Raw genomic sequence first — 56,652 nt, 5'->3', positions numbered from 1 at the left:
GCGCTGAAGCTGCGCCCGGATTTCGCCCAGGCCGCCAACAACCTCGGTTTCGTCTACTACCGCCAGCAACGCTACATGGAAGCGGCGCGCTGGCTGGAGAACACGCTGAAGATCGATCCTTCGCGCGCGGTGGCCTACCTCAACCTTGGCGATGCTTATTTCCACGCCGGCGAAAAGGCCAGGGCGAAGCAGGCCTACACCACCTACCTGGAACTGCAGCCGCAGGGCAGCGGCGCCGCGCAGGCGCGCGCGCAGCTGCAGAAGCTGTAAGCCATGAACCCCGCTCCCGCCAGCGACACCATCGTTGCCGTCGCCAGCGGCGCCGCCGCGGGCGGGGTCGGCATCCTGCGCCTTTCCGGTCCGCTGTCGGCGTCCATCGCCCGTGGGCTCGGTTGCCCGGCGCTGCAGCCGCGCCACGCGCACTATGCGCGGTTCCGCGATGCGGCGGGCGAGGTGATCGACGACGGCATCGCGCTGCACTTCCCAGGCCCGCGCAGCTTCACCGGCGAGGACGTGGTGGAACTGCAGGGCCACGGCAGCCCGGTGGTGCTGCGCCAGCTGCTGGCGCGCTGCATCGAACTGGGCGCGCGGCAGGCGCGCGCCGGCGAGTTCAGCGAGCGCGCCTTCCTCAACGGCAAGCTCGACCTGGCCCAGGCCGAGGCCATCGCCGACCTGATCGCCGCCGGCGACGTGCGCGCCGCCCGTGCCGCGCGGCGCTCGCTCGACGGCGTGTTCTCGCGCCGCGTCGAGGATGTGGCCGAACAGCTGGTGCGGCTGCGCATCCACGTCGAGGCCGCCATCGATTTCGCCGATGAACCGCTGGATACGCTGGGCGGCGCGCAGGTGCGCGCAGGCGTCGAGCAGGCACGGGCGTCGCTCGCGCAGCTGCGCGCCGATGCCGAGCGTGGCCGCAAGCTGCGCGATGGCCTGCATGCGGTGCTGATCGGCCCGCCCAACGCCGGCAAGAGCTCGCTGCTCAACGCCCTGGCCGGCAGCGAGCGCGCCATCGTCACCGACATCGCCGGTACCACCCGCGACACCCTGCGCGAGACCATCCGCATCGATGGCCTGGAACTGGAGCTGGTCGATACCGCCGGCCTGCGCGAAGGCGGCGACGCCATCGAACGCGAAGGCATGCGCCGCGCCCGCGCCGAAATGCAGCGCGCCGACCTGGCCATCGTGGTACTGGATGCGCGCGACCCGGACACGGGCCGGCAGGCCATCGGCGACGCCGCGGCGCAGGCCGCGCGGCAGCTGTGGATACTCAACAAATGCGACCTGCTGCCGCAGTGGCCGCACCCGCTGGGCGACGACGAGATCGCGATTTCCGCCGCGAGCGGGCAGGGCCTGGAGCAGCTGCACGCGCGCCTGCGCGAACTCGCCGGCGATGGTGCCGGCGAAGGCCAGCAGGGCGAATTCTCCGCGCGCCTGCGCCACGTGCAGGCCATCGTCCGTGCTGCCGCACACCTCGACGATGCCGATGCGCAGCTGCGCCACGACCAGCTGGAACTGGCGGCCGAGGAACTGCGCCTGGCGCACGATGCGCTGGGCGAAATCACCGGCCGCATGACCGCCGACGACCTGCTGGGCCGTATCTTCTCCAGCTTCTGCATCGGCAAGTGAGCGGCCGTCGGCATTGAACCGTTCATCCCTCGCCGGTTAGTCTTCGCCCTGCCGCCGCGATGGCGGCCCTGTTTCCCGAAGGAGTCCGGTCCGATGCGCCATTGATGCCCGCCCCGCCAGCCCGCGCTGGTGAGGCCTCGCGAAGTCCCGCTGCCGCCGGCAGCCGGGTGATCCGGGCATGGATGGACCGCAATGACCACGACTCCCTTCCTGACGCTTGAACGCGTCTCCTGGCAGCTGCCCGACGGCAGGCTGCTGTTTTCCGATCTGGACGAAACCTTCGACGCGCGCCCCACCGCGCTGGTCGGACGCAACGGCGTGGGCAAGAGCGTGCTGGCGCAACTGCTGGCCGGCCGGCTGGCGCCCACGCACGGGCGCTGCCTGCGTTCGGGACCGGCTGCATGGCTGCCGCAGCAGATCGATGCCTCGCCCATCGACACCGTCGCCGATCTCGCCGGCCTGGGCGATGCGCTCGCGGCACTGCACCGCATCGAACAGGGCAGCAGCGATGTCGCCGATTTCGAGGCGCTGGGTGAACGCTGGCAGCTGCGCGAGCACCTGCAGGCGGAGCTGGAGCGCATGCAGCTGCACGGCGTGTCGGCCGAAACGCCGGTGCACCGGCTCAGTGGCGGCCAGCGCATGCGCGTGGCCTTGGCCGGCGCATTTCTTTCCGAAGCCGACTTCCTGGTCCTCGATGAGCCCAGCAACCATCTCGACGCGCAGGGGCGGCAACTGCTGCGCGACCAGCTGCGGCGCTGGCCGCGCGGCCTGCTGGTGGTCAGCCACGATCGCGCACTGCTCGGCGACATGCAGCGCATCGTCGAACTGTCCTCGCTTGGCCTGCGCAGCCATGGCGGCAACTACGATTTCTACGCGGCGCGCCGCAGCGAGGAACGGCGCCTGGCCGCGGAAATCCTGCAGCAGCGCCGCCACGAACGCCGCCAGGGCGAACAGGCCCTGCGCGAGCAGCAGGAACAACGCGAGCGCCGCACCGCCCGCGGCAACCGGCAGGCCGCGCACGCCAACCAGGCGCCGATCCTGCTGGGCCGGCAGAAGCAGCGGGCGCAGGCCAGTGCCGGCAAGGCGGATCTGCAACAACAACAGCAGCGCGAACGCCTGGACGATCAGGTGCGGCAGGCGGCGGCGGAAGTCGAAGCGGCCGCTGCCGTGGTGCTGCTGCCCGTTGCCGGCACCGGCGGTGCGCCCGAGCGCATGGCGGTGATGGAGGATGTGGTACTGCCCTTCGTCGATGGCCCTCTGGCCAGGGTCGATCTGCTGCTGCGGCGGGGCGAACGGCTGGCGCTCACTGGCCGTAACGGCAGCGGCAAGTCGGTGCTGCTCAAGGTGCTGGCGGGTCGAATGCCGCCCCTGAGCGGCACGGTGCAGGTGAACGCGCCGCATGCCTGGCTGGACCAGCATCTGGCCCTGCCCGTACCGGAGGCCCCGGCGATGGAACAGCTGCGTGATGCCAACCCATCGATGGCCGACGCCGAACTGCGCACCCGCCTGGCGCTGCTGGGCCTGGATGCGGGCAACGCGCAGCAGCCGGTGGAGGCGCTCAGCGGCGGCGAGCGCATGAAGCTGGCGCTCGCCTGCGCGCTGTATGCACACCCGCCGGCGCAGCTGTTGCTGCTGGACGAACCGGCCAACCACCTCGACCTGGATTCGATGCAGGCGCTGGAAGCGATGCTGCGCGACTGGTCCGGCACGCTGCTGGTGGCCGCGCACGACGAGGCGTTCCTGCGCGGCATCGGCATCACCGGCCGCCTGCATGCCGATGCCGAAGGCTGGCGCCGGCTTCCGCTCTGAAACACCGTAGGAGCGGCTTCAGCCGCGATGGAGCTTTCCCGATAAAGCCCATCGCGGCTGAAGCCGCTCCTACGGGAGTGTGGAGCTGTCCCGTGCCGGTCATATGCGGGTTGCACACTCCCGCTTCTTTCGATGGCTGAAACAGGAGCGGGCGGTGGTCGGCAGAGCGGTTCTGGGTGTGGTGGCGGGCCTGTGCATGGCATTCTCGACGGCGATGGCCGCCGCTCCCGCCCAGCCGTTTGCGCATGTCTCGGTGTACGCCCACCGCGGCGCCAGCGCGCTGCTGCCCGAACACACGCTGGCCGCCTACGCGCAGGCCATCGTCGATGGCGCCGACTACATCGAGCCGGACCTGGTGATGACCCGCGACGGGGTGATGGTGGCGCGCCACGAGAACGAGATCGGCGGCACCACCGATGTCGCCGCGCACCCGGAGTTCGCCGTGCGCCGCACCGCCAAGACGATCGACGGCAAGCGCATCGAGGGCTGGTTCACCGAGGACTTCACCCTTGCCGAACTGAAGACGCTGCACGCGCGCGAACGCCTGCCGGAACTGCGCGGCACGGTGTTCGACGGCGAGTTCCGCATCGCCACGCTGGACGAGATTGTCGAATTCCTGGTGCAGCAGGCGCGGCGCAGCGGGCGCGGCATCGGCCTAGCGCCGGAGATCAAGCACGGCAGCTATTTCCGCGGCATCGGTCTGCCGATGGAGGAGCGCCTGCTCGACACCCTGCGCGGCAATCCCTACACCAACGTCGCGCCGATCCTGGTGCAGTCGTTCGAGACCGCCAACCTGCGCCAGCTGCGCGCGCGCATCGGCAGGCAGTCGAACATCCGCCTGCTGCAGCTGCTGGGCGAAGCGCAGGCCATGCCCGCCGACGTGGCGCTGGCCGGTGGCGACCTGACCTACGCGCGGATGATGACGCCGGCCGGCCTGCGCGAGATCGCCGGCTATGCCGACGCCATAGGCGTCGAGCGCCGCGCCCTGTTGCCGGTGGACGCGCAGGGCCGGCTGGCAGCGCCCGCGCCGTTGATCGCCGACGCGCATGCCGCCGGCCTGCAGGTGGTGGCCTATACCTTCCGTCCGGAAAACCCGTTCCTGCCCGTGGCGCTGCGCCAGGGCGCGGCGGACGCACGCAACCCGCAGGGGTCGGTCGCCGAGATCCGCGCCTATCTGCAGGCCGGCATCGATGCCTTCTTCACCGACGATCCGGCGCTGGGCCGGCGTGCCGTCGATGGCGATACCGCGGTGCAGAGCGGCATGCCCTGAGCCGCCCCTACGACGGGTCGCGGCGCGTACGCGGCCGCAACTGCACCACCACCTCGTAGTCGCGGCCCTCGCGCGGCTGCCACAGCACCGGCACCTGGCCGGGCGAGGGTGGCTCCAGTTCGGCATCGGCCAGCGGCTCGGCGTCGTCTTCCTCTTCCTCGTCTTCCCAGCTGTAGCGCTTGCGCGGCGCCAGCGGGTCGGCATAGCGGAACAGCAGGGCGGCGATCACGCCGGCCGCGGCGCCGCCCATGTGCGACTGCCACGACACGCCCGGTTCGTGCGGCAGCACGGTCATCACCATGCCGCCGTAGAACAGCACGCCGATCATGCCGGCGGCAATGGCGGCACGGTCGCGGCGCAGCAGGCCCAGCCCCAGCACCAGGAACATCAGGCCATGGGTGACGCCGCTGGCGCCCAGGTGGTGGCTGCCGGGTTCGCCCAGCATCCAGGCACCGATGCCGGACCCCAGCCACAACAGGGGCAGGGCACGCAGCGTCGCCTTCGGGTAGACGCCGCCGGCCAGGGTGCCGAGGATCAGCAGCGCCACCGCGTTGGCGCCCAGGTGCTCGACCGAACCGTGCAGCAGCGGCGCGCCGATCAGGCCCAGCAGGCCGGCGGTGTCGTGCGGGCCCACCGCCCAGGGGCGCCAGTCCCAGCCGGTCTGCTGCAGGGCGAACACCGCTACCAGCAGCAGCACGAAGCCCAGGCTCAGGTTGAAGGCACGCAGCACGCGGCGGCGGTCGCTGCGGTCGGTGGCCGGCGTATCGCCGGTGTCGGGCGCGTTGGAAGTGTCCATGGCTATCGGGATTGCGGCGCCCCGCGGTGAATGCAAGGGCGGCGCTTCGGGAAGCCGGTGTGCCACCGGCGGGACAATCGCGACGGGGTGGAACCCGCATCAGGCCTTGTGCCTGTCCCTGGGCGGCAGCTTCAGGCTCAGCACCATCGTCACCGCCAGGATCGCCGCGACCACGCCCAGCGACACCGGCACCGGGATCTTGAACACGTCGATCAGCAGCATCTTGGCGCCGATGAAGCCCAGGATCACCGCCAGCCCGTAGGGCAGCAGGTGGAAGCGGTCGGCCATGCCGGCCAGCAGGAAGAACATCGCGCGCAGGCCCAGCACCGCGAACACGTTCGAGGTCAGCACCACGAACGGGTCGGTGGTGATGGCGAAGATCGCCGGGATCGAGTCCACCGCGAAGATCACGTCGGTCACCGCGATCAGGATCAGCACCACGAACATCGGGGTGAACCAGCGCACGCCATTCTTCTCGGCGACCAGCCGGTTGCCGTTGTACTCGTGGGTGATGCGCAGGTGCCTGCGCATGAACTTCAGCGCCGGGTTGTCGTCCAGGCTCGGTTCCTGGCCGGCGGCGAACCACATCTTCCAGCCGGTGAACAGCAGGAACGCGCCGAACACGTAGAGCAGCCAGTGGAACTGGCTGACCAGCACGGTGCCGGCGAAGATCATGATCGTACGCAGCGCGATCGCGCCGAGGATACCGATGATCAGCACGCGCTGGCGCTGCGTCTCGGGCACCGCGAAGTAGCCCATGATCAGCAGGAACACGAAGATGTTGTCGACCGCCAGCGCCTTCTCTATCAGGTAGCCGGTCAGGAACTGCAGGCCGATCTCGTTGGCCACCGCGGTGCCGGCGGTCTCGTTCAGGTAGTACCAGAGGCCGGCGTTGAAGGCCAGGGCGAGCGCGACCCAGCCGACCGACCACAGCAGGGCTTCCTTGAAGGTCACCTTGTGCGGGCCGCCGTGGCGCATCAGCACCAGGTCGATCAACAGGGCGGCGATGACGACGGCGATGAAGCCGCCCCAAAGCCAGGGATTACCGATGGTCTGGATCATGGGAGTTCCGGTCATGTGGAAGTTCTGGGGACCGCAGGGGCCGGGAACTGGACACGGAATCGGGGAGACCGGGGACAGAGCTTCGCCAATGCGGCGAAGGTCTTGCTCACAGTTCCGTCGGCCGGAACTGCCGTTGCACCGGAGCCTTGCGGCTCGAACTGACGGCGACAACGTCTGGGAGCTACTCCCCTTCAGGCCCGGATAGTGCGGCCTGCCGCCTTTGCCGTCAATGAACGCGCCGCGGCCCCGGGCCGGCGCCCGTTACAATGGCGCCCATGAATACCCCCCTTCCCGTCGTACGCCTGAAGAACGCGTGGCGCTCCAGCCACCCGTGGATTTTCCAGAAGCTGGTCAAAAAGCCCGTCGCCAAGCCCAAGCCCGGCACCATCGTCGACGTGGTCGGGGTGGACGGGGAATGGATCGGCCGCGGCTTTTACAACGGCCATTCGCGCATCGCCGTGCGCATCCTGGAAACCCGCCAGGACGTGGACGTGGACCAGGCCTGGTTCACCCGCAGGATCGCCGAGGCGGTGTCGCTGCGCCGCGACGTGCTGAAACTGGACGCGGTGTCCGACGCCTGGCGCGTTGTGCACAGCGAGGGCGACGGCCTGTCCGGCCTGGTGGTGGACCGCTACGGCGACCTGATCGTGGTCGAGTTCTTCGCCGCCGGCATGTTCCGCCACCGCGAGTGGATCTACGAGGCGCTGCGCGCCCAGTTTCCGGGCTGCCGTTTCCACAGCTTCGCCGACGAGCACGTGCAGAAGCAGGAGAGCTTCGACTTCCACGGCAACACCACCACCGAACCGGCGGTCATCACCGAGTACGGCGTGAAGTTCCGCGCCGACCCGGCCGGCGCGCACAAGACCGGCTTCTTCGCCGACCAGCGCGAGAACCGGCAGTGGCTGAGCCAGCAGGTCGAAGGCAAGAGCGTGCTCGACCTGTGCTGCAACACCGGCGGTTTCGCGGTCTACGCGGCCGCGCGCGGCGCCAGCGAGGTGCTGGGCGTGGACATCGACCAGGACGTGATCCAGATCGCCAAGGGCAACGCGCGGCTCAACAACGCCAGGCCGAAGTTCGTGCAGGCCGACATCTTCCCGTGGCTGCGCGATGCCGCCAACCGCGGCGAGCAGTACGACGTGGTGATCCTGGACCCGGCCAAGATGACCCGCGACCGCGACCAGGTCATCACCGCGCTGAAGAAGTATCTGGACATGAACAAGCTGGCGCTGGGCGTGGTCAGGCCCGGCGGCCTGTTCGCCACGTTCTCCTGCACCGGGCTGGTGTCCGAAGAGCAGTTCCTGGACATGCTGCGCCGCGCCGCGTTCTATTCCGGCCGCACGATCCAGATCCTGAAGGTGGCCGGCGCCGGCCCGGATCATCCGTTCATGGCGCACGTGCAGGAATCGCGCTACCTCAAGGCCGTGTTCTGCCGCGTGGTGGACTGAGCGGGTAGTGCCGGCCGTTGGCCGGCACACGCCAGCGCCTTGGCGCTGGCGTCCCGCAGTTTGCGTAGCAAACCGCGGGGTCCGTGCCGTTTTCTCCCATACCCCCGCCGCTTCGCGGCCGCCCCCTGACTCTGGGGGCTTTCCTCCAGATACAGCCCGCTGCTTTCCTCTTGCAGGAGCGACGTGAGTCGCGACGAGCATGCTCGGGTTTCCCCAGTTGCTGCGACGCCTACGCTGGAAGATTTCCGGCAAGGCCGCGGCCGCGCCGGATGGCCCGATGCCACCCGGCGCCGCTCCTGCGGTATGGTCGTGGACTTTCCCGATCCCGAGGCCCGCATGTCGCTGCGTCTGTCCCTGCTGCTCGCCCTGGCGCTGGGCGCGCCGCTGTCCGCCCAGGCCGTCGAATTCACCCAGGCCGAACTGGCCCGCGCCAAGGCGCTGCAGCAGCGCCTGCTGACCCTGGACAGCCACCTCGACACCCCGGCCAACTTCGCCCGGCCCGGTTTCGACATCCTGCATCGCCACGACCACAACGCGCTGTCGCAGGTGGACTACCCGCGCATGCTGGACGGCGCGCTCGACGGCGGCTTCTGGGCGATCTACACCGACCAGGGCGACCGCAGCGCCGCCGCGCACCTGGCCGAGCGCGACCACGGCCTGATGCGGCTGATCGAGATCCGCGAAATGCTGGCCGCGCATCCGGAGAAATTCCAGCTGGCGCTCACCGCCGACGATGCGGCGCGGATCAAGGCCGCCGGCAAGCGCGTGGTCTATATCAGCATGGAGAACGGCAGCCCGCTGGTGGCCGATCCGTCGCTGCTGGGCTTCTACCAGAAGGCCGGCCTGCGGCTGCTGTCCACCGTGCACTTCGCCAACAACGAGTTCGCCGACTCGGCCACCGATCCCAAGGGCGCGGAGTGGAAGGGCCTTAGCCCGGCCGGCAAGGCACTGGTCCAGGAAGCGGTGCGGCTGGGCATCGTGATCGACCAGTCGCACGCCTCCGATGCGGTGTTCGACGACCTGGCGGCGATGCTGCCGGTGCCGTTCATCCTCTCGCACAGCGCGTCCAAGGCGGTGTTCGACCATCCGCGCAACCTCGACGACGCGCGCCTGCGCCAGCTTGCCGCCAAGGGCGGGGTGATCCAGGTCAACGCCTACGGCGGCTACCTCGTCGACGAGACGCCAGGCGACGAGCGCAAGCAGGCCGAGGAAGCGCTCGAGAAGCAGCTCGGCGGCTGGGACGACATGCCGATCGAGAAAGGCGTGGAACTGGCGCGGGCGATGGCCGAGCTGGACAAGCGCCTGCCGCGCCGGCGGGCGACGCTGGACGACTTCTTCGTCCACTTCGGCCACATCCTCGACGTGGTCGGCCCCGACCATGTCGGCATCGGCATGGACTGGGACGGCGGCGGCGGCCTGCCGGGCATGGCCGACATCACCGACCTGCCCAAGATCACCGCCTGGCTGCAGCGCCGCGGCCTGAGCGAGGCGCAGATCGCCAACATCTGGAGCGGCAACGTGCTGCGGGTGATGCGCCAGGCCCAGGACTACGCGGCCAGGAACGGCACGAAATAAGCCGCGCAGGAATCCCCCGTAGGAGCGGCTTCAGCCGCGATGGGGCTTTACCAGGAACCAGGCCTTGCCGGTAAAGCCCCATCGCGGCTGAAGCCGCTCCTACGGGCGCGGCAGGGTCAGCCGGTACACCAGCACGCGGTTGTCGTTGTCCAGCGGCGAATCGCAGGCCTCGCCCTGCATCACGCAGCGGCGGGCGATGAAGTCGTTGTCGTTGCCGACCAGCAGCAGCCAGTCGTCGGGATGCGCCGGGTCGAGCGCCGGCAGCAGGTCCATCGCCTCCCACTTTTCCGACAGCCGCTGCGGGTCGTCCGCGGCGACGCCGTCCAGGCGCAGGCCGGCGCGCGCCAGTTGCGCCGGGTCCAGCAGGTTCAGCAGTTCGCTCCAGCGCGCCGGCACGATGCCCGGCCTGAGCGCGGTGGTGGCCGGGTCGGCCAGCACGCTTTCGGTGCCGGTTTCATGGGTGCTGCCGGCCAGGTTGCTGGCACCGCGGGTATCCACCAGCAGCACGCTCTTGAACACCGGCGCGGCCGCATTGCCGCCCAGGCCGTTGCCGTCGCGCGCCAGCAGCAGGAAACGATGGTCGTCCAATGCGCGCAGCTCGCTCTGCGCGGCGGTGCGGTCGGCCTTGCCGCCCTCGCCATCGAGCGCGTAGGCCGGCAGCTGCACGACATGGTGGCCGATGGGCTGCGCCGGCACCGGCTTGCGTGAGACGTCGTAGACCAGCACGCGGGTATTGATGCGGCCGCTGGCGTCGCCCCTGGCGCTGTCCTGCACCAGCGCGCTCTGCAGCGCGACGAACAGGCGCGTGCCGTCCGGCGACAGCGCCATGCCTTCCACGCCCTGGTTGTTGCGGCGGCCGCTGTGCGGGGCCTTGAGCGAACCGAAGTACGGCCTGCCGTCGCGCATCGGCCGGATGGCCGGCGGCGGCACCAGCACGCCCTGCAGGCGGCCGTCGGCGTCGAAGTAGTAGACGTGCGCGGCGTACTCGTCGCCGACGTAGAAATGCCCGTCGGCGGTGAACTGCAGCGATTCGGCATCCAGCGAGATCCTGCCGGCGCCGGTGGCACCTTTGCGCGGTACCGGCAGGGCGACGCCGTCGCGGACCGCCACGCCATCGTCGGGGTCGGCGCCGGTGAACGGCCGGCCATCGGCGTCGCGCAGTTCCAGCCCGCCGTCCACCGCCAGCGTCACCTGCCCGATGGCGCCGGCAGTGGCCGGCGCGATGGTCATGCGCAAGCGTTCCAGCCGCGCCGGGTAGTCGTAGAACAGCCCGGCCTCGGGATCGTTGCGGCCGCGATCGGGCAGGGTCCACAGCACGCCCTCGTAGCCGCCGTCGGCGGTGCGCCGCCAGCTGCCCGGCGCCACCGCGAACGAGGAGAACGAACCCAGCGTATCGCCGAGGAAATCGACGGTCGCCGCCGGCAGCACGCCGGCCGCGACCAGGCCATGGTCGACATGGCGCCGCCCCTCGATCTCATGCGTGCGCGGCGCCGCGTCCGTGGCCCGATGCGGCGTGGTCCAGGCCACGCCACCGCCAAGCGCGGTGGCGAGCAATGCGGCGGCGAGCAGGGTCATCGCTGGCGTCCCCGGCTCAGAAACGCGCGTCCAGCGACAGGAACACCTGCCGCGGCGCCGAGGCATGGAACACGTACAGCTTGCCGGCCGGGTCGGTTGGGGCGAACACGCTCGAGTCCAGGTTGCTGGCGTAGCGCTTGCCGGTCAGGTTGGTCACGTTGAAGGACAGCTTGAACTTCTGCAGCACGCCGAGCTGGCCGAAGTCGTAGCCGGCGCCGGCGTCGAACACGGTGAAGCCGCCGAAGCCCTGGTCGTTGGTGTAGGTGTAGTAGCGCTTGCCGGTGTACTTGCCGCGCAGGTCCAGCGACCACGGGCCGCTGTGCCACTTCAGCTCGCTGGCGAGCAGGGTCTTGGGGGTGTCGGTCTGGGTCTTGCCCTTGGTCGGCACCACCACGCCGTTCTGCATGTAGTCCGAGCCGTAGGTGGAATCGTTGAACGAGGCCGAGTTGTACCAGCTCAGGTGCGCGGTCGGGGTCCACAGCACGGTCAGTTCGGCGCCGCGGCTGTCCACGCTGCCGACGTTGTAGAAGCGGTTGCCGCACTCCGGGCCCACCGGCTGGCGCGAGTCGCAGGGGTTGTACTGCAGTAGGCGGTTGTCGAAGCGCACGTCGTAGCCGGCCAGCGACAGCTGCACGCTGTCGCCGATCCAGCGGTAGCCCAGTTCGAAGGTGCGCGACTGCTCGGGCTTGAGCGCGGCCTGGCTGTCCCAGGTGGCCTGGCTGACCGCCTGCGGGCCGAGCTTGAAGCCGCCCTGGAACATGGCGATGTTCCGCGCATAGCTGGCGAACAGTTCCTGGCGCGGATCGAGCTGGAAGTACACGCCGGCGCTGGGCAGGAACGAATCGCGCGCGCGCAGGTTGCCGGTGGCGAACTGGTTGTTGGAGGTCGGCGCGATCGGGGCCCTGGCGATGCCGGGCAGGGCGCGCGCGCGCGACTGCGCGTTGACCGCCTTGAAGCCGCCTTCCAGGCGCAGCCGGTCCTGAAGCAGGTGCACGGTGTCCTGCAGGTAGAACTGGCGCGTCTTCCACTCGGTTTCCTGGGCGAACACGCCCGTGTCCGGCTGGCTCTTGGCCAGCCCGCTGAAGTCGCGCGGGCCGTCCACCGCGCTCTGGTAGCGCGAGGCGCTGCTGGTGTTCTCTTCGTACCAGCCGCCGGCCTGCAGGCGGTGCGCGCCCAGCTGCCATTCCGCGCCGAAGGTGCCGCCGCGGCGGTCGATGCTGTACAGCGTGTTGCGGAAGATGATCGGCAGTTCCTGCGCGGTGCCCTTGTTCGACCACGCGCCGCTGTTCCAGTTGTGGCCCTCGCCATCGTCCTGGTGGCGGTAGCCGAGCACGCGCAGGGTCAGCGTGTCGGTCGGGAAGAATTCGCCGGACAGGTAGTACAGGTCGTCGTTGCGCAGGATCTGGCCGGCGGTGAAGGCGCCGTCGGCGTCGGTGTCCGGGCCGCTGGCGTCGCAGCGTGCGGCCACGTAGGTGCCCTTGTTGCAGTAGGCCTTGGCCACCGCCTTGGCCCAGTCCGGCGCATAGCCGCCCCAGTCCCAGCCCAGCCCGCGCGCCATGCTGTCCCTGGACAGGTAGAAGTAGTTGGCCTGGGTGGTGCGCGAGGCGTCGGCAAAGCCGGTCAGGCGCATCCACGGGGTCTCGTACACCGCCTTGGTGTTGAACTGGCGGGTGGACGAATCGTTGTAGGCGGCCTGGTCGTTCCACAGGTCCGAACCGGCGTTCATGCCCGACACGTACATCGAGAAGCCGTTGTATTCACCGGTGTCGAAGCGGGCGAAGCTGCGGCGGTTGGCGTCGCTGCCGAAGGTCTGCACCACGCGCCCGCCCATCTCCTTCAGCGGTGCATTGGAGAAGTAGGCGATGGCGCCGCCGAGGTTGCTGGTGGACGGCGTGGACAGGTTGCCGATGCCCTGCGCCAGTTCGACCATGCCCAGGTTCTCGGAGAGCAGCGCGCGGTTGATGCTCAGGCCGTTGTAGTTGTTGTAGGCGCTGTCTCCCAGCGGCACGCCGTCCAGGGTGTGGCCGAGCTTGGTGCCGGTGAAGCCGCGCAGGCTCACGGTCATCGACTGCTCGTTGGTGCCCAGCGCATCGGTGGACTGCGCGTTCACGCCCGGCAGCAGATTCAGTACCTTCTGCGGGCTGGTGCCCGGCGGCAGCACGGTCAGGTTCTCCGGGGTGATGCGCTGCACCTGGCGCAGCTCGCCGCTGCCGATCACCGACACCGCGTCCAGGTCGGTGGCCGAGGCGGGCGCTGCGGTTTCGTCGGCGTATGCGGAAGAAGCCATCGCCATGGCGACGGCCAGGGCAAGCAGGGAATGATTCATCGGGATCGGAGCCTGTCGTGGGGGACAGGCCGTCCCCAAGGTGTCGGCCCGTCCACGGATCGTGGGAGGAACGAGCCAGACGCCAGGGACCGGAACTACGTCGATGCGGCCCCGGCGTCATCGTCGCGGCGGGCAGTCTTCCAGCAGGTGATGACAGGAATATTGCGGAGCGCATCCGTCGCCACCGTTGCGGCGGCGATGCGGTCACAGGAGCACCGATCAGGACGGGAGCGGGGTGCCCAGCGCCGCGAGCATCGCTGCGACCCGTGTGTGGATGTCGTCGCGCGCGCATCGCGGTGCTGCTCCGGCGCCATGTCGTGCGGGTCGGGCAATGCGCCTTCCGCGCACTGGCAAGGGGAGACGAGGGGGAAGGCACCGCCGCAGCGTCCATGGTCGCCACGAAGTCGAATTCCATGCCCGGCAACGCGTCCAGCGATCCCGACGTGTGGCGGCGAGGTCTTAGCCCACTTCGGCCATCGCCGCGATGGCCAAGGGATTGGCGACGCCGGAAGGACGCGAACCGGCGCTGCAGGCCTCCACCGCCGCGCCACCGAGCAGGCGCGCGAAGGCTTCGGCCATCTGGCTGCGGTGGGAGTTCTCCACGCAGACGAGGAGAACCCGCTTCACCGGCGCGGGCATGTCGCCCGCGTCAGGCCGCGCGTTTGCCCAGCACCGCGTTGCGGCGGCTGTACAGCACGTAGACCACCAGGCCGAACACGTTCCACAGCGCGAACCACACCTGGGTGCGGGTGGGCAGGCTGAAGAACAGGTAGATGCAGCCCAGGATCGCAACCGGGCCGACCACCCAGGCCAGCGGCGTGCGGAAGGTGCGCGCGCGTCCCGGCTCGCGCCGGCGCAGCACCAGCAGGCACAGGCCGACCGCGGTGAACGCGGCCAGCGTGCCGGCATTGGCCAGCGCGGCGATCTCGTCCAGGCGCGCCACGCCGGCCAGCGCGGCCACCAGCACCGCGGTGAACAGGGTGATGGTCACCGGCGTGCCGGTGCGCTTGTTCACCAGCGACAGCCCGCGCGGCAGCAGGCCGTCGCGCGACATCACGAAGAAGATGCGGCTCTGGCCGTAGAAGAAGGCCAGCAGCACGGTCGGCAGGGCGATGATGGCGACCACGCCGATCACCAGCGCGGCGGTGCCGTGGCCCAGTTCGCGCATGATCAGCGCCAGTGGCTCGGCGCTCTTGCCGAACACGGTGTAGCTCATCGCGCCGACCGCGGCCAGCGCCACCAGCAGGTAGATGATGGTGCAGCCGACCATCGAGCCGACGATGCCGATCGACAGGTCGCGCTTGGGGTTCTTGGTTTCCTCGGCGGCGGTGGAGATCGCGTCGAAGCCGTAGAAGGCGAAGAAGATGATCGCCGCGGCCGCCATCACCCCGCGCTCGACGCCGTCGGCGCTGACCGACTTGGGGAAGCCGTAGGGCATGAACGGCTGCAGGTTGGCCGGGTCGAACGCCGGCAGCGCCACCGCCACGAAGATCGCCAGCGCGATCAGCTTGAACACCACCAGCACCGCGTTGACCGTGGCGCTCTCGCGGGTGCCGGCGATCAGCATGCCGGCGACCAGGAAGGTGATCACGATGGCCGGCACGTTGAGGAAGCCGCCTTCCACGTGCGGGCCGGCGGAAAGCGCATGCGGCAGCACCACGTTCCATCCGAACGAGGTATGCAGCCATTCCAGGAAGCCGGTGAAATAGCCCGACCAGCCCACCGCCACGGTGCTGACCACCAGCGAGTATTCCAGGATCAGGCTCCAGCCCACCACCCAGGCGATGGTCTCGCCCAGCGCGCTGTAGCTGTAGGTATAGGCGCTGCCGGCGGCCGGCATCATCGTCGACAGTTCGGCGTAGGCCAACGCCGCGCAGGCGCAGACGATGCCGGCGACGATGAAGGAGATCAGCACCGCCGGGCCGGCCTTGTCCGCGCCCACGCCGATCAGGGTGTAGATGCCGGTGCCGACGATGGCGCCGATGCCCAGCGCGACCAGATGGGGCCAGCTCAGCGACGGAATCAGCCGGCGGCCTTCCTCGTGCTGGGTGAGCTGGTCGATGGATTTGCGCCGGAGCCAGGACTGCATGCGGACCTCGCGGTTCGTCGTATTCGGGAAGTCGCCGAGTTTCGCCGAACGCAGCGCAGCAAAGCCAGAATTTCCCGCTTCTTTCATGGGGTTTGGCGATGGGCGGTAGCCGGGATGACGGATCCGGCACAACGCGAGGGACGTGCGCGGATCCTCGCCCACCCTGCCATGGGTGCCGGCCATGCGCGGAGCCGGATTTCCCGGCCATGCGCGCTACGGGCGTGCCCCCGCTTCCACGCGCCCGAGGGCTGCCGCACCTCCCCGCTGAAGCCCGCCTACGGGGCGCGGCGCGGGTGCGCCAGCAGATAGTCGCGCAGGGCCACGGCCTGGTTGTGTTCGGTGTCGCGGGCGCCGTACACCAGCGTCACCGGCCCGGCCGCCAGCGCGTCGCGCAGCGGCGCCAGCAACTGCGGCTGCGCGGCCAGTTCCCGCCAGTAGCGCTGGCGGAACTCCTCCCAGCGGTCGGCGCGGTGGTCGAACCACTGCCGCAGTTCGTTGCTGGGCGCCACGTCCTTGAGCCACTGCGCCTGCAGTCGTTCATGGCTGACGCCGCGTGGCCACAGGCGGTCGACCAGGAAACGCTGGCCGTCGTCGGCCGAGGCGGGCGCATAGGCGCGTTTGCAATGGATGGGCATGCCGACCTCCGCAGCGCCGGGGCGTTTCAGCTTTCCAGCCCCAGCCGTACCCCGAACGCGATCAAGCATACGCCCACCGCGCGCCGCAGCCACACGCCCACGCGCGGGTAACCGGCCAGGCGCCGGGCGATGAACCGGCCGCCGAAGATCAGCACCGAGCACCAGCCCACGCTCAGCACGGCGATCAGGCCCGCCATCAGCGCCAGGGTGAGCGCGCCGCGCTGCGTGGCCGGATCGATGAACAACGGGAAGAAGGCCATGTAGAACAGGATCGCCTTGGGGTTGAGCACGCCCACCAGCAGCGCCTGCCGGAACCAGCGCCGGCCCTGCGGCGTCGGCGTGGCGCTGCCGGCGTGGGCCGGTTCGCGCAGCAACTGCAGTCCGACCCAGACCAGGTAGGCCGCACCGACGTAGCGCAGCCCGGCGAACAGCAGCGGGTGCGCCTTCAGCAGCGCGGCCACGCCGGTGGCGGCGATGGCGATCAGGATCTGGTCGCCCAGCATCAGGCCGGCCAGCGTCGCGTAGCCGGCGCGCACGCCGCCGCGCGCGGTGGCGGTGAGCAGGGTGAAGGTGCCCGGGCCGGGCAGCATCAGGAACAGGATGACGGCCACCACGAAGGTGCCCAGGTCGTTGATGCCCATCCACGGCATGACGGTCGTCCGGTCCGGCTCAGCGTGCGCGCTGCGCGGCCGGATGCGCCAACGCCCGTCCGTCGCGGCGGGCGCCGGCATCGTCGGCAGCGGCACCTGCGCTGAGGGTCCGCGAAGTCGCCGCAGCGAACGGCGGCCGGGGCAAGTGACGGGAAGGCGACGGCTTCATGGCGGAACGGAACGCGCGTGGGGCGCCCATGATCGCAGAAGCGGCGCAGCCGTTGAGACGCCCGGGGCTACACTTCGCCCCATGCAAACCGAAACCCTGATTCTGGCTGGCCTGCTGCTGGTCGTCATCGCGCTGCAACTGGCGCTGTTGTTCCGCCGCGCCGGCAATGCCGCGCTGGAAAACGCGCTGCGCGAGGAGCAGCGCAACGGCCGCGGCGAGCTGCGCGAGCAGCTGGAAGGCATGTCGCGCCAGCAGGACGCGCGCCTGGACGGCTTCGGCCGCAACCTCACCGACCTGTCCACCCGCACCGACCAGCGCCTGGACCTGCTGCGCGACAGCCTCGCCGACGATGCGCGCAAGGGCCGCGAGGAGAACGCCGGCGCCCGCCAGCAGATGGCGCAGCTGCTCGACGCGCGCCTGCAGGAGGTGCGTGGGCAGCTCGACGCCTTCGGCCAGCAGCAGCATGCGCGCATGGAGCTGTTCGCCAGGCAGCTGGCGGAGCTGCAGCTGGCCTTGCTGGAGGAAACCCGCAAGGGCCGCCAGGAAGGCGGCGAGGCGCAGCAGCGCTTCGGTGAGATGCTGGGCCAGCGCCTGGTCGAACTCACCCAGCGCAACGAACTGCGCATCGCCGAGATGCGGCAGACCCTGGAAGCGCGGCTCAAGGACCTGCAGGGCGACAATGCCGCCAAGCTCGAGCTGATGCGCCAGACCGTGGACGAGAAGCTGCAGAGCACGCTCAATACGCGCCTGGATTCGTCCTTCAAGCTGGTCTCCGAGCGACTGGAGCAGGTGCAGCGTGGGCTGGGCGAGATGCAGCAGCTGGCCACCGGCGTGGGCGACCTCAAGCGCGTGCTGAGCAACGTCAAGAACCGCGGCGGCTGGGGCGAGGTGCAGCTGGACAACATCCTCGAGCAGACCCTCACCGCCGAGCAGTACGCGCGCGGCGTGAAGCTGCGCCCGGACGGCAACGAGATGGTGGATTTCGCCGTGCGCCTGCCCGGCCGCGGTGGCGATGCGCCGGTATGGCTGCCGATCGATTCCAAGTTCCCGCGCGAGGACTACGAGCGCCTGCTCGACGCGCAGGAGGCCGGCGACCAGGAGGCGGTGCGCGCCAGCGGCAACCAGCTCGAACGCGCGCTGCGCGTGCAGGCGCGATCGATCTGCGACAAGTACATCGTGCCGCCGCATACCACCGACTTCGCGGTGATGTTCTTGCCCACCGAAGGGCTGTACGCCGAGGCCATCCGCCGGCCCGGCCTGGTGGACGCGCTGCAGCGCGAACACCGCGTCGTCGTCGCCGGCCCGACCACGGTCACCGCGCTGCTCAACAGCCTGCAGATGGGGTTCCGCACCCTGGCCATCGAACAGCGCTCCTCGGAAGTGTGGAGCCTGCTGGGCGCGGTGAAGGGCGAGTTCGGCAAGTTCGCCGGCATCCTCGAGAAAGCCGAGAAGCAGATCAACACCGTCGGCAAGAGCCTGGGCGACGCCAGCCGCAAGACCCGCACCATCGAACGCAAGCTGCGCGGCGTGGAATCGCTGTCCGCCGACGCGTCGCAGGCGTTGCTCGGCGGGGCCGAGGAAGACGACGCGAACGACGAGCCCGCCGATACCGAATGACGGCAGCGCCCGCCGGCGTGCCGCATGGCGCGCGGCCCCCGGCTCCGTGGGAACCGGGGGCCGCGCCAGGTCAAGCCGCCATCAGAACTCGTAGCTGGCCGAGAACGTCACCGTGCGCGGATCGTTGTAGTCCGGCTGCATCCACAGCTTGTTGATCGCGGTGCGCGAGGACGTGGACTGGGTGTTGTAGATCACCGCGGTACGGGTATCGAGCACGTTCATCACGTCCATCGACAGCTTCAGGCCCTTGGCCCACTGCGGGCTGTAACGAACGCCGAGATTGAACGTGACCAGCCATGGGGAACGCCCTTCGGAACCGCGCCAGGTGGTCTTGAACGCATCCGTGCCGGATACGCCGCAGTAGAAGTAGTAGGCGCTGTCATAGCTGGGCAGCTTGGTCGGGTAATGCGCGTAGCAGTTGATCGGCCGTCCGCTGACCGCGCTCATGCTGCCGCCCAGGCTCCATTCGTCGTTGAACTGGTAGGTGCCGTAGGCCTTGAGCTGGTGGCGGCGGTCGTTGTTGAGATAGCCGTTGGCGCGCTCCATCAGCAGGGTCTTGTCGTAGTCCTGCGTGGTGCTGGTGGAATCGTTGAAGCCTGAGTCGGCGCTGGAGGCGCGGTCGCTGTTGACCGGGCCTTCGGTGTTGCCGTAGCTCTTGGAGAAGGTGTACAGGAACTTGGCGCTCCACTTGTCGCTGAACGGGTGCTCCAGGTAGAAGTCCAGCGCGTAGTAGTTGCGCTTGGCCTTGGGCATGCCCAACTGGTCGGCGGTGTAGCTGACCTTCTCGTAGGAACCGTCGTTCTGCTTGACCCAGAAGGTGTTGCCCTTGCCGGCGTTCACGATGTAGCAGTTGCCGTTGAAGATGTCCGGGCAGGTGTCGTCGACCACGTTCTTCAGGTCGCGGTAGGTGCCCTTGACGCCCCAGATCCAGTTCTCGCTCAGCACCTGGTCCATGCCCAGGATGAACTCGTCCTGGTACATCGGCTTCAGATCCGATGCCACGCGCGCGCGCGGGTCCTTGGCCACGCCGCAGTCGAAGTTGGACGAATACAGGTTGGTGCCCGGGCAAATCGCCGCGTCGGCAGCGTTCGACACCGCGATCGGATTCAGGCCGGTCGGTACGCCGGTGACCGGGTCGATGCCGGTATAGGTGTAGTACTGGTTGCCGCGGATGGTGGCAGACAACACGCTGGCCATCGCCAGCCGCGCCGGCAGCGCCAGGTGGTAGCGGCCGAGGTTGCCGTACAGCTTGATGCTGTCGTCGCCGCGCACGTTCCAGGTGAAGCCCAGGCGCGGCGCCGGCTGCCAGGTCTGCTTCATGTAGGCTTCGCCGGCGCTGGTGTAGTTGGTGAACTGCTCGTTGCGCAGGCCCAGGCTCAGCAGCAGGTTGTCGGTGACGTGCCAGCGGTCCTCGATGAACTGCGACAGTTGCTCGGTGGAAGGCGTTTCATTGCTGTGCCGGACCACGTAGTAGGCGTAGTAGCCCTGCGGGCCGTAGCCACCGGCGGCACCGGGCGCGCCGACGCTGCCGTTGATCGCTTCATTCGGCTTGTTGGCCTTGGTGAACACCCAGTAGCCATTGGCCTTGTCGCCGGCATCGCCGGTCGGTGCGCCGGTATAGCGGGTGCCGGTCAACGATTCGGCCTCGAGGTTGTCCACGCCGAAGTGCAGTTCGTGGTCGCCCAGTACCCATGCCACGTCCAGACGCCAGCCCTTGGTTTCGTCGTAGGCGCCGGCGATGTCGACCGACTGCACGCTCTGGCAGCTATCCACGTAGGTCAGGCCCGGCACCTGGTTGGCCGCGGTGGCCTTGGTGAAGTAGACGCAGTTGGCCGCGCCAAGGCCGGCTGCGGTGGAGCCGTGCTTGATCTTCTGGGTGCCGTACAACGCGGACAAGGTCAGGTTGTCGGTCAGATAGCCGGTGTACTTGGCGACGTACAGCCGCGCATCATCGTCGGTGAAGTTGCCTTTGGCCTCGTGTTCGTTGCCGTGGCTGAGGGTGGCGTTGTCCCAGCTGGACTTGTAGGTTTCGTACTTGCGGCGGTCCTGCACGCCGGTCAGTTCCAGCAGGTGGTCGTCGGTGATGTACCAGTCGACCTTCGCGGTCCAGCGCGGATAGGTGTAGCTGTAATCGTTCCAGCCGGTGGGCGAGCCGGTCACGCCGAAGTAGTTGGTACTGTTGCTGTGGCCATCGGTCTTCTGCCGCTCGGCGTTGGCGAACACGAACAGCCTGTCCTTGACCAGCGGGCCGCTGACCCACAGGCCGGTGTTGAGCGATTCGGTGCCGTTGTCGCGGTTGTAGCGGTACAGCTTGCCGTCGGAGTAATCGGCCTCGCCCTTGGTGGCGAATGGGTGGTTGGTCTCGTTCCAGTAGCCGGTATCGGGGTAGTAGTCGTTCTTCGGCGTGCCCTTCAGGCTCTCCGGGGTGTAGCGGGCATAGACGCCGCCGTGCCATTCGTTGCCGCCGCGCCGGGTGACGATGTTGATCACGCCGCCGGTGGAGCGGCCGAACTCGGCGCCGTAGCCGCCGGTCAACACCTGTTCCTGGGCGATCGCCCGGAACGGCAGGCTCTTGTAGCCCAGGTTGTTGAGCGGGTTGGTGACCGGGAAGCCATTGATGAAGTAGGCGTTCTCCGCGCCCGAGGAGCCGCCGAAGCTGATGTTGGACGAGCCGGTGGAAGCAACCACGCCCGGGGCCAGCATGGCCACGCTGGCGATGTCCTGCAGGTTGCCGCCGAACGGCAGCGCCTCGATGTCCTCGGCGGTGAACACGGTGCGCACGTCGGTCTGCGACAGGTCCACCGCGACCGGGGCGGCGGTGACCTGCACCGCGTCCAGCAGCGTGGCGTCGCCGCTGGATGCCGGCGCGCCGGTGAAATCGATCTGCGCGCCGCTGGCGATCTGCACCAGCACGTTCTCGCGCACGCCCACGACGGCTCCGTCCTTCTGCAGTTCCACCTTGTAGCGGCCGTTCGGCAGCGACAGCGCGCGGTACTTGCCGTCCGCACCGACCGGCACCGTGCGGGTAAGGCCGGTATCCAGGTTCTGGATGACGACGGTTTCGCCGGGTTGCGCCGAGCCGTAGATGCTGCCGGTGATGTTGGACTGCGCGTACAGGTTGGCGCTCAGGCACAGGCCCGCGCCCAGCGCGATGCTCAGGGCCGAACGGCGGAGGATCTTCCGGCGGGCGCCGGACGGGAGTGTGGTCATTGCAGGATTTCCCCAGATGATGGCGTGGCTTTGTTGGGTCCGCGCTGGCGTGTCCCCGCCATGCGCATCGGACAGGCCATGTCTCCGTGTTGGCCTGAACGAATGATTAACCATTTTGTAACGAGACTGCCACGAAAGGTTTCAGTTGCGATCTTTTGCGTTGCAGCCACGCCATGGCGCGGCGACGGGATCGGCGGTCTATGCTTGGCGTCCCCTCCTACACCATCGACAGGCCATGACCGCCTCCGTTTACGACATCCCCCTGACCACCATCGACGGTACTCCTGCCTCGCTCGGCGACTATGCCGGCAAGGTGCTGCTGGTGGTCAACGTGGCTTCCAAGTGCGGTCTCACCCCGCAGTACGAAGGGCTGGAGCAGCTCTACCGCGAGAAGAAGGACGCCGGCCTGGAAGTGCTGGGTTTCCCGGCCAACAACTTCAACGGCCAGGAGCCGGGCAGCGAGGACGAGATCCGCCAGTTCTGCTCGCTTACCTACGATGTCAGCTTCCCGATGTTCTCCAAGATCAGCGTCGCCGGCGCCGACGTGCACCCGCTGTACCGGCAGCTGGTCGCCGCGCAGCCGGCCGCCACCGGCGAAGGCTCGATGCGCGAGAAGCTGGTCGGCTTCGGCATCGAACCCAACCCGGCCCCGGGCGTGCTGTGGAACTTCGAGAAGTTCCTGGTCGGCAGGGACGGGCAGGTGATCGGCCGTTTCTCGCCGGACACCACCGCCGACGACGCCGGCCTGCGTGCGGCGATCGACGCCGCGCTGGCGGCCTGAGTCCGGCTGCGGCGCGGAAGATGAAGAAGGCTCCGCCGCGCGACGACGGGGCCGGCATGGAGGTGATCACGAGATGGCAGCAGGCAATTCCGGCGGATTCGCGGTGGGTTGGTTCACTCTGGCGCTCATCAACGCCGGGCTTGCCCAGGGCAAGGGGCGCAGCGGCCTGAACTGGGGGCTGCTGTCGCTGCTGCTGGGGCCGATCGCGACGCTTCTGCTGGTGCTCCAGGAATCCAGGCGCCCGGGCAGCACCTGAGATCCAGCCGCGCCGGCTGCCGGTTCCACGAAAAAGCCCGGGTTTCCCCGGGCTTTTCCATTGATCGCCAACAGTGCGCGCGCTCAACGCCCCCAGTCGGGCATCGGCATCGCATCGACCGGGATGGTGGTCTGCTCGTCGTCCTCGTGGCGGCGATGGTCGCGGCGCAGGTCCTTCTCGATCTGGTAGTTCCGCCGCTGCAGCCAGGCATCGCGGGTCAGCGCGTACTCGTCCACCGCGCTGTCGCGGATGTCGTCCAGCGACAGCAGCTGCACGCGGGTGTCCACCAGCTGCAGGCCCTGCAGGCCTATGCGCAGCTTGTCCATCTCGATGCGCCGCAGCGGCGACAGCGGCATGTCGCCGGCCAGGCCGAACACGTCGCGCACGGTGCGCGGGCCGAAGAACGGCAGTTCCACGTAGCGCGACTGGCGCCAGCCCCAGGTACCCAGGGTCTGCCCGAAGTCCTCGCTGCGGCGCGGCACCATCGCCTTGCTGGCCGGGTCGAACAGGCCGCCGATGCCGAGGGTGGAGTTCATCAGGAAGCGGCCCAGCGTGTCCCAGGCGTCGTCGGCATGGCCCTGCAGCAGCTGGTTGACCATGGTCAGCGGCGAGCGCAGGTTGCCGAAGAAATTGCTTACGCCGGTGCGCGCCACGCGCGGCACCACATGCACGTAGGCGGTGGCCAGCGGGCGGGCGATGCCGCGGTCCACCGCCAGGTTGAAGCGGTGCATCCGGCGGTTGTACTTCTCCCACGGGTCGTAGGCCGGTGCGGCGCCGTCGCCCGCGCCGGCATCGGCGGTGGGGCCGCCGTACAGCGCGGCGAAGTCGTCTTCGGCATCGGTGGGCGCGGCGCCATCCGCGTTGGCCGCCTGCGCCACCGGCGGCGTCGCGGCGACGGTGGCGTCGGCGTGGCCATCCACCTGCGTCGCTGCCTGCGCCGTCGTAGCCGCTGCGGCCTCGTGCGCGGCGGGGCAGCCGGCAGGGTCGGCGCAGGCCGGCGGTTCCGGCGAAACGCTGGCGCTGGCGGGCGGTGCGGGGGCGCGTACCGGTTTGCCGGCGCAGGCGCCGAGCAGCAGCACGGCGGCCAGGATGGGAAGGATGCGGAGGTTCATGTCAGCGGTCCGCCGAGGAGGCGTTGAAGTCCAGGTCCGGCGTCAGCCGGTAGGCCGCGCGCAGTTCGTCCAGGCCCGCGGGCGTGCCGGCGATGGCGCCGCCGCCGTTGCCGCGCATGCGCGCGGCCAGTTCGGCCAGCAGCGCCACGCCGGCGCTGTCCACGCGCTCGACGGCATGCAGGTCGAGCCGGCGCAGGGTGGCGGCCTGGCGTACCAGCTGCGGCCACAGCGTCACCGCCGCGGCGCGGTCCAGCGTGCCGGCAAGGTGCAGCGCATCGCCCTCGACGCGCGCGGTGGCGTCACTTGCCACGGGGAGCCGGGCCCGCGCTGGCCTGCATGCTGCCGTTGCGCAGTTCGGCCGCCACGTCCTTGATCGACTTCTGGCGCAGCGGCGCATCGAACTGGTTCTTGAAGGTCTGCACGTAGGAGATGCCTTCGATCATCACGTCGAAGATCTTCCACTGGCCGCCGACCTCGCGCATCAGGTATTCGACCGGGGTCGGCTCGCTGCCGGCGCGCACCAGTTCGGTGGAGACCTTCACGCCGCGGTTGCCCGGCAGCGCGGCCTCGCCCTTGTAGCGGAAGCTGGGCTTGCCCTGGATGTCGAGCAGGGTCGAGCCGTAGCGCGCCATCAGGTTGTCGGCCATCGCGTCGGCGAACAGCTTCACGTCGGCATCGGGAGCGCCGCGGCCGTGTACGCCCAGCACCAGGCGGGCGGCGTAGTCGCGGTCGAAGCCGCGGCTCAGTTCGCCGTCGATGAAACCGCGCAGCGCCGCCGGATTGGCGCGGAACTCGCTGCGGCGGGTTTCCAGCGTGGACAGGATGCGCGAGCTGGCGTCGAGCACGGTGCGTGCGGCGGCCGACGGCTGCGCGGCGGTGGCGGCCGGGCGCGCCTGCGCCATGGCCAGCGACGGCGCGGCAGCCAGCAGGGCCGAGGCGAGCACGGCGGTGAGCAGTGGGGTTTTCATGATTACGGTTCTTCCTTGGTGGGCGCGGTGCCCGGGGCGGATTCGGAGGCGTTGTTGTTGCCGCCACCGCTGAACATGTATTTGCCGACCAGCTGGATCAGATCCACCGCCGGCTGGGTGAAGGCGATCTCGTCGCCGGACTTGAGCACGTCCGGGTCGCCGCCCGGCTGCAGGCCGATGTAGCTCTCGCCCAGCAGGCCGCTGGTGAAGATGCCGGCCGAGGTATCGGCAGGCAGGTCCTTGAACTTGCCGTCGAGCGCCAGGGTGACGATGGAGTCGTATTTAACGGGATCCAGCTGAATGTCGGCCACTTGGCCGATGGTCACCCCGCCGACCTTCACTGGCGCCTGCTTGCGCAGCTGGCCGATCTGGCTGAAACGCGCCTTGAGCACGTAGTCGCCGCCGCCCACGCCGAAGCGCTGGTTGGTGGAAGCCACCGCCAATACCAGTAGCGAGGCCAGCGCCAGCAGCAGGAAGGCGCCGACGGAGAATTCGAGTCGAGGTCCACGGATGGCCATGTTGGTTCCTTACTTGAACATCAGTGCGGAGAGCACGAAGTTGAACATCAGCACCAGCAGCGAGGCGTTCACCACCGCGCGGGTGGTCGCCACCGAAGTGCCTTCGATGGTGGGTTCGGCGTGGAAGCCGACGTAGGCCGCGACCAGCGCCGCGGTGCCGCCGAAGATCGCCGACTTGAGCAGGGCCACGGCGAAGTCGTCCCAGAAATCGACGCTGCCGCGCAGCCCCGACCAGAACGTGCCGTTGTCCTGGCCCAGCACCTGCACCGCCTCGAACCAGCCGCCGGTGATGGCCAGCGAGCAGAACACGCCGGTCAGCAGCGGCACGGTCAGCACCGCCGCCCAGAAGCGCGGTGCTACCGCCTTGGCCACCGGGTCGATGGCCATCAGTTCCAGTGCCTTGATCTGGTCGGTGGCGCGCATCAGGCCCAGTTCGGCGGCGATGGAGCTGCCGGCGCGGCCGATGAACAGCAGCGCGGTCAGCACCGGCGCCAGCTCGCGGTACAGCGACAGGCCAAGCAGGGTGGACAGTGCGTCGGCGGCGCCGAAGGTGGTTAGCGTGCGGTAGCCCTGCAGGGTCAGCACCAGGCCGACGAAGGCGCCACCCACGGCGATGATCGGCAGCGAACGCGCGCCGATCTTGTAGATCTCGCGGGTCAGTTCGGCCAGGAAGTCGCGGGTCGGCAGCGAGCCGCGCAGCACCGTCAGCGAGAACAGGCCGGCGCGGCCCAGCGAGCGGATGGAGGAAGCGAACGGCATCAGGCGACCCTCGCGCGCGGGGCGGCATCGAACGGGATCGGGCCGTCGGGCTGGCCGTGCAGGAACTGCCGCACCAGCGGGTCGGCGCTGGCCTGCAGCTGTTCCGGCGTGCCGGAGAACACGATGCCCTCGTTGGCGATGACCAGCGCCTGGTCGCAGATCGGCAGGGTCTCGTGCACATGGTGGCTGACGATGATGCTGGTCAGGCCGAGGCTGTCGTTCAGGCGCTTGATCAGGCTCATGATCACGCCCGAGGCGATCGGGTCCAGCCCGGTCAGCGGCTCGTCGTAGATCATCAGCGGCGGGTCCAGCGCCAGCGCGCGGGCCAGCGCCACGCGCCGCGCCATGCCGCCGGACAGCTCGCGCGGCCACGCGTCGGCCGCGGCCAGCAGGCCCACCGCGTGCAGCTTCATCCGTACCAGGCGTTGCAGCACCGGCTCGGGCAGGCGGGTGTGGGTGCGCAGCGGCAGGGCGACGTTCTCGGCGACGGTGAGATCGGTCAGCAGGCCGTTGCCCTGCAGCAGCACGCCGACGTTCCTGCGCATCTCCAGCAGCGCGCGGTTGCCGTGCGGGATGTCTTGCCCGAACAGGCGGACGTGGCCGGTCACCGGGCGCAGCTCGCCGGTCAGCGCCGCCAGCAGCGTGGACTTGCCGGTGCCCGAGGGGCCGAGCACGGCGGTGATGCTGCCGCGTGGCACGTCCAGCGAAACGTCGCGCAGGATCGTGCGCCCGCCGCGGTCGATGCGGACGTCGGACAACTGCACCAGGGGCGTCCGGGGAAGGGACATGGCGGCCTTTAACGGAAAACCAACGTGGCAGGATTATCGGGTCCGGCTGAACAAAAGAGAACTGGACCGTGCAGTATTGTCGCCGCACCGGCGCCGCGCGTCAGTGCCATGGACGGAACGCCCAGTCCTCCGGACGTCATTCCGGCACGTGTGCACCGCGCCGGCGCAGGCCGCGCAGCGAACCGGGTTCGTCGGCGAAGGCCACCACGTCGCGCAGGCTGGCGTGGATGCGCCGCGCGTAGCCCAGGTCGTTGAGCAGCGAGCCGGCCTGCAGGCCGTCCAGGCGGTCGTACTTCACCGCGGCGAACAGCTGCTGGCGGAACGCCGTGTCGAACCCCGCGGCCTGCCGGTCGAGCGCCTCCAGCCCGTGTTGCCGCGCCTGCCGCTGCGCGGCGGTATCGGCCGGCATCCGCGCCACGCGGCGCAGGCCGCGCAGTTGCCCGAACAGATGCCCGCGCAGTTCCACGTAGGCCGCGCGCAGCGGCGAATCGGCCTCGTGCAGGCGCTGGCCGAGATTCTTCTGCAGGTGCTTGGCGTCCTTGACCGCATCGACCATGCGCGCGGCCGCGGCCTGGCTGCCGGACCAGAAGCGCTGGTGATCGGCGTCCAGCACCACTTCCAGCCGGCCCATGAAGCGCAGCAGGTCGCCATAGACGCCCTTGACCCGCTGCTGGTACAGCGTCTCTGCATCGCGGCAGCTGCGGTCGGGGCGGGCGTCGAGCAGCGCCGCATCGGGCGCCTCGGCGTCCAGCGCCTCCACCGGCAGGCACAGCGCCTGGCAGATCACCTCCAGGCTCAGCCCGCCCAGGTGCTCCAGTTCCAGCGCGACCGCGGCTGCCGCGGCATCAGGCGATTCCAGCGCCTGGTCGCTCAGGTGGCGGGCGCGCACGCGCTCGATGCCGCCGCCGGCGATGGCGTCGCTGCGCTCGGGCAGCCAGCGCTGCAGCGCCCCCGCCAGCTGCCGCTGCCATGGCCAGAACAGCGCCACCCCGCCGGCATTGAACAGGGTGTGGAACAGCGCCGGCTGCAGCAGCGGGTTGTCGCCGAACCCGGCCAGTCCCGCCAGCGCCGCCACCAGCCAGGTCAGCGGCGCCAGCAGCGCGAAGGCCAGCAGCGCCGTGACCGCATTGAACAGCACGTGCGCCAGCGCCAGCCGCTGGCCGCTGCGGTTGCCGCCGAGCATGCCCACCACCGCCGTGCTGACGCTGCTGCCGACGTTGGAGCCGATGGCGATGGCCAGGCTCTGTTCCAGCTGCAGCTGCCCCGCCGCCAGCGCGGCCAGGGTCAGCATCAGCGCCGCGTGGCTGGACTGCAGCACCACCGTCAGCAGCAGGCCGCCGAGCACGAACAGCGCCATCGCGCCCATGCCGCCGTCGCCGCGCGCGGCCAGGTCGAAACCGCCGCCGAAGCCGTCGAAACCGGCCTTGATCTGGTCGATGCCCAGGAACACCAGCGCCACGCCCAGCAGCACCCGCCCGGCCGCCTTGCCGCGGTCGCCGGCGATCCCGGCCAGCACGCCGAACACCAGCATCGGCAGCGCCAGCGGCGACAGGCTCAGGTTCTGCCCGGCCAGCGCCAGCAGCCAGATGCCGCTGGTCGCGCCCAGGTTGGCGCCGAAGATGATGGCGATGCCGCCGGCCAGCTGGATCAGCCCCGAACTGATGAAGGCGATCGCCAGCAGCGATACCAGCGTGCTCGACTGCAGCGCCGCGGTGCCGGCCACGCCGAACAGCAGGCCACGCAGCGGCGTGGACGTGCCGCGCGCCAGCAGCTTCTCCAGGCTGCCGCCGGCCAGCTGCTTCAGTCCCTCCTCCAGGATCTGCATGCCGAACAGGAACACCGCCAGCCCGGCGCACAGCTGCATCCACGCGCCATGGCGCCAGAACGACCATGCCAGCAGCGCTGCTGCGGCGGCGGCCAGGAGGATGCGCGGGTTCACGGTCGCCGGTTTCCATGCAGGACGGGGCCGCGCATTATCGGCGCGCGTGGCCGTACCGGGTGCACGCGGTCGCACCGGCTGCGACGCGCTCCGGCACAATGGCGCGACCATGCCTGACGCCGCCGCGGATTTCCGCCTCTACCACTCCAACGCGCTGGACGTGCTGGCCTCGCTGCTGGCGCATGCGCTGCGCGAGCCGGCGCCCGGGCAGCCGCTGCTGGCCCCGGACACGGTACTGATCCCGCAGGTGGCGATGCGGCGCTGGCTGCAGTCCACGCTGGCGGCCCAGTACGGCATCGCCGCCAATCTCGAGTTCCTCACCCCCGGCGAGTTCGTCGCGCGCGCGCTGAAGGAAAACGTGCCCGGCGAGCAGGACGACCTGGGCGCGGCCGGGCTGCACTGGCGGCTGTATGCGGCGTTGACCGACGAGGCGCTGATGCGGCTGCCGGCGATGGCCGGGCTGCGCGCCTACCTCGACCGCGACGACCCGCTGCGCGCGTGGTCGCTGGCCGCCGAACTGGGCAGCGTGTTCGAGAAGTACCAGGCCTGGCGCCGCGACTGGCTGCTGCGCTGGGAGGCCGGCGCCGACGCCGACGACCCGCAGGCGATCCTGTGGCGCCGCATCGCCGGCGGCCGCCAGCACCGCGCGCGCCGCATCAACGACTACCTGGCGCGTTTCGAGGGCGCCGGCCAGCCGCTGCCGCAGGGCCTGCCGCCGCGGCTGTTCGCCTTCGCCACGCTCAACGTCTCGCCCGACGTGCTGCGGGTGATCGCCACCCAGGCGCGGGTCGGCACGCTGCACTTCTACCTGCCCACGCCGACGCGCGCCTACTGGGGTGACCTGCAGACCCTGTCCGAGCGGCTGCGCGGCGGCGTGGACGATCCGTTCGCCGACGGCAACGGCGAGAACCCGCTGCTGCAGGCCTGGGGCGCGGCCGGGCGCGATTTCATGGCGGTGCTGGGCAGCTACGAGGTGGTGCACCCGTCCGGCGAGATCGCCGCCTATGCCGACCCGGAACAGCGCGGCGGCGGCACGCTGGACGAAGGCGGCCTGCGCGACAGCCTGCTGCACCGCCTGCAGGCCGACCTGTTCCACCGCCGCGCGCTGCCGCCGGCGCCGCTGCGCCCGGCGCTGCGGCTGGACGACCCCAGCGTGCAGATCCACGCCTGCCACACCCGCCTGCGCGAGATGCAGGTGCTGCACGACCAGCTGCGCGCGCTGCTGGACGATGCGCGCTTCGACCCGCCGCTGCAGCCGCGCGAGATCGCGGTGCTGGCGCCGGACATCGACCCCTACGTGCCGTACCTGGAATCGGTGTTCGGCGGCCGCGGCGCCGGCGAGGGCCACATCCCGTGGGCGCTGGCCGACGCCAGCCCGCTGCAGGGCGAGCCGCTGGCCGAAGTGTTCGTGCAGCTGCTGGGCCTGCCGGTGTCGCGCTTCGGCCTCAACGAGATCCTCGACCTGCTCGCCAGCCCGCCGCTGGCCGCCGCCGCCGGGCTGGACGCGGCCGCGTTCGAACGCCTGCACGGCTGGCTGCAGGCCGCCGGCGCGCGCTGGGGGCTGGATGCCGCGCATCGCGGCCAGCACCAGGCGCCGGCCGACGACGCCTGCACCTGGCAGTTCGCGCTGGACCGGCTGCTGCTCGGCCACGCCAGCGGCAGCGACGACGACCTGGCCGGCGTCGCGCCGTGGCCGGAACTGGAAGGCAGCGCGCTGGCCGCGCTCGATGCGCTGGTCCGCCTGCTGCGCGTGCTCGCCCGCCACCAGAAGACGCTGGCCGAGGCGCTGGTGCCCGCGCAGTGGCGCGAGCGCCTGCTCGGCCTGCTGGCCGCGCTGCTGCCGGAAACCCCGGCCGAGCCGTCCACGCAGCGCGCGCTGGAGCGCCTGCGCAAGCTCGTCGACGAATTCGCCGGGGAAGCCGCAACGGCCGGCTTCGACGCCCCGGTGCCGGCCGAGGTGGTGCGCGCGCACTTCGCCGCGGTGCTGTCCGAGGCCGACACCCGCGCGCCGCTGCTCACCGGCGGCGTCAGCTTCGGCCGCATGGTGCCGATGCGGCTGCTGCCGTTCCGCGCGATCTGCGTGCTGGGCCTGGACGACGGCGACTTCCCGCGCCGCGACCCGACCGCCGGCCTGAGCAGGCTCACCGCCGAACTGGGCAGCGCGCGCCGCCGCCATGGCGACCGCTCGCTGCGCGAGGACGACCGCTTCCTGTTCCTGCAGCTGCTGGCCTCGGCGCAGGAAGTGTTCTACCTGAGCTACCTCGGCGCCGATGCGCGCGACGGCAGCGTGCGCGAACCCTCGGTGCTGGTCAGCGAACTGATCGACGCGGTGGCCGCGTGCCACGCCGATCCGGGCGCCGCGCGCAAGGCCATCGTCGTGCGCCATCCGCTGCAGCCCTTCGCCCCGGCCGCGTTCGGCGGCGACGGCGAGCCGCGCCGTTTCAGCTATCGCCGCCAGTGGCACCCGGCGGCGGGTGCGGTCGACGGCCAGCGCCAGGCGCTGCCGCCGTGGTCCGCCGGCGAGCTGGCCGCGCCGCTGCCGGACGTCCTGCGCGAACCGACCCTGTCGCTGGATGCGCTGCGCCGTTTCCTGGCCGACCCGGCCGGGCAGTTCCTGGAACAGCGGCTGGGCCTGCGCCTGGGCGGTGAGATCGAGGCCAGCGACGACATCGAACCGCTGGTGCTGCCCGAACGCGGGCGCGAGCACGCCTCGCTGCAGCAGCAGGTGCTCGCCGCCCTGCTGGAAGGCCGTGAGCAGGGCCTGTACGAGCGCCTGCGCGCACGCGCGCTGCTGCCGTCCGGGGCGCTCGGCCGGCGGCAGTTCGAGCAGCTGCTCGGGCGCATACGGCCCTGCGCGGAGACGTTCGCGCACTGGTACGACGGCGCGCCGCTGCAGTCGCAGCGGCTGGAAGTGGCGATCGACGGCACCACCGTGCACGGGCGCGTGGCGCAGATCCATCCACAGGGGCTACCGCGCCTGCAGGCCGGCGCGCCGGGCGTGGCCTGGGTGCTGCGCAGCGGGCTGGATTGGCTGTTGGCCAACGCCGCCGGCATGCCATCGCCGCTGCTGCAGTTCTTCGACGACGGTCAGGGCGGCCATGGCCCGCACGCCCTGCCGGCGCTGCCCGCCGCGCAGGCGAAAGACGCCCTGAAAGCCTTGCTGCAGCTGCGTTCGCAGGGACTGCAGGCGCCGCTGCCGTTCGCGCCCTATACCGGCTGGGCGATCTATGCCGCCGAGCCGGACAAGCGCGAAAAGGCCGCGCGCGAGAAGTGGTACGGCAGCGACCACAGCTGGGGCGAGCGCGACGGCGAAGCCCTGCGGCTGGCCCTGCGCGGCGCCGATCCGTTCGCCGACGCGGCCGCTACCAACAGATTTATCCACAACAGCCTGCTGGTATTCACCGCGCTGCGCGAGGGCCGGGTACTGGCCGGAACGGAGGTGCAGGCATGAACGCCGCCGCACCCTTGGCCGACCCGTATCTCGACCTGCCGCTGGACGGCCTGCGCCTGATCGAGGCCAGCGCCGGTACCGGCAAGACCTTCACCCTGGCCACGCTGTTCACCCGGCTGGTGGTCGAGCAGGGCCTGCGCATGGGCCAGATCCTGGCGGTGACGTTCACCGACGCGGCGACGCAGGAACTGCGCAGGCGCATCCGCGAGCGCCTGGACCTGGCCGCGCGGCTGGCCGAGGCCGAGCCGGCCGAAGGCGACAGCCCCGAAGTCGCGCTCACCCGCGCCATCCTGCAGCGCCACCTGCGGCACGGCGCGGAAACCGCCGCGCAGCTGGCCCGGCGCCTGCGCATCGCCGCCGAGGAAACCGACCTGGCGGCGATCTTCACCATCCACGGCTTCTGCACCCGGGTGCTGGCCGAGCACGCGCTGGAGAGCGGCCACAGCTTCGCCGCGCCGGAGCTGCTGACCAATACCCGCCAGCTCTACGCCGGGCTCGCCGCCGACCTGTGGCGCCTGCACGCCGCCGGCGACGATGCGCTGGAGGCCCTGGGCGGCCTGTGGAAAAACCCGGAAGCGCTGGCGGCCGACCTGCCGGTACTGGTCGCCGACCTGCCGCTGCTGCCCGCCGCGCCCGGGGCGCAGGCCGAAGCGCAGGCAGGCAACGCCCGCATCGACGATCCCGGACCCCTGCTGCGGGCCGCCGCCGGCGCACTGCGGCAGGCCGTCGCGCAGCACCTGCCCGATGCCCGCCAAACCATCGCCGACGCCTTCGACCGCAAGCGCCTGGACGGCCGCCGCGCCAAGCGGCCGAGTTTCGAGAAGGCATTCGCGGAACTGGAGGCCGGCTGCGCCGCGGGCGAATGGCCGCGCGGCGACAGGCAGCATGTCGACAAGCTGGCCACGGCCCAGCTGCGGTCCTTCTGCAGGGAAGGGGAGCCGGCGCCGGCCTCGCCGCTGTTCGATGCCCTGCAGGCGTGGCTGGAGGCCGACGATCTGCGCCAGCGCTGGCTGCGCCAGCGCCGCGTGGACCTGCTGCACCGGCTGCGCGACGAAGCCCGCCAGCGCCTGGCCCGGCACAAGCGGCAGTACCGCGTGCAGACCTACGACGACCTGATCGACGGCGTGCACGCCGCGCTGGACGGCGAGGGCGGCGCGACGCTGGCCGAACGCCTGCGCGCGCAGTACCGCTTCGCGCTGGTGGACGAATTCCAGGACACCGACCCGCGGCAGTGGGACATCTTCCGCCGCGTGTTCGCCGGGCCGGACGGGGACGCCGCGCTGTTCCTGATCGGCGACCCCAAGCAGGCCATCTACGGCTTCCGCGGCGGCGACGTGCACACCTACCTGCAGGCCCGTGCGCTGGCTACCGCCGCGCCGCGGCTGGCGCACAACTTCCGTTCGCGCCCGGCCGTGCTGCGGGCCATCGACGCGCTGTACGCCAACGCCGGCGAACAGGCCTTCCTCGATCCGCGCATCCGCTTCGAGCCGGTGCAGGCCGGCGACAAGCGCAGCGACGCCGATTACCTGCTCGACGGCGCGCCGGCCCCGGCGCTGACCGTGCACCTCATCGACGGCGACGCGGACGGCAAGCCGCTCAAGGCCGACGAATCGCGCCATGCCGCCGCCCTGGCCTGCGTGGCCGACATCCACCGCGTGCTGTCCGCCGCGCGCGAGGACAGGGCGTTGATCGACGGCCGCCCGGTGCGTCCGGGCGACATCGCCGTGCTGGTGCGTTCGCACCGCGAAGCCGCGCGCATCCAGCAGGCGCTGGCCGCGGTCGGCATCCCGGCGGTCGCGGCCGGCAAGCACAGCCTGTTCGCCACGGCCGAGGCGCACGAGCTGCGCCTGCTGCTGCTGGCGCTGCTGCAGCCGGCCGACGAAGGCCGCCTGCGCGCGGCGCTGGCCACCGTGCTGCTGGGCGAGAGCGCTGCCGCCATCGCCGCGATGGAACACGAAGGCCAGCGCCAGCGCTGGCACCAGGAACGCCTGCTGCAGTGGCGCGAGCGCTGGCAGCGCGGCGGCGTGCTGGCGATGCTGTCGGACCTGTGCGCCGGGCAGGCCGAGCGCCTGCTGGCGCTGGTCGACGGCGAGCGCCGCCTGACCAACTACCTGCAACTGGGCGAACTGCTGCAGGAGGCCGGCACCCGCAGCATCGGCCTGCATGGCCTGCTCGACTGGCTGCAGGCGCGCATCGCCCATGCCGACGACGGCGACGAGACCCAGCTGCTGCGCCTGGAATCGGACGCGCACCGGGTGCAGGTCATCACCCTGCACAAGAGCAAGGGCCTGGAATACCCGCTGGTCTACCTGCCGTTCGTCGGCATCGACGGCCGGGCGCCGGACACCGACGCGCACCGGATCGTGCACGACGGCGCGCGCCGCGTGCTGCACTGGAAGATCGACAAGGACGCCGAGGACTGGAAGGCCGTCGGCCAACAGGCCGCCACGGAGGATGCCGCCGAGACTGCACGCCTGCTCTACGTCGGCCTGACCCGCGCGGAGCACGCGCTGTGGATCGCCGGCGGCGCGCTGGCCGGGCTGTCCGGCTCGCGGCTGGGGCCGATGCTCGGCGACATGCAGCGCCTGGCCGCGCATGCCGACATCCGCATCGTCGAAGGCGGCGTGGACGCGCTGCCGGCGCGGCTGCCGCCCGGGCGCGACGCGGCGCTGCCGCCGGTGCGCGGCGTGCGCCGCACGCTGTCGCACGACTGGTGGGTCTACAGCTTCACCCAGCTCGCCCACGCCGAGGCCGGCCACGACACCTCGGCCGCCGCCACGCAGGACAACGGCGGCGCCGCCGACGAACCGGCGCAGGTTGAGGAAGAAACCGGGCAGGACCTTGCCGCGCAGCAGGACGCGTTCGATCCGCGTTTCGCCGGCAGCCGTTTCGGCAACGTGCTGCACGCGGCGTTGGAGAACACCGGTTTCGACGCCTGGAGCGGCTGGCGGCCCGGCGACGCCGCGCCCGAAGGGCAGGCCGGGGTGATCGCCGGGGCGCTGCGCGCCGAAGGCTATGCCGAGGCCGACATCGACGATGGCGTGGCCCTGCTCACCGCGCTGGTCGGCCAGACCCTGACCGTGGCCCTGCCCGAAGGCGGCGCGCTGCATTCGCTGGGCGCCGGCGAGCGCCGCGCCGAGATCGAGTTCCACTTCGCCATGCAGCCCACCGCGGTGCCGGCGCTGCTGCGCGTGCTGCACGCGCACGGCGTGGTGCGCGGCCGCCACGGCTTCGGCGCGCGCGGCCGCCTGGAAGGGCTGATGACCGGCAAGATCGACCTGACCTACCTGCGCGACGGCCGCTGGTACGTGCTCGACTACAAGTCCAACCGCCTGTCCGGCTACGCCCCGGCGCAGCTGGAAGCGGCCATGCGCCACAGCGAATACGACCTGCAGGCGCTGATCTACACCGTGGCGCTGCACCGCTGGCTGCGCTTCCGCCTTGGCGACGGCTACGACTACGCGCGCGACTTCGGCGGCATCCGCTACCTGTTCTGCCGCGGCCTGGATGCGACCCGCACGCCGTCGCCCGGCCTGTATGCGCATCGTTTCGCGCCGGAACTGGTGCACGCGGTGGATGCGCTGTTCGCCGGTGGCGACGAAGCCCACGCCGCCATGCAGGCGCGCATGGGAGGCCGGACATGAGCCTGCTGGCCGCACTCACCAAGGCCGGCGCGCTGCGCGCGCTCGACCACGCGCTGGCGCAGAGCCTGCGCCGCCTCGATCCGGAAACGCCCGATGCCGTGCTCGCCGCCGCGGCGCTGGCCTCGCTGGCCGTGGCGCAGGGCCATGCCGGTTTCGACCCGGCCCAGCCCGCGCGACTGGTCGAGGGCCCGCTGCCGTGGCCCGAGCCGCAGGCGTGGATCGCGCAGCTGCGGGCCTCGCGCTGGGTCGCCGCGCCCGACGACGACAACCTGGAGGCCGCGCAGGCGCCGCTGGCCTGGGAACACGGCCTGCTGTACCTGCGTCGCTACCGCGAGTACGAGCGGCGGCTGGCGCTGGGCCTGCAGCGCATCGGCCAGGCGCCGCTGGACGCGGGCGATCCGGCGGCGCTGGCGCCGTTGTTCGCGCGGCTGTTCCCTGGCCACGCGGACGCCGCGCCGCACCCGCCGTCCGCGCAGGGCGACCTGTTCGCGCCGGCGCCCGCCGCCGCCGCGGATGCTTCCGACGCCGGCGACCAGCAGGCCCGTGCCGCCGCGCTGGCCCTGCGCCATCCGCTGCTGCTGGTGACCGGCGGGCCCGGTACCGGCAAGACCACCACCATCGCGCGCCTGCTGGTGCTGCTGGCCGCGCAGGCCGGTGCCGCCGGCCGCGCGCCGCCGCGCGTGGCGCTGGCCGCGCCCACCGGCCGCGCCGCCGAGCGCATGGCCGAAAGTCTGCGTAACGCCGTGCAGCAGCTGCCGCAGCTGGGCGTGGATGCCGCGTTGTGCGCGCAGCTGCCGACCACCGGCACCACCCTGCATCGCCTGCTCGGCGTGATCCCGGAGTCGCCGCGCTTCCGCCACCACGCCGACAACCCGCTGCCGTACGACACGATCGTGGTCGACGAGGCGTCGATGATCGACCTGCCGCTGATGGCGAAGCTGGTCGAAGCGGTGGCCGGTGGCACCCGGCTGGTGCTGCTGGGCGATCCGGACCAGCTGCCGTCGGTGGAGGCCGGCGACGTGCTCGGCGCGATCCTGCGCGCCGCCGGCGACGGCACGCGCATCGCGCCCGACGACGCGCAGGCATTGCGCGCCTTGCTGGGTGAGTTGCCGGCGGCGTGCATCGCCGCGCCGGTGACCGGCTTCGCCGGCACCCGCGTGCAGCTGCAGCGCGGCTACCGGCAGAGCGAGGCGCTGCAGCTGGCGCCGCTGGCGGAGGCGATGCGCGCGGGCGACGCCGCGCGCGCGCTGTCGCTGCTGCGGGATGGGCAGCTGCCCGGCGTGCATTTCCACGAGAACGAGGACGACCCGCTGCACGTCTGGCGCGAACCGCTGCAGCGCTACTGGGAAGCGCTGGCCGCCGCGCGGACCCCGGCGCAGGCGCTCGCCCTGGCCGGGCGCCTGCGCCTGCTCACCGCCGTGCGCGAAGGCCCGCAGGGCGCGCGCGGGCTCAACGCGCGCATCGAGGAACTGCTGGGCGGCACGACCCCGCGCGGCGGGGCACCGGCCCACTTCCACGGCCGCCTGCTGCTGATCACCGAGAACAGCTACCGCCACCGCCTGTTCAACGGCGACGTCGGCATCTGCCTGCGACGCGAAGCCAGCCCCTTTTCGGGGCGGAATGACGCCGATCCCTCGTCGGGACGGAGCGAAGGACAGGGCGGCACCACCGCCTGGTTCCCCGGCGATGACCCCGACGATCCGCGCCCGTTCCATCCGGCCGCGCTGCCCGCGCACGAAAGCGCGTTCGCCATGACCGTGCACAAGGCGCAGGGCTCGGAGTTCGACGAGGTCTGGCTGCAGCTGCCGCGCCGCGACAACCGCGTGCTCAGCCGCGAACTGCTCTACACCGGCATCACCCGCGCCCGCCACGCCCTGCATGTGGCCGGCGACGCGGCGGTGATCGAAGCGGCGCTGTCGCGCCACGCCAGCCGCTGGTCGGGCCTGGCGCAGCGGCTGGGCCAGGCGCGGTAGGAGCGCACTTCAGTGCGCGATGGGGCCTCACAGACAAGCCTCCGGTACGGCAGGCCGTGTTCTGCACGACCCGCCGTCCGGGTCCCTGTCGGCAAGTAGCACACATGTGCTACTTTGGCTTGGAGCCAGCGATCCACCGGAGCACCCATGAGCACCACCACCATCCGCCTGCCCGACGATCTGAAGGCCCGTGTCGCCAAGGTGGCGAAGGAAACCGGCATGACGCCGCATGGCTTCATCCTGGAAGCGATAGCCGAGAAAGCGGCGCTGGCCGAACGCCGTGCCGACTTCGAAGCCGAGGCGGAACGGCGCCACGCCGGTATCGCCGCATCGGGAAAAACCATCCCCTGGGACGAGATGCGCAGTTACCTGGAACGCCGGGCGACCGGCCAGGCCGCCCGGCGCCCAGTGGCGCGCAGGCTGGCGAAATAGCGGTGACGCGGATCGAACTTGCGCCAGAGGTCGGGGAGGATGTCGAACGCATCCTCCTGCATCTCGAGCAATACGATGCCGGACACCGCATGGCACGGCTTGGCGGCATCATCGAAGCCTTCAACGTGCTGGAAAGCAGCCCGCTGATCGGCCGCCCCTGTGGCGAGGACATGCGTGAGCTGGTGATTGGCAGGGGCGCACTCGGATATGTGGCGTTGTACCGGTACGTTGCCGGCATCGACACCGTGCTCGTCCTTGCGATCAGGGCGCAGCGCGAGGCCGGGTTCGTGCGCTGATCAGGGGCGAGTCGAGAGGGCCTTCAGTCCTGCTGGCTCCTACTGCCCCATGTATTGCTCGGCATGGAAGCCGCGCACGAAGCCGTCGATATCCTCCGCGCTCATCCCGCTGTCTTCCTTGCGCATGTCAGCCACGGCCTCGCGGTACTGCGCGGTTTCCCTGAACGCCTGGAACTTCCGCTCGCGGTAGGCGCGGAACTGTTCGGCATCCATCGACAGCGCCTCGACCACCCGGCCCTGGGCGATGCGGTAGACGCGGTAGTGCGCGTAGGTGGAGCCGTAGCCCATGTGCACGTAGTCGACCAGGCGCCCGTCGGGAATGATCAGCGCGCCGCTGTACCAAGTGGCGACGACCGGAGCGCCTTCGGGAAACAGCCTGGTCAGCAGGTCGACGCTGCTGGACTGCCTGCTTTCGCGGTCGTACAGGCGCACCTCGACCCTGCGCAGCAGCAGCCGGTCGCCGTCGATCGCCCAGTGCGCGACGTAGCCGCGCCAGTTGGCGGTGCTGCGCGAGACGTCCTCCGGCAGGAAGTCGCGGCGGCCGCGCAGCCGGCTTTCCAGCGGATTGGTGTTGAGCGCGTACTCGCGGCCGTCGATGAAGATCCGGTCCGGCACCTGCGCGGTCGCGCCCGCGGTTGCGGCCAGCGCCAGCAGCAGGCCCGCCAGCAGCAGGCGCATCGCCAGGGTCATCGCCTTCTCCAGGGTCATCGTCATCGCCGAAGTTACCGGCTGCCGCCCGCGTCTGTCGCCCACGGCGCGCGTTCGAGGCCGGCGGCCAGGTAGTCGATCAGCGCCTGCACGCGCGCCGGGCGGCGCAGGCCCGGTGGGGTGACGATGTGCAGCGCGATCGGCTCCACCTGCCAGTCGTCCATCGCCGTTTCCAGGCGGCCGGCGCGCAGGTCTTCCCACACCATGAACTCCGGCTGCAGCGCCAGCCCGAGGCCGTCGCGCAACGCGGCGGCGAATACCTCCGCGTTGTTGGCCTGCAGCTGGCGCGGCACGGCCTGGGCGAACTCGCCATGGCGGGCGTGGCGGAAGCGCCAGGTGTTGCCGCCGCGGGTATGGCTGTACTGGAAGCCGCGGTGGTGGGCGAGGTCGCGCGGATGCTTCGGCCTGCCGTGCTCGGCGAAATAGGCCGGCGCGCCCACCAGCAGGATGCGCACCTGGCACAGGCGCCGCGCGCGCAGGCTGGAATCGGCCAGGGTGGAGATGCGCAGCGCCATGTCGAAGCGCCCGGCCACCAGGTCCACCTGCGCGTCGCTGAGCTGGATGTCCAGCTCCACGTCCGGGTGCTCGCGCATGAATGCCGGCAGCAGCGGCGCCAGCTGCGCCACGCCGAACGACATCGGCGCGGCCACCCGCACCGGCCCGCGCAGCGTGGTCGAGCGGTCGGCGACCTCGGCCTCCACCGCCTCGCCCTCGTCGAGGATGCGCGCGGCGCGTTCCAGCGCCGCCTCGCCGGCGCCGGTCAGCGACATGCGCCGTGAGGTGCGGTGGAACAGGGTGGTGCCGATGCGCGCTTCCAGCCGGGTGATGGCCTTGGATACGGTGGCCTGCGACAGCCCCAGCGCTTCGGCGGCGCGGGCGAAGGAACCGGCCTCGGCGACCTTGGCGAAGATGGCCCAGGCTTCCAGATCGGGCAGTTGGCTCATGGCGGTGGCCGCTGGGGTGACAGGGAGATCATTGCACGAATGGAAAGGATGTCTTTTCAATCCTTCCATTCCGGATGGAAAGGCGCGCGCCTAGACTGGCTCCCATCGCAACCATCCATGCAGGAGAACGCCATGATCGAGCGTCGCCCGTTTGCCAGCCTTGGCGGAGCCAACCACGGTTGGCTGGATGCCAGGCACCACTTTTCCTTCGCCGGATACCACGACCCGGCGCGCGTCCACTGGGGCGCCCTGCGGGTGTGGAACGACGACACCATCCAGCCCGGTACCGGCTTCCCGCCGCACCCGCACGCCGACATGGAGATCGTCACCTACGTGCGCGAAGGCGCCATCAGCCACCAGGACGACCAGGGCAACAAGGGTCGCACCGAGGCCGGCGACGTGCAGGTGATGAGCGCCGGCACCGGCATCCGCCACGCCGAATACAACCTGGAGCCGGGCGTGACCCGCATCTTCCAGATCTGGATCATCCCCGACGCGCGCGGCGGCGCGCCGGCGTGGGGCGCCAAGCCCTTTCCCAGGGGCGAGCGCTCCGGCCGTTTCGTCACCCTGGCCAGCGGCATCCCGGGCGACGACGATGCCCTGCCCATCCGCGCCGACGCCCGCGTGCTGGGCGCCACGCTGAAGGCGGGCGAGAGCACCGAGTACCGTTTCAGCGACACCACCCGCCACGGCTACCTGGTGCCCAACACCGGCAAGGTGGAGGTGAACGGCGTGCTGCTCGATGCCCGCGATGGCGCCGCCATCACCGGCGAAAGCAGCATTACCCTGCGCGCGCTGGAAGACGCCGAACTGGTGCTGGTGGATACCGCCGCCTGAGCGGCGGGGCCGCTTGATGATCGACGCAAGGGCGCGGGCGACCGCGCCCTTGCGTCGTTCGCGAAGGCCGGCCGGGCGCAGGAGCGAAGCAAACACTCGCGCCGATAAAACCCGGGCGCCACTGCCGCCGCGGATTTGCTGCGACGTTCCCGACGCCGCGTGGGTTCTCCCCGGCATGACGCGCGAACGCGGGAGGGTCATCGCACCGCTTGGCGACGACGGGTCGGAGGCGACCGGCCTGCGCATGCGCGGACGGCGCCGGGCCGTGTAAACCAGAAGAAGCAGGCACCTTGTCCGCCGATCCGTGCATGGCGCCACAGGCGGCGGTTGCGCTTGCCGCCATACTGCGGATTGGCTGGCCACGTTACCGCGACGACATGCGCGACTTCCTCTACTACTCGTTCCTGCTCCTGCTGGGATTGGCCTGGTACCGGTTCGGGCAGAAGCAGCTGCAGAAAGCGCCCTTCGACGAGAACGGCGCACCGACCCAGGGGCTGGTCGGGCCGGTGGGTTTCCTGATGAGCGTCGGCGTGGCGGGCGCCTTCCTGTTCGCCATCGTGCGCGCGCTGGCGCGCGGCGAAGTGCCGTGCGTCGGCAAGGGCTGCGCCGGGCAGGTGTATACCCTGGCCGCGCATGCGAGCGCGTACTGGGCCAATGTCCTGTTCCTGGTGTGGCTGGTGCTTGCGCTGGGCTATGCGCTGTACGTGACGCTGAAGATCTGGTTCCGCAAGTGATCCATCGCGTGCCTGTGTCGCTGGAACCCGCGGGCCTGCGGGCGTTGCCGGTGGCATTCGAGGCGGGCATCCGGGCACGGCGACGCCCGGAATGGCGGCGCCCGGCGATCCGCGCCTAGGCTGTCGCCCTTCCACCCAGGAGCACCCGTCATGCAGGCCGAGGGCGAGTTCGAGGTCACCCACGTTCCGCAGGAATCGCTGGATATCGGCGGCGGCGCGGTCGTCGGCCATGTCCGTTTCGACAAGCGCTTCCACGGACCGCTCGACGCCACCAGCGTGGTGCACATGCTGGCGATGATGTCGCCGGTGTCCGGTTCCGGCGCCTATGTCGCCCTCGAACGCATCGAGGGTTCGCTCGACGGCCGCCGCGGCAGCTTCCACGCCCAGCATAACGGCGTCATGGACCGCGGCGCGCCCCGGCTCGACCTCACCGTGGTGCCCGACAGCGGCACCGGCGAGCTGGCCGGCCTGCACGGTCGCATCGCCATCGACATCGTCGACGGCAGGCACCACTACACCTTCGATTACGGCTTCCGCGATACCTGAGGCCGCCGGGAAACCAAGCCCGGCCGGACGCGGGAAGAAGGCGCGCCAGCCGATCCCGCGCTGGCTGGCCGGTGCGTCGCGGGGTCTTCCGTGCGGGCGTGCAGGCGGAAGACCGCAGCGACGGCAAGCCTTTCCGCCTCAAGGCGTCCTGTGCGCCGCATAGGTTCCCGCACCGCGGATCAGGTCGAATCCCGTGATCGTGCCGTCACCATTCCGCCCGAAGCGGATGCTCATGTCCTGGGCGGTCATGAAAAAGGAATCCCCCGACTCGCGGAACAGTTCCATCCGCCCCGCGCCGAACAGATCGCTCTGGAAGTAGAGGCGTTCGCCCTCGGCGACGACGTGGGCGGGCTTGTCGAGCAGCTGATAGTCGCCGGCCAGCAGCTGGTTGGTCGCCGCGTCGGTGGGAATGGCGGTCTTCTCGACCACCTGGAACTCGGGCCAGCCGTACTCGGCGGCGATGCTGCACAGGATCTCGTCGATCAATGCGGCGCCGTTGATGCTGTTGGTCATGATCACCACGCCCTGCCCGGAGCGGGTATAGCCATAGAGCTGGGAGCGGAACCCCTCGGTGCCGCCGCTGTGGCTGAAGCTGGTGCGGTCGCCCAGGTCCTCGACGAAGAAGCCCAGGCCGTACTCGCCCAGGCCGCGCGTCAGCATGGTCGAAACCATGTCGCGCGACAGGATGCTGCCGGGTCCGCCCGCCTCGGCCCGCTGCACTTCCAGGATCACCTGCGCCAGGTCGCTGGGGGTGCTCCACAGGCCGGCGGCGGCGGATTCGGGGTACAGGCGCCACCGGCCGGCGAGGACCTGGCCGGTGCCGTCGTGGGCGGAGGCCGCCTGGCTGGCCGCATCTTCCGGCAGCGGCACGGCATAGGTGCTGTGCGCCATGCCCAAGGGCTGCAGGACCGCCGTCTCCAGGTACCGGTCGAACGGTTGCCCGCTGGCTTCGGTCAACATCAACTGCACGATGCTGTAACCGCCGCCCGAATAGCGCCAGGCGCTTCCGGGCGCGATATCGACCCGGACCGGCTCCGAGTTCGCCGGCGCGATGCCGTCGAGCACCTGCACCAGCGTGGGCAGCGGCTGGCCCGGCGCGTAGCCGTCGTAGCCGTGCACCGTCACCCCGGCGCTGTGGTTGAGCAGCCTGCGCAGGTTGATCGTGCCGGCGCGGGTGAACGCGTTCTGCGGAATCTTCCACGATGTCAGCTGGCCGTTCGCGTCCGCGTCCAGCGAGAGCCGGCCCTGCTCGACCAGGCGCAGCGCGCCCAGGGCGCTGAGCGGTTTGCCGATGGAGCCGGCCTGGAAGCGCGTGGTGGGGGTGGCGGGCCGCTGGCTGGCGGCATCGGCCACGCCGTAGGCGCGCGCCCACGCGATCCGGCCCTGGTCGATGAGCGCGATGCTGACCGCCGGCACCCGGTGGAAGGCCATGCGTTGTTCCAGCGCCATCCTCCGCTCCGGCGAACCCTTGACCACGATGCGCGTGGAAAGCCCCTGCTCGACTCTGGAAATGCGTGCCTGGAGCGCGGATGCCGGCGTCGCGGCGGAAATGGATGCCGGGGCCGATTGGACCCCAGCGCACAGGCTCCACAGCAGGAGTGTCGTGCAGGACAGCAACACAGGGTTCTTCATGGAAGTTCTCGCCATCGTGGCAGGGAGCCGGGGCCGGGAAGCAGTGTGACGTACGTGCGCCAAGTGATGTGACAGTCCACGACACGAGAGTGGACAGGTGCGGCCTACTTCTTCCTGCGTCCGCCCGTGCGTGCGGGTCTGCGCGGACTGGCCGCGCCATCGGCGTCGCCGCCGGCGGCCGCGCTGCCGCCGAGCTGCTCCAGCCACGACAGCGCGTCGGTATAGGCGACGAAGTGCTGCAGGTAGTCCGGGCAGACCTCGCGCATCAGCGCCATCGCGCGATAGGTGAGCACGCTGGAATGCAGCGGGCCGGCGTCCTCGGGCAGGCCGTCGAGGCATCGGCGCAGCAGGCCGTCGATGCGGATGCGGGTCCACAACTGCTGGAACTCGTCCAGCACCGGCATCGGCGCGGCGAGGTCGGCGGCGGGCGTGGCGTCGCCGGCTTCGCCGGGCGCAAGCACGGCGGCCACCTGCGCCGGCGCATCCGGCCGCGGCGTATTGCCGAACCGGTCCAGCAGTTGTTTCAGCGGGCTGGCACCCGTGCCGCGCGGCGATTCCGCCACCTGCGGGCGGGGCGGCAGCGCGGCATAGGCGTCGGCCAGCTCGCGCAGGCGCGCGTCCAGGCGTTGCCGCAGCGCGCCGTCGTGGCGCGCCGCGCGCTGCGCCAGCGCGGTCATCAGCGCAAAGCGCAGCGGATCGATGCGGTCGGCGCCCTGTCGGCGCCAGGCCTCGAGCCGCGCGTGGACGTCGCCGGCTTCAGTGGGCATCGGCCTTGCCGTCGGGCTTTTCATTGGACGTGCGGCGCGGGATCGGCGCGATCTCCACGCGGCGGTTCTTCGCGCGGCCGGCCTCGTCGTCGTTGGAGCCCACCGGCTGCTCGGCACCGAACGCGGCGGCGAACGCCGACGACGACGGCACGCCGTCGGCGATCAGGGTGCGGGTGACGGTGAGCGCGCGCGCCGCCGACAGTTCGAGGTTGTCGGCGAAGCGGGCATTGGCCGCACGCACCGGCTGGTTGTCGGTGAAGCCGCTGACCATCAGGATCTCGTCGCGCGCGGACAGGTAGTCGCGCAGCGGCCCGGCGATGCTCCCCAGCAGCTCGCGCCCTTCCGGCTGCAGCTGGTCGGAATTGAGCGCGAACAGCACGCTGCCGCTGATGCCGATGCGGCCGTCGATCACGGTCACGCGGCCGGCGGCCAGCGGCGCGGCCAGCGCCTGTTCCAGCGTCTTCAACCGCGCGGCCTCGGCCTGGCGCTGCTTCACTTCCTCGTCCAGGCGGTTGTGCAGCAGCAGCTGGATGCCGATGACGCTGGCCAGGATCAGCACGAACGCGCCCAGCAGCACCGACATCAGGTCGCCGAACGCGGCCCAGGTGGTGGCGCTGGAGTCGGCGTCGAACTCGATCTCGTCGCTCATGCGGCGCCGGCTCCGTCGCGCGCGCCGGCCAGCTGCTGTAGTTCGCCGATGATCTGCTTCTGCGACAGCATGCTCAGCTCGATCACCTCGCGCGCCTGCGCCACGTAGTAGGCGAGCTGCTCGTCGCTGCGCGCCAGCGACCTGTCCAGCGCCGCCTCGATGGCCTGCAGGCGTTCGCTCAACGCGGTGGTGGAGTCGCCGAACGCCTGCACCGCGCCGCCGAACGCCTCGCCCAGGCTCGCCACTTCCAGCGCGCTGCCGGTGACGTGCGCGGCGGCGCTGTCGAGCTTGCCGGCCTCGCCTTCGACCTGCGCGCTGAAGCGGTTGCCGACGCGTTCCAGCAGGTCGGCCGAGGTGGAGACCAGCGCATCGATGGCGCCGCGCTGCTCGGTCGAGGCATGGTTGACCGCGTCGAGCAGGGTCTGCACGGTTTCCAGCAGGCGGCCGCGTTCTTCCAGGGTGGCGGTATCGCGCACCATGCTGTCGGACAGTTTCTGGCGCAGCTCGGCGACCACTTCGGCGGCGGCGCGTGGCGCCTCGGACGCGGTGGCGACCAGCCGCGCGATCTCGGCCAGGGTATCGCGCGCCTGTGCCTGCGCCTGCGCGTGGATCGCCTGGGTGGTCTGCGCCAGGGTGTCGCAGACCTGCTGCTGCTGCGCGGCGACCTGGGCGCTGTTCTGTTCCCAGCGCTGGCCGAACTCGCCGGTCAGCTGGGCGAAGGCATCGCGCCACTGCGCCAGGCGCTCGGCGTCGCGCGCCTGCAAGGCGTCCTGCAGTTCGCCGTGCGCGCGCTGCAATGCGTCGATCATTGCGTCGCTGCGCTGGGCGAAGGCCGCGGCCGCGTCGGTCAAGGCCTGCGCGTTGCCGGCGATGCCGTCCAGCGCGCCGCCGGCCGCGGCCTGCAGCTGGGCCGAAACCTCGCCCGCGGTGCGGGCCAGCGCATCGCAGACCTGTTGCTGCTGCTGCGCGACCTGCGCGCCGTTGCGCTGCCAGCTTTCGTCCAGCGTGGCGAGCATCGCCGCCAGCGACTGCGACCACTGCGCCAGCCGCTGTTCGTCGCGCGCGGCCAGCGCCGACTGCAGCTCGCCGTGCGACTGCTGCAGGGTATCGACCAGCGTGCGCGCGTGCTGGTCGAAGCGGGCGGAGGCGGCGGCCAGCGCCTGTTCGTTGCGCTGGGCCAGTGCGTCGTGCGCTTCGTGCTGGCGGGCCAGCGCGCTGTCCCAGGTCCCGGCGGTGCGGGCGGTGCTTTCTTCCAGCCGCGCCGCCACGCCATCGACCAGCGCGGCCGAGCGCTGCTCGAAGGTGCCGGCGAACTGCTGCAGCGCCTGCTGCAGGCTGTCGGCCAGGGCGCTGTTGCCGCGCTGCTGCTCGGCGACGGCGGCGTTCCAGCTGTCGCGGGCGGCGCTGGCCGCGCCCTGCACGGCGCTGTCCAGGCCGTCGAGCTGGCGGCGCACGGATTGTTCGATGGCCGCGTGCAGCTGGCCGGATTTCTCCGCCAGGCCGGCCATGGTGGTATCCACCACCGGCTGCAGGGCGGCGCCGACGGCGTTGGCCTGCTGGGCGATGCCCTCGCGCAGCGCCTGCTGCAGCGACGCGGCCAGCTGCGTCCATGCCGCTTCGCTGCGCTGGTGGAATTCCTGCTGGCTGCCGTGCAGGCGTTCGCCCGCGTCGCGCTGCTGGCGCTCCAGCGTCTCGGCCAGGGTCTGCAGGCGCTCGACCAGCGCCGGCATCAGCGCGTTCTGTTCCTGCAGCAGGCGGAAGGTCTCGCGGCGCTGCACCGACTGCGACAGGTGTTCCAGCTGCGTGGCGATGCCCGCGTCCAGCTGCTGCACGGCCTGCGCGCGCTCGCGGCGCAGCAGCGCCGACAGCAGGCCCAGCGCGGCCGAGGTGGCGACGCCGGCGATCGAGGTGCCGAAGGCGAAGCCCAGGCCCTTGACCGGCGCGGCCAGCGAACTGCGGATGGCGTCCAGGTCGCTGGCGCTTTCCAGCGCCAGGCCGGTGCCGCGCAGGGTCGCCATCATGCCGAGCAGGGTGCCGAGCATGCCCAGCAGCACCAGCAGGCCGACCAGATAGGGCGTCAGCGCGGGCGCGGGCAGGCCGGCGCGCTCGCCGGCGATGCGCAGGCGCACGCCGTTGCGCAGGCCCGGGTGCAGGCGCGACAGCCAGCCGTCGAGATCGCCGGCAGCCTCGCCGAGCGACGGCAGCGCCTGCACCAGGGTGGCGGTGGCCTGCCGGTAGCGCAGCAGTTCGAAGGCGCCGACCAGGTAGCAGGTGGCGATCAGCGCGGCGACGGCGGCGGCCAGCGGATGGCTGCCGAGGTAGCCGATGCCGATCCAGCACACGGCCAGCAGGCCGGCAAGGAACACGACGGGAACGATGGGGTTTCTGGACATGGGGATGCGGTTACTCGGTACGCAGCGCTGCGAGCAGGCCGTCGATGGGGTGGAAGCGGACCTCCAGTTCGGCCAGCAGCGCGGTGCGCATGTCCTGGCGGAACCGTGCCAGCCAGGGGCCGGTGGCGGGAGCCGCGGGGGTGTCGTCCGGCGCGTCGGCACCGGTGGAACCGGAGGCGCCGGCATCGCGCAGGCGCTGGTAGTGCAGGCCGAGCAGGCCCGGGACCACCGCCAGCAGCGCCTGTTCGCGCGGGCTGAGCGTGGCCTCCATCACCGCATCGACCTCGGCCAGCCGCGCCTTGGTGGGCGACTGCAGCGCCAGCATGTCGCGCAGGCGCCCGCGCAGCAGGCCGGTGGTCGCCTGCATCGCGCGCTGCGCGGCCAGGCAGTGCTGGCGGTAGGGCAGGTAGCCGGGATCGACGCCGGCGGCGCTGGCGTCCTTGCGCCGCGGCGCGGACAGGTCGACGTCGGCCTCGATGGTGTCCAGCAGCGTCTGCCGCAGGCGCGCGCATTCGGCGTCCTGGGCGTCGTCGAAACCGGCGCCTGGTTCGGCCTCGGGCAGGCGGTTGTCCAGCGCGCGCGACAGCGTGATGGCGCGGTTCCAGTCGAACCACTGCGCCAGCCGCTCGGTCAGCACCGGCGGCGTGCGCGGGAGGTCGGCGTCGCCGAAGCGGGCCAGCAGGCGAATGAACGCCGGGCCCAGCACGGGCGCCCGTGTGGAAGCTTTCGCCATGGGTCCTGACTGCGGAAAACCGCGAATTTTACACGGCCGCGGCGGCGGGACGGCGGCGCCGGCCTTCATGCGCGGCCAGCGCCGGTGGCCGGCGATGGTGAATGCGCCAACCCGCGGCGGCGGTGGCAGGCGGCGGGTGCGTCATAGTGTCGCTTTGTTGGTAATGATTTTCATTTGCTATAATTCCGATGATCGGCCGCGGTCCATCGCCGGCCATCGTTCCCCCACTTCGTTCAGGTTGCTAACCGTGCCCGCCTCCTTCCGTAACGCCGCGTTCCGGCCAGCCGCGCTGTCGCTGGCCATCGCCCTTTCCCTGTCCCCGCTGGCGGCGCTGGCCGACGAGGCCGTCGCCGACGACGCACGCACGCTCGACGCGGTGCAGGTCAATGCCTACCGCGTCACCACCCACACCTCCGGCGCCACCAAGACCGACACGCCGATCGCCGAGACCGCCAAGTCGGTGTCGGTCATCGCCCGCGAGGAGCTGGACGCGCGCGGGGTCGTCAACCTCAACGAGGCCATGCGCTACGTCGCCGGCGTGATGCTGGAGAGCTCCGGCTCCGACAACCGCTACGACGACTTCCGCATCCGTGGCTTCAACGCCGGCAGCGAAAGCGGGCAGATGACCGTGGACGGCCTGCGCGCTCCGCCGCAGGGCAGTGCGTGGAACCGCGGCAAGATCGACACCTGGAACATCGAACGGGTCGAGGTGCTGAAAGGCCCGTCGGCGGTGATGTACGGCCAGGTCGCCCCCGGCGGCATGGTCAACCAGGTCAGCAAGACCCCCGAGCCGGGCCAGCGCCAGGTGCTGCAGCTGGGTGTGGACGGCCACGGTACCTGGAGCAGCGCGTTCGACGTCGGTACCGGCACCGACGACGACCGCCACCTGTTCCGCCTGGTCGGCCGCTACGCCGACGGCGACACCCAGATCGATACGGTCAAGCAGCAGCATTGGTTCCTGGCGCCCAGCTACACCTGGCAGATCGCCGACAAGACCCGCCTGACCCTGCTGGGCTACTACCAGGAGGACGACGGCGGCAGCACCTACCAGTTCCTGCCGATGGACGGCACCCTGGTCCCGACCCGGTACGGCTACATGAAGAACACCACCTTCATCGGCGAGCCGGAGTTCGACACCTGGGACGCCACCGTTTGGCACGCCGGCTGGCTGTTCGAGCATGCCTTCAACGAGCACTGGAACTTCAGCCAGAGCGCGCGGCACATGCACGTGGATTCGCTGTACCGCGGCATCGTCACCAACGGTGCGCTCAATGCCGATGGCCACACCCAGGCGCGCCGCCAGGCCTCCGGCCTGGGCGATGCCGATACCGACGGCATCGACAACCGCCTCACCGGCAGGTTCAACACCGGCGCGGCCGAACACACCCTGCTGCTCGGGGTCGACTGGCGCCGCGGCGACCAGACCGGCAGCCGCCTGCAGGGGCCGCGCTCGACCCCCACCGACCCGCGCAACCCCAAGCCGATCGACATCTTCAACCCGATCCATACCGGCCTGCCGTCGGGCTTCCCCGACAGCATCGGCCTGAGCGGCGGCAGGACCCGCCAGACCGGCGTGTACGCGCAGGACCAGATCGCGCTGGACAAGTGGCGCCTCGCCTTCGGCGGCCGCTATGACTGGTTCAGGGACGAATCCTGGAGCCAGTCCTGCTCCGGCAGCGGCGCCTGCCAGCCGCGTTCGGCCACCACCCGGCTGAAGAACGAAGCCTTCAGCGGCAACGTCGGCGTGCTGTATGCCTTCGACAGCGGCTTCTCGCCGTACCTGAGCTATGCGGAATCGTTCGAGCCCTCGACCCGCACCGCGCTGGACAGCTTCGACGGCAAGCCCTTCGACCCGACCCGCGGCAAGCAATGGGAAGCGGGCGTGAAGTACCAGCCGGCCAGCTTCGATGGCCTGTTCACCCTGGCCGCCTACGACCTGCGCAAGAAGGACGACGCCATCGTCGATACCGACCACGGCAATGTCTGCGGCGCCGGCGGCACCACCGCCTGCTACATCGGCGCCGGCGAGACCAAGGTGCAGGGCATCGAGCTGGAAGCGCGCGTCACTCCGCTGGATGGCTTCAGCGTGATCGGCGCGGTGTCGCGGATGGATTCGGAACTGGTCAAGAGCGGTACCGTGTGGGAAGGCAAGGAACTGGCGATGGTGCCGGACTGGATGGGGTCGCTGTGGGGGGACTACACCTTCCAGTCGGGCGCCCTGGAAGGCTTCAGCCTCGCCACCGGCGTGCGCTACTACGGCGAGACCCTGATCGTCGGCAGCAGCTTGGGCACCATCAGCTCCGGCTACCCGCTGAACATCCCCTCGTACACGCTGTGGGATGCGGCGATCCGCTTCGACCTGTCGCGGGTGACGCAGGCCAACGTGCTGCTGTCGCTGAACATCGGCAACATCGCCGACAAGCGCTACGTCACCACCTGCACCGGCACTTCTTCGTGCTGGTACGGCACCGGCCGCACCATCACCGCCAACGCCCGCTGGACCTGGTGACCGGGTTGCGCCCGCCTCCGCATGCGGGGGCGGGTGCGCCATGACGAGAACGACGCCATGACCGCGACCGTCCTGCTTGCCCTGCTGGCAACCGTTTCCGGCAGCGCCGCCGCGCTGCTGTCCTACCTGGCCTCGCCGCAGCAGCAATGGCGCGCGGCCGGGCCGTGGCCGTCGCGCCGCCGCGGTTGGCCGGCCGCGGCCTGCGCGCTGGTGTCGCTGCTGGCGATGTTGCGGCTGCTGGCGCCGTTGGAGGCGGTGTTCGCTTGGTGCGTGCTGCTGATGTTCGTCTGGTCGCTGGCGCCGTTCCTGGGCGCCTGGCGCGCCCGCGTGCGTGCGCGGGGGGCGGCATGAACGCGCCGCGCGAGCGGCTGCAGAGCCGCCACTGGTTCGGCAAGACCATGGCCGGCCTGGTGCTGGGCTACGCGCTGGCGGTGGCGCTGAGCGGGGTGATCGCCCTGCTCACCCCCGGCGGCCTGGGCGGCGAGGGCAAGATCCAGTTCAACATGTGGATGATCCCGCCGTTGTGGGCCACGGTGCTGGGCTTCGTCTTCCTGTTCCGCGATGGCCGCCGCGCCTGGTCGTGGCTGGGGCTGGCGACGGTGGCGGCATTCGGCCTGCTGTGGGCGTTGAAAGCGTGGCTGGGGTGAGACGGGCATGAAGATCGGCAGCGACATCATCAAGGTCTACAAGGACGTGCACATCTGGGTCGGCATCGTCTGCGGGCTGATGCTGTTCATCGCCTTCTACGCCGGCGCGGTCACCATGTTCGAGAAGCCGCTGGAGCGCTGGGCCACGCCGCCCTCGGCGCTGGCCGCGCCGCCGCCGCTGGAGGATGCCGAAAAGCTGCTGGCCGCGGTGCTGGCCCGGCATCCGCAGGCGGCCAGGCGCCATTCGATCGTCATCGATCCCTCGCCCGAGCAGCCGGCGCGGGTGATCTGGGCCGAGCGCGGCAAGGGCCCGCGCGAACTGGTGGAATACGGCGCCAGCTTCGCCGCCGATGGCAGCCTGCAGACCGAAAAGCTGCGCAAGGCCAAGGCCGCCGCGCTGGTGGACCGCATGCACCAGTTCGTCGGCCTGCCGCTGCCGGACACCGTGGCCCGCGTCATCATGGGACTGGTGGCGTTGGCCTACGCGGTGGCGCTGCTGTCCGGGCTGATCGTGCTGCTGCCGACGCTGGCCAAGGACGTGTTCGCGCTGCGCATCGGCAGGAACCTCAAGCGCATGTGGCTGGACGCGCACAACGCGCTGGGCATCTTCAGCCTGCCGTTCCACCTGGTGATGGCGCTGACCAGCGTCGGCTTCGCCCTGCACACCCCGTTCTACGCCACCCAGGCCAAGCTGCTGTACGGCGGCCAGATCGACTGGGGCGAGCATGCCGCGCCGCCGACCGGCGCCGCGCCGCTGCCGGCGCGCGAACTGCTGGCGCGGGTCCAGGCGCAGCTGCCCGGTTTCGACGTGCACAACTTCACCTTCCAGCAGAACCGGCAGGGCCAGGCCGAGGCCAGCGTCGTCGGCCTGGACGTGCGCCGCGGCGCGCGCGGCCGCACCTGGATGCAGACCGCGCTGGACCCGTACACCGGCACCGTGGACCCGCACGACCTGCCCGGCCACATGGACGGTTGGGGCGAGACGGTCAACGCCTTCTTCGCGCTGCACTTCGGCAGCTACGGCGGCAACGCCATGCGCTGGCTGTACGTGTTGATGGGGCTGGCCGGCGCGGCGCTGTTCTACACCGGCAATGTGCTGTGGATCGAGTCGCGGCGGAAGAAGCAGCGCGGCGCCGAGAGCGTGGCGCAGAAGCGCTCGGCGCGGGTGCTGGGCTGCCTGACGGTGGGCATCGCCCTGGGCAGCGTGGCCGGCATCTCGGCCACCGTGGCCGCCGCCAAGTGGCTGCCGGCGCTGGTGCAGGACCTGGGGTTCTGGCACCAGGCCATCTACTACGCGGTGTTCTCCGCCGCGGTCGGCTGGGCGTTCGCACGCGGTACCGCGCGCGGCGCGGTGGAGCTGCTGTGGGCCTGCGCGCTGTTCACCCTGGCCATCCCGCTGGGCAGCCTGGCCGGGCTGTGGGGCATCGGCGGCAGCTGGAGCCACCCGGGCAGCTGGCCGGTAGACGCCACCGCGCTGGCCGCGGTGCCGGCGATGCTCTACATCGCCCAACGCACCCGGCGGCGGATGCGGCAGGGCCATGCCGACAGCGTGTGGGCGCAGGCGGCGGCCTGAGCGGAAGGCGCGATCCACCGCCGATCCGGAGGAGATCACGCACGTGGCCGTGGAAGTGCGGCGTCTGCCGCGCTTCGTAGGAGCGGCTTCAGCCGCGACCCGGGCTTTACCGGTAACGCCCGGTCGCGGCTGAAGCCGCTCCTACGATGGTCAGATGATGCGCAGGGTGATCGCCTTGAGCACCGCGCGGGTGCGGTCGCGCGTGTCCAGCTTGTCGAGGATGGCCGAGACGTAGTTCTTCACCGTGCCCTCGGCCAGGAACAGGCTGCCGGCGATCTCGCGGTTGCTGTAGCCGCCGGCCATCAACCGCAGCACGGCCACTTCCTTCTGGCTGAACAGCTCCTTGGGCGCATCGTCGGCGTGGTAGCGATAGCGCTGGCGCACCGCGTCGGTGCTGACCGGCTGCAGCAGGGTCTGGCCGGCGACGATGCGCACGATGGCGTCGCGCAGGTCTTCCGGCGCGGCGTCCTTGAGCAGGAACCCCTGTGCGCCGGCCTCGGTGGCGCGCAGCAGCAGGTCGCTCTCGTCGAAGGTGGTCAGGAACAGGCAGGGCGTGGCGTCGCCGCGCCCGCGCAGGGCCTGCAACGCCTGGATGCCGTCCATGCCGGGCATGCGGATGTCGGAGACGATCAGCTGCACCGGCTGCTGCTGCAGCTGCGCCAGCAGGTCTTCGCCGCTGTCGGCCTCGAACGCGATGTCGATGCCCTGCTGCTGCAGCAACGCGCGCAGGCCGGCGCGGATCAGGGCCTGGTCGTCGACCAGGGCGATGCGCGGGGCGCCGGTCATGCCGCGAACTCCGCCTGGATGTGCAGCGCGCCGGACGCGCCGCGCTGCAGCCGCAGGCTGCCGCCGTGCTCGGCGACGCGCTCGCGCATGCCGGTCAGGCCGTTGCCCTCGCGCAGCTCGCCGCGCAGCCTGCCGTCGTCGTGCATGTCCAGCAGCAGGCGGCCGTCCTGCCGCCGCAGGGCCACGTGCAGCACCTGCGCGTCGCCGTGGCGCGCGCTGTTGGTCAGGGCCTCCTGCACGCAGCGCAGCAGCGCCTCGGCCACGGCGGTGTCGTGGACGTGCACGTTGTCGTCCAGCTGCAGGTGCAGCCGCGGCCGCGGCAGGGGCGCGGCCAGTGCGTGCAGGGCGGTGGCGATGTCCAGCTCGCCGCCGTCGCGCAGCGACTGCACCACCGCGCGGATGTCGCCCAGCAGCTCGGCGGAAAGCTGTTCGCACAGCGCCAGCCCGGCCGGCGCGTCCGCCTGACCGGCCAGCGCGCGCAGCTGCAGGCGCAGCGCGGTGAGCTTGTGGCCGGCGACATCGTGCAGGTCGCGCGACAGGCGCAGGCGCTCGGCGTCGCGCGAGCTTTCGGCCAGCAGCGCGCGGGTGGCGAGCAGGTCGGCATTGACCAGCGCCAGCCGGTCGCGCGCCTGCTCGGCGCTGCGCGCATAGTGCGTGGTGAGCATGGCGAAGGCCTGGAAGCCGGCGAAGATCATCACCACCACGCCGGCATGCTCGTTGACCCCGCGCAGCACGAAGTACATGCCCAGGTTCAAGGCAGCGACGGCCAGCAGTGCGATGCGCAGCGGCCAGGTGGCGGCGACCTGCGCGGCCAGCATCACCAGCAGCGCCGGCGCCACGCCGCTGTAGTGGGCCAGCCGCACCAGCGCCAGCGCGGCGACGGCTTCGACCAGCAGCAGCGCCGCCCGTTGCCAGGACGCCTGCGGCAGCACGGTGGCGACCAGGAAGGCGGTCAGGAACAGCAGGGCGCAGGCCCAGCGCCACGGCTGCAACGCGGCATCGCCATAGGACAGGGTGAAGGCCACGGCGCACCAGGTGAGCAGGCCGGCCAGGTTGAGGGGGTGAAGTAGTCCGCGCCAGCGCGACTGCGAGCCGATTTCCATGCGCGCATGCTGGTGGGCGCGGCCGCCGCCGGCAAGGGGGGGCATGCAGAAAGTGACTTCCGGCAGGGTCCACGAGTGACCACCGCGACTGCCGCGGCCAGCGCCGTTCCGCGAACCTGTGCACAGGCCGCCGCATTCCGCCGGCCGTCACCGGAGGGAGCGTCATGCCTGGATACGCGTTGTTCGTCGCACTGCACATACTGGCCGGCGTGGTCGCGCTGGTGGGCTTCTGGTCGGCGGCGCTGATGAAGAAGGGCTCGCCGCGCCACCGTGCGCTGGGCAAGGTGTACCTGGTGGCGATGGCGGCGATCGTGGCCACTGCGCTGCCGATCACCGTGCAGTACGCCTTCTTCCGCCAGCAGCCGTTGTCGGCGCTGTTCCTGGCCTACCTGATGGCCATCACCGGCAATGCCGCCTGGCTGGCGTGGCGCGCGGTTACCGACAAGCGCGACTGGAAGCGGCTGGTGGCGCGCATCGGCTGGAAGCTGGCGTTGTGGCCGATGCTGCTGCTGGCGCTGGCCACGCTGGTGGTGGGCGTCCGCCAGGGCCAGATGCTGTTCCTGGGCTTCTCGATGATCGGCCTGTGGGCGGGCTGGCGCATGTGGGCGTTCGCCCGCCGCGGCCCCTCGCGTCCGGACTGGGCGCTGCGCCAGCACTACCAGTCCATGCTGGGCGCGGGCATCGCCACTCACGTCGCCTTCCTCGGCATTGGCATGCGCCCGGTGTGGCAGTGGCTGCAGGCGCACGCCACGGTGCCGCCGCTGCTGGTCGAGCTGTTCCCGTGGACGGCGCCGGTGGTGGTGGCGGTGATCGTCGGCATCCGCCTGGACCGCAGATACGGTGGCCGGCGCGCCGCGATGGCGCAGGCGCCGAGGTGAGGCTTTAGGGAGTAGGAGCGGCTTCAGCCGCGAAAGGGCTTTCCCGACAAAGCCCCTTCGCGGCTGAAGCCGCTCCTACGGGCGTGGGGTCAGACGTCGCCGCCGTCGGCCCAGCCTTCGCCGCTGCCGCGCTGGAATACCCGGTCGCCGTCCTGCACGTCGCCGGCCGGGAAATGCGCCTGCTCGGCCAGCCGCGCGTAGATCGGGGTGAAGTCCGGCTCGGTCGCCGCCATCAGCTGCTCGAAGCTGTCGATGACGAAATAGGTCTTCTGGAAAGTGTCGATGCGGTAGCGGGTGCGCATGATCCGCTCCAGGTCGAAGCCAATGCGGTTGGGCGCGGCCGATTCCAGCGAGTACAGCGATTCGCCCTTGGACGAGACGATGCCGGCGCCGTAGATGCGCAGGCCCTCGGCGGTGTCGATCAGGCCGAATTCCACCGTGTACC

Annotated in this window: 48 protein-coding genes (2 of these 48 running past the window's edge); 22 read left to right on the top strand and 26 right to left on the bottom strand. The window is 70.8% G+C overall.

The genetic code is table 11. The features are described 5' to 3' along the window. The 4 genes from CQ393_RS04390 to CQ393_RS04375 form a co-directional block, all read left to right on the top strand. On the top strand, positions 1-270 hold the 3' end of the coding sequence (locus CQ393_RS04390) for a polysaccharide deacetylase family protein (protein ID WP_153190410.1). 2,391 nt of this gene lie to the left of the window's left edge; 270 of the gene's 2,661 nt are visible here — the last part of the coding sequence; its start codon lies off the left edge, out of view; the stop codon is at positions 268-270. Positions 271-273: 3 nt separating this feature from the next. Further along, positions 274-1,623, top strand: a complete 1,350-nt coding sequence (mnmE, locus tag CQ393_RS04385; RefSeq protein ID WP_153190409.1) for a tRNA uridine-5-carboxymethylaminomethyl(34) synthesis GTPase MnmE — start codon at positions 274-276, stop codon at positions 1,621-1,623. 192 nt (positions 1,624-1,815) lie between these two features. Beyond that, positions 1,816-3,432, top strand: coding sequence for an ABC-F family ATP-binding cassette domain-containing protein (locus CQ393_RS04380; RefSeq protein WP_153190408.1), 1,617 nt, complete (start codon positions 1,816-1,818; stop codon positions 3,430-3,432). Between the two features lie 196 nt (positions 3,433-3,628). Next, positions 3,629-4,702 carry a glycerophosphodiester phosphodiesterase gene (locus CQ393_RS04375; RefSeq protein ID WP_228114256.1) on the top strand — a complete coding sequence of 358 codons (1,074 nt, stop codon included), beginning with the start codon at positions 3,629-3,631 and terminating at the stop codon, positions 4,700-4,702. Between the two features lie 7 nt (positions 4,703-4,709). On the opposite strand, the gene CQ393_RS04370 is transcribed toward CQ393_RS04375, so the two are convergent. Then, positions 4,710-5,498 (bottom strand): rhomboid family intramembrane serine protease, encoded by a 789-nt coding sequence (locus CQ393_RS04370; RefSeq protein ID WP_153190406.1) that lies wholly within the window; start codon positions 5,496-5,498, stop codon positions 4,710-4,712. 99 nt (positions 5,499-5,597) lie between these two features. Continuing rightward, positions 5,598-6,557, bottom strand: a complete 960-nt coding sequence (locus tag CQ393_RS04365) for a TerC family protein (RefSeq protein WP_343199550.1) — start codon at positions 6,555-6,557, stop codon at positions 5,598-5,600. A 278-nt stretch (positions 6,558-6,835) separates the two neighbouring features. Here CQ393_RS04365 and CQ393_RS04360 point away from each other — a divergent pair, with 278 nt between their 5' ends. Together CQ393_RS04360 and CQ393_RS04355 are read left to right on the top strand one after the other, a co-directional pair. Next, positions 6,836-8,005, top strand: coding sequence for a class I SAM-dependent rRNA methyltransferase (locus CQ393_RS04360; RefSeq protein WP_153190404.1), 1,170 nt, complete (start codon positions 6,836-6,838; stop codon positions 8,003-8,005). Positions 8,006-8,341: 336 nt separating this feature from the next. Beyond that, positions 8,342-9,580 (top strand): dipeptidase, encoded by a 1,239-nt coding sequence (locus CQ393_RS04355; RefSeq protein ID WP_153190403.1) that lies wholly within the window; start codon positions 8,342-8,344, stop codon positions 9,578-9,580. A gap of 99 nt (positions 9,581-9,679) precedes the next feature. Here CQ393_RS04355 and CQ393_RS04350 read toward each other — a convergent pair whose 3' ends face one another. From CQ393_RS04350 to leuE, 6 genes are all read right to left on the bottom strand, one after another. Then, complete coding sequence (locus CQ393_RS04350) at positions 9,680-11,155, bottom strand: esterase-like activity of phytase family protein (RefSeq protein WP_153190402.1); 1,476 nt, start codon at positions 11,153-11,155, stop codon at positions 9,680-9,682. Between the two features lie 16 nt (positions 11,156-11,171). After that, a complete protein-coding gene (locus tag CQ393_RS04345; RefSeq protein WP_153190401.1) occupies positions 11,172-13,481 on the bottom strand; it encodes a TonB-dependent receptor in 2,310 nt (769 codons plus the stop codon). A 459-nt stretch (positions 13,482-13,940) separates the two neighbouring features. Further along, complete coding sequence (locus CQ393_RS04340) at positions 13,941-14,108, bottom strand: hypothetical protein (protein WP_343199529.1); 168 nt, start codon at positions 14,106-14,108, stop codon at positions 13,941-13,943. A gap of 22 nt (positions 14,109-14,130) precedes the next feature. Then, the gene (locus CQ393_RS04335; RefSeq protein WP_153190399.1) at positions 14,131-15,570 is read right to left on the bottom strand and encodes an amino acid permease; all 1,440 of its coding nucleotides are present in this window, start codon (positions 15,568-15,570) and stop codon (positions 14,131-14,133) included. A gap of 275 nt (positions 15,571-15,845) precedes the next feature. Beyond that, positions 15,846-16,205 (bottom strand): DUF488 family protein, encoded by a 360-nt coding sequence (locus tag CQ393_RS04330; RefSeq protein WP_153190398.1) that lies wholly within the window; start codon positions 16,203-16,205, stop codon positions 15,846-15,848. Positions 16,206-16,231: 26 nt separating this feature from the next. Continuing rightward, complete coding sequence (gene leuE / locus CQ393_RS04325; protein WP_153190397.1) at positions 16,232-16,855, bottom strand: leucine efflux protein LeuE; 624 nt, start codon at positions 16,853-16,855, stop codon at positions 16,232-16,234. A 250-nt stretch (positions 16,856-17,105) separates the two neighbouring features. On the opposite strand from leuE, the gene rmuC reads away from it, so the two are divergent. Beyond that, positions 17,106-18,641: a DNA recombination protein RmuC gene (gene rmuC / locus CQ393_RS04320; RefSeq protein ID WP_153190396.1), complete on the top strand. Its 1,536-nt coding sequence runs from the start codon at positions 17,106-17,108 to the stop codon at positions 18,639-18,641. Positions 18,642-18,722: 81 nt separating this feature from the next. Here the strand turns inward: rmuC and CQ393_RS04315 are convergent, their stop codons facing one another. Next, complete coding sequence (locus CQ393_RS04315) at positions 18,723-21,851, bottom strand: TonB-dependent receptor (protein WP_153190395.1); 3,129 nt, start codon at positions 21,849-21,851, stop codon at positions 18,723-18,725. Between the two features lie 235 nt (positions 21,852-22,086). Here CQ393_RS04315 and CQ393_RS04310 point away from each other — a divergent pair, with 235 nt between their 5' ends. Together CQ393_RS04310 and CQ393_RS04305 are read left to right on the top strand one after the other, a co-directional pair. After that, positions 22,087-22,632: a glutathione peroxidase gene (locus CQ393_RS04310; RefSeq protein ID WP_153190394.1), complete on the top strand. Its 546-nt coding sequence runs from the start codon at positions 22,087-22,089 to the stop codon at positions 22,630-22,632. Between the two features lie 73 nt (positions 22,633-22,705). Next, on the top strand, positions 22,706-22,888 hold the full coding sequence (locus tag CQ393_RS04305) for an antitermination protein NusB (protein ID WP_153190393.1): 183 nt from the start codon (positions 22,706-22,708) through the stop codon (positions 22,886-22,888). 83 nt (positions 22,889-22,971) lie between these two features. On the opposite strand, the gene CQ393_RS04300 is transcribed toward CQ393_RS04305, so the two are convergent. From CQ393_RS04300 to CQ393_RS04270, 7 genes are all read right to left on the bottom strand, one after another. After that, entirely contained in the window at positions 22,972-24,000 is a 1,029-nt protein-coding gene (locus tag CQ393_RS04300) for a VacJ family lipoprotein (RefSeq protein WP_153190392.1), read from the bottom strand. A 1-nt stretch (position 24,001) separates the two neighbouring features. Continuing rightward, the gene (locus tag CQ393_RS04295; RefSeq protein ID WP_343199526.1) at positions 24,002-24,310 is read right to left on the bottom strand and encodes an STAS domain-containing protein; all 309 of its coding nucleotides are present in this window, start codon (positions 24,308-24,310) and stop codon (positions 24,002-24,004) included. Beyond that, positions 24,300-24,968 carry an ABC transporter substrate-binding protein gene (locus CQ393_RS04290; protein ID WP_153190390.1) on the bottom strand — a complete coding sequence of 223 codons (669 nt, stop codon included), beginning with the start codon at positions 24,966-24,968 and terminating at the stop codon, positions 24,300-24,302. Before CQ393_RS04290 ends, CQ393_RS04295 begins: the two co-directional genes overlap by 11 nt. 2 nt (positions 24,969-24,970) lie before the next feature. Further along, complete coding sequence (mlaD, locus tag CQ393_RS04285; protein WP_153190389.1) at positions 24,971-25,486, bottom strand: outer membrane lipid asymmetry maintenance protein MlaD; 516 nt, start codon at positions 25,484-25,486, stop codon at positions 24,971-24,973. 9 nt (positions 25,487-25,495) lie between these two features. Continuing rightward, a complete protein-coding gene (locus CQ393_RS04280; RefSeq protein ID WP_153190388.1) occupies positions 25,496-26,245 on the bottom strand; it encodes an MlaE family lipid ABC transporter permease subunit in 750 nt (249 codons plus the stop codon). Next, a complete protein-coding gene (locus tag CQ393_RS04275) occupies positions 26,245-27,033 on the bottom strand; it encodes an ABC transporter ATP-binding protein (RefSeq protein ID WP_153190387.1) in 789 nt (262 codons plus the stop codon). The genes CQ393_RS04280 and CQ393_RS04275 overlap by 1 nt, the downstream gene beginning before the upstream one ends. Positions 27,034-27,169: 136 nt before the next feature. After that, positions 27,170-28,972 carry a Na/Pi symporter gene (locus CQ393_RS04270; RefSeq protein WP_343199523.1) on the bottom strand — a complete coding sequence of 601 codons (1,803 nt, stop codon included), beginning with the start codon at positions 28,970-28,972 and terminating at the stop codon, positions 27,170-27,172. 109 nt (positions 28,973-29,081) lie between these two features. Between CQ393_RS04270 and recC the strand changes: the two genes are divergently transcribed. The 5 genes from recC to CQ393_RS18160 all read left to right on the top strand — a co-directional run bounded on the left by recC (position 29,082) and on the right by CQ393_RS18160 (position 38,768). Then, positions 29,082-32,423, top strand: coding sequence for an exodeoxyribonuclease V subunit gamma (gene recC, locus CQ393_RS04265; RefSeq protein ID WP_153190385.1), 3,342 nt, complete (start codon positions 29,082-29,084; stop codon positions 32,421-32,423). After that, positions 32,420-36,067, top strand: a complete 3,648-nt coding sequence (locus tag CQ393_RS04260) for an exodeoxyribonuclease V subunit beta (protein ID WP_153190384.1) — start codon at positions 32,420-32,422, stop codon at positions 36,065-36,067. The genes recC and CQ393_RS04260 overlap by 4 nt, the downstream gene beginning before the upstream one ends. After that, positions 36,064-38,040 carry an exodeoxyribonuclease V subunit alpha gene (gene recD, locus CQ393_RS04255; RefSeq protein WP_153190383.1) on the top strand — a complete coding sequence of 659 codons (1,977 nt, stop codon included), beginning with the start codon at positions 36,064-36,066 and terminating at the stop codon, positions 38,038-38,040. The genes CQ393_RS04260 and recD overlap by 4 nt, the downstream gene beginning before the upstream one ends. Positions 38,041-38,187: 147 nt before the next feature. Then, complete coding sequence (locus CQ393_RS04250; protein WP_153190382.1) at positions 38,188-38,472, top strand: ribbon-helix-helix protein, CopG family; 285 nt, start codon at positions 38,188-38,190, stop codon at positions 38,470-38,472. Between the two features lie 2 nt (positions 38,473-38,474). Then, positions 38,475-38,768, top strand: coding sequence for a type II toxin-antitoxin system RelE/ParE family toxin (locus CQ393_RS18160; RefSeq protein ID WP_343199520.1), 294 nt, complete (start codon positions 38,475-38,477; stop codon positions 38,766-38,768). Between the two features lie 39 nt (positions 38,769-38,807). Here CQ393_RS18160 and CQ393_RS04240 read toward each other — a convergent pair whose 3' ends face one another. Next, positions 38,808-39,482 (bottom strand): hypothetical protein, encoded by a 675-nt coding sequence (locus tag CQ393_RS04240; protein ID WP_153190381.1) that lies wholly within the window; start codon positions 39,480-39,482, stop codon positions 38,808-38,810. Positions 39,483-39,490: 8 nt separating this feature from the next. Further along, positions 39,491-40,420, bottom strand: coding sequence for a LysR family transcriptional regulator (locus CQ393_RS04235; RefSeq protein ID WP_153190380.1), 930 nt, complete (start codon positions 40,418-40,420; stop codon positions 39,491-39,493). Positions 40,421-40,552: 132 nt separating this feature from the next. On the opposite strand from CQ393_RS04235, the gene CQ393_RS04230 reads away from it, so the two are divergent. The 3 genes from CQ393_RS04230 (at position 40,553) to CQ393_RS04220 (ending at position 42,537) form a co-directional block, all read left to right on the top strand. Continuing rightward, positions 40,553-41,257: a pirin family protein gene (locus CQ393_RS04230; RefSeq protein ID WP_153190379.1), complete on the top strand. Its 705-nt coding sequence runs from the start codon at positions 40,553-40,555 to the stop codon at positions 41,255-41,257. A gap of 377 nt (positions 41,258-41,634) precedes the next feature. Next, positions 41,635-41,991 (top strand): hypothetical protein, encoded by a 357-nt coding sequence (locus CQ393_RS04225; protein ID WP_153190378.1) that lies wholly within the window; start codon positions 41,635-41,637, stop codon positions 41,989-41,991. 150 nt (positions 41,992-42,141) lie between these two features. Further along, on the top strand, positions 42,142-42,537 hold the full coding sequence (locus CQ393_RS04220; RefSeq protein WP_153190377.1) for a DUF3224 domain-containing protein: 396 nt from the start codon (positions 42,142-42,144) through the stop codon (positions 42,535-42,537). A 138-nt stretch (positions 42,538-42,675) separates the two neighbouring features. Here CQ393_RS04220 and CQ393_RS04215 read toward each other — a convergent pair whose 3' ends face one another. From CQ393_RS04215 to CQ393_RS04195, 5 genes are all read right to left on the bottom strand, one after another. Further along, positions 42,676-43,986, bottom strand: a complete 1,311-nt coding sequence (locus tag CQ393_RS04215; protein ID WP_228114255.1) for a serine hydrolase domain-containing protein — start codon at positions 43,984-43,986, stop codon at positions 42,676-42,678. A 287-nt stretch (positions 43,987-44,273) separates the two neighbouring features. After that, positions 44,274-44,936 carry a DUF2894 domain-containing protein gene (locus CQ393_RS04210; RefSeq protein WP_153190375.1) on the bottom strand — a complete coding sequence of 221 codons (663 nt, stop codon included), beginning with the start codon at positions 44,934-44,936 and terminating at the stop codon, positions 44,274-44,276. Continuing rightward, positions 44,926-45,585 carry an OmpA family protein gene (locus CQ393_RS04205; RefSeq protein WP_153190374.1) on the bottom strand — a complete coding sequence of 220 codons (660 nt, stop codon included), beginning with the start codon at positions 45,583-45,585 and terminating at the stop codon, positions 44,926-44,928. The genes CQ393_RS04210 and CQ393_RS04205 overlap by 11 nt, the downstream gene beginning before the upstream one ends. Beyond that, positions 45,582-47,978: a DUF802 domain-containing protein gene (locus CQ393_RS04200; protein ID WP_153190373.1), complete on the bottom strand. Its 2,397-nt coding sequence runs from the start codon at positions 47,976-47,978 to the stop codon at positions 45,582-45,584. The genes CQ393_RS04205 and CQ393_RS04200 overlap by 4 nt, the downstream gene beginning before the upstream one ends. Before the next feature lie 10 nt (positions 47,979-47,988). After that, positions 47,989-48,711: a DUF3348 domain-containing protein gene (locus CQ393_RS04195; RefSeq protein WP_153190372.1), complete on the bottom strand. Its 723-nt coding sequence runs from the start codon at positions 48,709-48,711 to the stop codon at positions 47,989-47,991. A gap of 247 nt (positions 48,712-48,958) precedes the next feature. On the opposite strand from CQ393_RS04195, the gene CQ393_RS04190 reads away from it, so the two are divergent. From CQ393_RS04190 to CQ393_RS04175, 4 genes are read left to right on the top strand one after another with little or no spacing between them, the layout of a single operon-like run. After that, complete coding sequence (locus CQ393_RS04190) at positions 48,959-51,220, top strand: TonB-dependent siderophore receptor (protein WP_343199515.1); 2,262 nt, start codon at positions 48,959-48,961, stop codon at positions 51,218-51,220. Between the two features lie 57 nt (positions 51,221-51,277). After that, positions 51,278-51,571: a hypothetical protein gene (locus tag CQ393_RS04185; protein ID WP_153190370.1), complete on the top strand. Its 294-nt coding sequence runs from the start codon at positions 51,278-51,280 to the stop codon at positions 51,569-51,571. Beyond that, entirely contained in the window at positions 51,568-51,867 is a 300-nt protein-coding gene (locus CQ393_RS04180; protein ID WP_153190369.1) for a hypothetical protein, read from the top strand. Before CQ393_RS04185 ends, CQ393_RS04180 begins: the two co-directional genes overlap by 4 nt. A 7-nt stretch (positions 51,868-51,874) precedes the next feature. Next, positions 51,875-53,440, top strand: coding sequence for a PepSY-associated TM helix domain-containing protein (locus tag CQ393_RS04175; protein ID WP_153190368.1), 1,566 nt, complete (start codon positions 51,875-51,877; stop codon positions 53,438-53,440). Between the two features lie 150 nt (positions 53,441-53,590). On the opposite strand, the gene CQ393_RS04170 is transcribed toward CQ393_RS04175, so the two are convergent. Beyond that, positions 53,591-54,226 carry a response regulator transcription factor gene (locus CQ393_RS04170; protein WP_153190367.1) on the bottom strand — a complete coding sequence of 212 codons (636 nt, stop codon included), beginning with the start codon at positions 54,224-54,226 and terminating at the stop codon, positions 53,591-53,593. Then, positions 54,223-55,374, bottom strand: a complete 1,152-nt coding sequence (locus CQ393_RS04165; RefSeq protein WP_153190366.1) for a histidine kinase — start codon at positions 55,372-55,374, stop codon at positions 54,223-54,225. The genes CQ393_RS04170 and CQ393_RS04165 overlap by 4 nt, the downstream gene beginning before the upstream one ends. 119 nt (positions 55,375-55,493) lie before the next feature. Here CQ393_RS04165 and CQ393_RS04160 point away from each other — a divergent pair, with 119 nt between their 5' ends. Beyond that, entirely contained in the window at positions 55,494-56,207 is a 714-nt protein-coding gene (locus CQ393_RS04160; protein ID WP_153190365.1) for a hypothetical protein, read from the top strand. An 89-nt stretch (positions 56,208-56,296) separates the two neighbouring features. Here CQ393_RS04160 and phhA read toward each other — a convergent pair whose 3' ends face one another. Then, positions 56,297-56,652: the end of a phenylalanine 4-monooxygenase gene (gene phhA, locus CQ393_RS04155; protein ID WP_153190364.1), read on the bottom strand. The gene runs 535 nt beyond the window's last position; only the last 356 of its 891 coding nucleotides appear in the window; its start codon lies off the right edge, out of view — the gene reads right to left on this strand; it ends in the stop codon at positions 56,297-56,299.

The sequence above is a fragment of the Stenotrophomonas sp. MYb238 genome (assembly GCF_009496535.1).
In the GTDB taxonomy this organism is placed as follows: Bacteria; Pseudomonadota; Gammaproteobacteria; order Xanthomonadales; family Xanthomonadaceae; genus Stenotrophomonas.
Note: the sequence above shows the minus strand (reverse complement) of the source record. Positions and strands in the feature narration are given on the sequence as shown.

Excerpts from the sequence above, each read along its gene's own strand:
- mnmE (WP_153190409.1), top strand. The coding sequence starts at position 274 with ATGAACCCCGCTCCCGCCAGCGACACCATCGTTGCCGTCGCCAGCGGC.
- CQ393_RS04380 (WP_153190408.1), top strand. The coding sequence starts at position 1,816 with ATGACCACGACTCCCTTCCTGACGCTTGAACGCGTCTCCTGGCAGCTG.
- CQ393_RS04375 (WP_228114256.1), top strand. The coding sequence starts at position 3,629 with ATGGCATTCTCGACGGCGATGGCCGCCGCTCCCGCCCAGCCGTTTGCG.
- CQ393_RS04370 (WP_153190406.1), bottom strand. The coding sequence starts at position 5,498 with ATGGACACTTCCAACGCGCCCGACACCGGCGATACGCCGGCCACCGAC.
- CQ393_RS04360 (WP_153190404.1), top strand. The coding sequence starts at position 6,836 with ATGAATACCCCCCTTCCCGTCGTACGCCTGAAGAACGCGTGGCGCTCC.
- CQ393_RS04355 (WP_153190403.1), top strand. The coding sequence starts at position 8,342 with ATGTCGCTGCGTCTGTCCCTGCTGCTCGCCCTGGCGCTGGGCGCGCCG.
- CQ393_RS04350 (WP_153190402.1), bottom strand. The coding sequence starts at position 11,155 with ATGACCCTGCTCGCCGCCGCATTGCTCGCCACCGCGCTTGGCGGTGGC.
- CQ393_RS04345 (WP_153190401.1), bottom strand. The coding sequence starts at position 13,481 with ATGAATCATTCCCTGCTTGCCCTGGCCGTCGCCATGGCGATGGCTTCT.
- CQ393_RS04335 (WP_153190399.1), bottom strand. The coding sequence starts at position 15,570 with ATGCAGTCCTGGCTCCGGCGCAAATCCATCGACCAGCTCACCCAGCAC.
- CQ393_RS04330 (WP_153190398.1), bottom strand. The coding sequence starts at position 16,205 with ATGCCCATCCATTGCAAACGCGCCTATGCGCCCGCCTCGGCCGACGAC.
- leuE (WP_153190397.1), bottom strand. The coding sequence starts at position 16,855 with ATGCCGTGGATGGGCATCAACGACCTGGGCACCTTCGTGGTGGCCGTC.
- rmuC (WP_153190396.1), top strand. The coding sequence starts at position 17,106 with ATGCAAACCGAAACCCTGATTCTGGCTGGCCTGCTGCTGGTCGTCATC.
- CQ393_RS04315 (WP_153190395.1), bottom strand. The coding sequence starts at position 21,851 with ATGACCACACTCCCGTCCGGCGCCCGCCGGAAGATCCTCCGCCGTTCG.
- CQ393_RS04310 (WP_153190394.1), top strand. The coding sequence starts at position 22,087 with ATGACCGCCTCCGTTTACGACATCCCCCTGACCACCATCGACGGTACT.
- CQ393_RS04305 (WP_153190393.1), top strand. The coding sequence starts at position 22,706 with ATGGCAGCAGGCAATTCCGGCGGATTCGCGGTGGGTTGGTTCACTCTG.
- CQ393_RS04300 (WP_153190392.1), bottom strand. The coding sequence starts at position 24,000 with ATGAACCTCCGCATCCTTCCCATCCTGGCCGCCGTGCTGCTGCTCGGC.
- CQ393_RS04290 (WP_153190390.1), bottom strand. The coding sequence starts at position 24,968 with ATGAAAACCCCACTGCTCACCGCCGTGCTCGCCTCGGCCCTGCTGGCT.
- mlaD (WP_153190389.1), bottom strand. The coding sequence starts at position 25,486 with ATGGCCATCCGTGGACCTCGACTCGAATTCTCCGTCGGCGCCTTCCTG.
- CQ393_RS04280 (WP_153190388.1), bottom strand. The coding sequence starts at position 26,245 with ATGCCGTTCGCTTCCTCCATCCGCTCGCTGGGCCGCGCCGGCCTGTTC.
- CQ393_RS04275 (WP_153190387.1), bottom strand. The coding sequence starts at position 27,033 with ATGTCCCTTCCCCGGACGCCCCTGGTGCAGTTGTCCGACGTCCGCATC.
- recC (WP_153190385.1), top strand. The coding sequence starts at position 29,082 with ATGCCTGACGCCGCCGCGGATTTCCGCCTCTACCACTCCAACGCGCTG.
- CQ393_RS04260 (WP_153190384.1), top strand. The coding sequence starts at position 32,420 with ATGAACGCCGCCGCACCCTTGGCCGACCCGTATCTCGACCTGCCGCTG.
- recD (WP_153190383.1), top strand. The coding sequence starts at position 36,064 with ATGAGCCTGCTGGCCGCACTCACCAAGGCCGGCGCGCTGCGCGCGCTC.
- CQ393_RS04250 (WP_153190382.1), top strand. The coding sequence starts at position 38,188 with ATGAGCACCACCACCATCCGCCTGCCCGACGATCTGAAGGCCCGTGTC.
- CQ393_RS04240 (WP_153190381.1), bottom strand. The coding sequence starts at position 39,482 with ATGACGATGACCCTGGAGAAGGCGATGACCCTGGCGATGCGCCTGCTG.
- CQ393_RS04235 (WP_153190380.1), bottom strand. The coding sequence starts at position 40,420 with ATGAGCCAACTGCCCGATCTGGAAGCCTGGGCCATCTTCGCCAAGGTC.
- CQ393_RS04230 (WP_153190379.1), top strand. The coding sequence starts at position 40,553 with ATGATCGAGCGTCGCCCGTTTGCCAGCCTTGGCGGAGCCAACCACGGT.
- CQ393_RS04225 (WP_153190378.1), top strand. The coding sequence starts at position 41,635 with ATGCGCGACTTCCTCTACTACTCGTTCCTGCTCCTGCTGGGATTGGCC.
- CQ393_RS04220 (WP_153190377.1), top strand. The coding sequence starts at position 42,142 with ATGCAGGCCGAGGGCGAGTTCGAGGTCACCCACGTTCCGCAGGAATCG.
- CQ393_RS04215 (WP_228114255.1), bottom strand. The coding sequence starts at position 43,986 with ATGGCGCTGGAACAACGCATGGCCTTCCACCGGGTGCCGGCGGTCAGC.
- CQ393_RS04210 (WP_153190375.1), bottom strand. The coding sequence starts at position 44,936 with ATGCCCACTGAAGCCGGCGACGTCCACGCGCGGCTCGAGGCCTGGCGC.
- CQ393_RS04205 (WP_153190374.1), bottom strand. The coding sequence starts at position 45,585 with ATGAGCGACGAGATCGAGTTCGACGCCGACTCCAGCGCCACCACCTGG.
- CQ393_RS04200 (WP_153190373.1), bottom strand. The coding sequence starts at position 47,978 with ATGTCCAGAAACCCCATCGTTCCCGTCGTGTTCCTTGCCGGCCTGCTG.
- CQ393_RS04195 (WP_153190372.1), bottom strand. The coding sequence starts at position 48,711 with ATGGCGAAAGCTTCCACACGGGCGCCCGTGCTGGGCCCGGCGTTCATT.
- CQ393_RS04185 (WP_153190370.1), top strand. The coding sequence starts at position 51,278 with ATGACCGCGACCGTCCTGCTTGCCCTGCTGGCAACCGTTTCCGGCAGC.
- CQ393_RS04180 (WP_153190369.1), top strand. The coding sequence starts at position 51,568 with ATGAACGCGCCGCGCGAGCGGCTGCAGAGCCGCCACTGGTTCGGCAAG.
- CQ393_RS04175 (WP_153190368.1), top strand. The coding sequence starts at position 51,875 with ATGAAGATCGGCAGCGACATCATCAAGGTCTACAAGGACGTGCACATC.
- CQ393_RS04170 (WP_153190367.1), bottom strand. The coding sequence starts at position 54,226 with ATGACCGGCGCCCCGCGCATCGCCCTGGTCGACGACCAGGCCCTGATC.
- CQ393_RS04165 (WP_153190366.1), bottom strand. The coding sequence starts at position 55,374 with ATGCCCCCCCTTGCCGGCGGCGGCCGCGCCCACCAGCATGCGCGCATG.
- CQ393_RS04160 (WP_153190365.1), top strand. The coding sequence starts at position 55,494 with ATGCCTGGATACGCGTTGTTCGTCGCACTGCACATACTGGCCGGCGTG.